This is a genomic window from Bradyrhizobium macuxiense (assembly GCF_001542415.1).
Taxonomy (GTDB): Bacteria; Pseudomonadota; Alphaproteobacteria; order Rhizobiales; family Xanthobacteraceae; genus Bradyrhizobium; species Bradyrhizobium macuxiense.
The window spans coordinates 180,139-220,662 of sequence record NZ_LNCU01000040.1 but is presented as its reverse complement, the minus strand read 5'-3'; the positions used below and the strand labels follow the sequence as shown (position 1 = coordinate 220,662).

The 40,524-nt window shown below is 64.4% G+C and carries 32 protein-coding genes and 1 pseudogene; 15 read left to right on the top strand and 18 right to left on the bottom strand.

All coding sequences use genetic code 11. The features are described from left to right. The first annotated feature begins 106 nt into the window (after positions 1-106). The 5 genes from AS156_RS13645 to AS156_RS13625 all read left to right on the top strand — a co-directional run bounded on the left by AS156_RS13645 (position 107) and on the right by AS156_RS13625 (position 6,476). Positions 107-304: a DUF3311 domain-containing protein gene (locus AS156_RS13645; protein WP_066504597.1), complete on the top strand. Its 198-nt coding sequence runs from the start codon at positions 107-109 to the stop codon at positions 302-304. Then, the gene (locus AS156_RS13640; RefSeq protein ID WP_066504589.1) at positions 301-1,767 is read left to right on the top strand and encodes a sodium:solute symporter family protein; all 1,467 of its coding nucleotides are present in this window, start codon (positions 301-303) and stop codon (positions 1,765-1,767) included. The genes AS156_RS13645 and AS156_RS13640 overlap by 4 nt, the downstream gene beginning before the upstream one ends. A 163-nt stretch (positions 1,768-1,930) precedes the next feature. Then, complete coding sequence (locus tag AS156_RS13635; protein ID WP_066504588.1) at positions 1,931-3,550, top strand: GMC family oxidoreductase; 1,620 nt, start codon at positions 1,931-1,933, stop codon at positions 3,548-3,550. A 7-nt stretch (positions 3,551-3,557) separates the two neighbouring features. After that, positions 3,558-4,496 carry an alpha/beta fold hydrolase gene (locus tag AS156_RS13630; protein ID WP_066504587.1) on the top strand — a complete coding sequence of 313 codons (939 nt, stop codon included), beginning with the start codon at positions 3,558-3,560 and terminating at the stop codon, positions 4,494-4,496. A 63-nt stretch (positions 4,497-4,559) separates the two neighbouring features. Beyond that, positions 4,560-6,476, top strand: coding sequence for a potassium transporter Kup (locus AS156_RS13625; protein ID WP_082747496.1), 1,917 nt, complete (start codon positions 4,560-4,562; stop codon positions 6,474-6,476). Positions 6,477-6,552: 76 nt separating this feature from the next. Here the strand turns inward: AS156_RS13625 and AS156_RS43300 are convergent, their stop codons facing one another. Continuing rightward, positions 6,553-6,711, bottom strand: coding sequence for a hypothetical protein (locus tag AS156_RS43300; protein ID WP_201456038.1), 159 nt, complete (start codon positions 6,709-6,711; stop codon positions 6,553-6,555). Between the two features lie 316 nt (positions 6,712-7,027). Here AS156_RS43300 and AS156_RS13615 point away from each other — a divergent pair, with 316 nt between their 5' ends. The 4 genes from AS156_RS13615 to AS156_RS13600 all read left to right on the top strand — a co-directional run bounded on the left by AS156_RS13615 (position 7,028) and on the right by AS156_RS13600 (position 9,736). Next, the gene (locus tag AS156_RS13615; RefSeq protein ID WP_066504584.1) at positions 7,028-7,972 is read left to right on the top strand and encodes a metallophosphoesterase family protein; all 945 of its coding nucleotides are present in this window, start codon (positions 7,028-7,030) and stop codon (positions 7,970-7,972) included. An 18-nt stretch (positions 7,973-7,990) separates the two neighbouring features. Beyond that, the gene (locus AS156_RS13610; protein ID WP_066504575.1) at positions 7,991-8,314 is read left to right on the top strand and encodes a cupredoxin domain-containing protein; all 324 of its coding nucleotides are present in this window, start codon (positions 7,991-7,993) and stop codon (positions 8,312-8,314) included. 94 nt (positions 8,315-8,408) lie between these two features. Beyond that, entirely contained in the window at positions 8,409-8,966 is a 558-nt protein-coding gene (locus tag AS156_RS13605) for a sigma-70 family RNA polymerase sigma factor (protein WP_066504572.1), read from the top strand. After that, a complete protein-coding gene (locus tag AS156_RS13600) occupies positions 8,963-9,736 on the top strand; it encodes an anti-sigma factor family protein (RefSeq protein WP_066504569.1) in 774 nt (257 codons plus the stop codon). Before AS156_RS13605 ends, AS156_RS13600 begins: the two co-directional genes overlap by 4 nt. A 106-nt stretch (positions 9,737-9,842) precedes the next feature. Here AS156_RS13600 and hpnO read toward each other — a convergent pair whose 3' ends face one another. Then, a complete protein-coding gene (gene hpnO / locus AS156_RS13595) occupies positions 9,843-11,234 on the bottom strand; it encodes an aminobacteriohopanetriol synthase HpnO (RefSeq protein ID WP_066504566.1) in 1,392 nt (463 codons plus the stop codon). Between the two features lie 102 nt (positions 11,235-11,336). On the opposite strand from hpnO, the gene AS156_RS13590 reads away from it, so the two are divergent. Continuing rightward, a complete protein-coding gene (locus AS156_RS13590; RefSeq protein WP_066504564.1) occupies positions 11,337-11,966 on the top strand; it encodes a DUF2147 domain-containing protein in 630 nt (209 codons plus the stop codon). Between the two features lie 142 nt (positions 11,967-12,108). Here the strand turns inward: AS156_RS13590 and hpnN are convergent, their stop codons facing one another. Next, the gene (gene hpnN, locus AS156_RS13585; RefSeq protein WP_066504563.1) at positions 12,109-14,724 is read right to left on the bottom strand and encodes a hopanoid transporter HpnN; all 2,616 of its coding nucleotides are present in this window, start codon (positions 14,722-14,724) and stop codon (positions 12,109-12,111) included. Positions 14,725-15,178: 454 nt separating this feature from the next. On the opposite strand from hpnN, the gene ispH reads away from it, so the two are divergent. Both ispH and hpnH read left to right on the top strand, forming a co-directional pair. Continuing rightward, positions 15,179-16,105: a 4-hydroxy-3-methylbut-2-enyl diphosphate reductase gene (gene ispH, locus AS156_RS13580; protein WP_066504560.1), complete on the top strand. Its 927-nt coding sequence runs from the start codon at positions 15,179-15,181 to the stop codon at positions 16,103-16,105. Positions 16,106-16,145: 40 nt separating this feature from the next. Then, positions 16,146-17,294: an adenosyl-hopene transferase HpnH gene (hpnH, locus tag AS156_RS13575; protein ID WP_066504558.1), complete on the top strand. Its 1,149-nt coding sequence runs from the start codon at positions 16,146-16,148 to the stop codon at positions 17,292-17,294. A gap of 126 nt (positions 17,295-17,420) precedes the next feature. Here the strand turns inward: hpnH and AS156_RS13570 are convergent, their stop codons facing one another. The 6 genes from AS156_RS13570 to AS156_RS13545 form a co-directional block, all read right to left on the bottom strand. Beyond that, positions 17,421-18,194: a phosphorylase gene (locus AS156_RS13570; RefSeq protein WP_066504556.1), complete on the bottom strand. Its 774-nt coding sequence runs from the start codon at positions 18,192-18,194 to the stop codon at positions 17,421-17,423. Next, positions 18,191-20,152 (bottom strand): squalene--hopene cyclase, encoded by a 1,962-nt coding sequence (gene shc, locus AS156_RS13565; protein WP_066504787.1) that lies wholly within the window; start codon positions 20,150-20,152, stop codon positions 18,191-18,193. The genes AS156_RS13570 and shc overlap by 4 nt, the downstream gene beginning before the upstream one ends. A gap of 68 nt (positions 20,153-20,220) precedes the next feature. Continuing rightward, positions 20,221-21,471, bottom strand: coding sequence for a hydroxysqualene dehydroxylase HpnE (gene hpnE, locus AS156_RS13560; protein ID WP_066504554.1), 1,251 nt, complete (start codon positions 21,469-21,471; stop codon positions 20,221-20,223). After that, positions 21,471-22,307, bottom strand: a complete 837-nt coding sequence (gene hpnD, locus AS156_RS13555; RefSeq protein WP_066504551.1) for a presqualene diphosphate synthase HpnD — start codon at positions 22,305-22,307, stop codon at positions 21,471-21,473. The genes hpnE and hpnD overlap by 1 nt, the downstream gene beginning before the upstream one ends. Continuing rightward, positions 22,304-23,182 (bottom strand): squalene synthase HpnC, encoded by an 879-nt coding sequence (hpnC, locus tag AS156_RS13550; protein WP_066504548.1) that lies wholly within the window; start codon positions 23,180-23,182, stop codon positions 22,304-22,306. The genes hpnD and hpnC overlap by 4 nt, the downstream gene beginning before the upstream one ends. A gap of 196 nt (positions 23,183-23,378) precedes the next feature. After that, positions 23,379-23,615 (bottom strand): hypothetical protein, encoded by a 237-nt coding sequence (locus AS156_RS13545; RefSeq protein ID WP_024579436.1) that lies wholly within the window; start codon positions 23,613-23,615, stop codon positions 23,379-23,381. Between the two features lie 412 nt (positions 23,616-24,027). On the opposite strand from AS156_RS13545, the gene AS156_RS13540 reads away from it, so the two are divergent. Beyond that, complete coding sequence (locus AS156_RS13540; protein WP_066504545.1) at positions 24,028-24,531, top strand: hypothetical protein; 504 nt, start codon at positions 24,028-24,030, stop codon at positions 24,529-24,531. A 67-nt stretch (positions 24,532-24,598) separates the two neighbouring features. Here the strand turns inward: AS156_RS13540 and AS156_RS13535 are convergent, their stop codons facing one another. From AS156_RS13535 to AS156_RS42840, 5 genes are all read right to left on the bottom strand, one after another. Then, entirely contained in the window at positions 24,599-26,983 is a 2,385-nt protein-coding gene (locus AS156_RS13535) for an efflux RND transporter permease subunit (protein ID WP_066504542.1), read from the bottom strand. A gap of 197 nt (positions 26,984-27,180) precedes the next feature. Beyond that, the gene (gene eutC / locus AS156_RS13530; RefSeq protein ID WP_066504535.1) at positions 27,181-27,972 is read right to left on the bottom strand and encodes an ethanolamine ammonia-lyase subunit EutC; all 792 of its coding nucleotides are present in this window, start codon (positions 27,970-27,972) and stop codon (positions 27,181-27,183) included. 4 nt (positions 27,973-27,976) lie between these two features. Beyond that, a complete protein-coding gene (locus AS156_RS13525; RefSeq protein WP_066504531.1) occupies positions 27,977-29,563 on the bottom strand; it encodes a B12-binding domain-containing radical SAM protein in 1,587 nt (528 codons plus the stop codon). A gap of 132 nt (positions 29,564-29,695) precedes the next feature. Beyond that, positions 29,696-31,078, bottom strand: coding sequence for an ethanolamine ammonia-lyase subunit EutB (locus AS156_RS13520; protein WP_066504528.1), 1,383 nt, complete (start codon positions 31,076-31,078; stop codon positions 29,696-29,698). A 160-nt stretch (positions 31,079-31,238) separates the two neighbouring features. Then, positions 31,239-31,388, bottom strand: a complete 150-nt coding sequence (locus AS156_RS42840; protein WP_160331094.1) for a hypothetical protein — start codon at positions 31,386-31,388, stop codon at positions 31,239-31,241. Positions 31,389-31,399: 11 nt separating this feature from the next. Here AS156_RS42840 and AS156_RS13515 point away from each other — a divergent pair, with 11 nt between their 5' ends. Beyond that, entirely contained in the window at positions 31,400-33,106 is a 1,707-nt protein-coding gene (locus tag AS156_RS13515; RefSeq protein WP_066504525.1) for a methyl-accepting chemotaxis protein, read from the top strand. 141 nt (positions 33,107-33,247) lie between these two features. Beyond that, a complete protein-coding gene (locus tag AS156_RS13510; protein ID WP_066504522.1) occupies positions 33,248-34,750 on the top strand; it encodes a sensor domain-containing diguanylate cyclase in 1,503 nt (500 codons plus the stop codon). A gap of 5 nt (positions 34,751-34,755) precedes the next feature. On the opposite strand, the gene AS156_RS13505 is transcribed toward AS156_RS13510, so the two are convergent. From AS156_RS13505 to AS156_RS13495, 4 genes and pseudogenes are all read right to left on the bottom strand, one after another. Then, positions 34,756-35,634, bottom strand: a complete 879-nt coding sequence (locus AS156_RS13505; protein ID WP_066504519.1) for a transglutaminase family protein — start codon at positions 35,632-35,634, stop codon at positions 34,756-34,758. Next, positions 35,631-36,764: pseudogene (locus AS156_RS44340) on the bottom strand (alpha-E domain-containing protein); the annotation flags it as partial. The pseudogene AS156_RS44340 and the gene AS156_RS13505, both read right to left, overlap by 4 nt. Before the next feature lies 1 nt (position 36,765). After that, positions 36,766-38,166: circularly permuted type 2 ATP-grasp protein (locus tag AS156_RS44335; protein ID WP_245312784.1), on the bottom strand; the 1,401-nt coding region annotated here is incomplete at its 3' end. A gap of 18 nt (positions 38,167-38,184) precedes the next feature. After that, positions 38,185-40,524 (bottom strand): transglutaminase family protein (locus AS156_RS13495; RefSeq protein WP_245312782.1); only part of this gene is annotated, 2,340 nt, incomplete at its 5' end.

Genomic DNA, 40,524 nt, shown 5'->3' with positions numbered 1-40,524 from the left:
TGCCGGCCCGGCCCAGCCACTGACCTGAAGCTTTCGTAACCATTGGGAGCCGCCTGGAACTTTCGCGCATGAAGCAGGTTTTCATGACAAGCAAGAGTCCACATCCATGCGCAGCATCCGCTGGCTTGCCATCGTTCCGTTTCTCGCTCTCCTCGTCGGGCCGTTCTTCGTCAACCGCGCGACCCCGCTGATCCTCGGCCTGCCGTTCCTGCTGGCGTGGATCGTGGCCTGGATCCTCATCACCTCGCTCATCATGGCCGTGATTTACGCGGCCGATCCGGCCAACCGCGAGGACGAGCCATGAACGGCGCGCTGCCCTTCATCGCCGCCGCCGCACTGCTGGCGCTGGTGCTCGGCTTCCTCGCCCGCCGCGGCAAGGACATGACCCTCGAGCAGTGGACGGTCGGCGGGCGCGGCTTCGGCGCGATCTTCGTGTTCCTGCTGCTCGCCGGCGAGATCTACACCACTTTCACCTTCCTCGGCGGCAGCGGCTACGCCTACGGCAAGGGCGCGCCGGCCTACTACATTCTCGCCTACGGCACGCTTGCCTACGTGCTCTCTTATTTCATGCTGCCGCCGATCTGGCGCTATGCCAAGGAGAACCGGCTCTATTCGCAGTCGGACTTCTTCGTGCACAAATACGACAGCCCGGCGCTCGGCGTTCTTGTCGCGATCGTCGACATCGTGGCGCTGATCCCCTACCTGGTGCTCCAGTTCAAGGGGCTCGGCATCATCGTCGACGTCGCGGGTTATGGCGCGATCTCCCCGACGCTGGCGATCTGGATCGGCGCGATCATCGTCGCGGCTTACGTGATGGTCTCGGGCGTGCACGGCTCGGCCTGGACGTCGGTCGCCAAGGACAGCCTGATCCTCGGCATCGTGATCTTCCTCGGCATCTATCTGCCCTATCACTACTATGGCGGGCTCGGCTCGATGTTCACGGCGATCGAGCAAGCCAAGCCGGGATTCACCACCCTGCCGCCGCACGGCGAGAGCCTGTGGTGGTTCTCCTCGACCGTGCTGCTCACCGCCCTCGGCTTCTACATGTGGCCGCACACCTTCGGCTCGATCTACACCGCCAGGAGCGCCACGGTGATCCGCAAGAATGCTATCGTGCTGCCGCTCTACCAGCTCATCCTGCTGTTTGTGTTTTTCGTCGGCTTCGCGGCGACCCTGCAGGTTCCCGGGCTCACGGGCTCGAACATCGACCTCGCGCTGTTCAAGCTGTCGGTGAAAACATTCGATCCCTGGTTCGTCGGGGTGATCGGCGCGACCGGCGTGCTTACCGCGCTGGTGCCGGGCTCGATGATCCTGATGACCGCCGCGACGTTGATCGCCAACAATCTCTACCGCGCCGTCAACCCGTCAGCCAATGACGAGCAGATATCGCGGCTTGCGAAGATCCTGGTGCCGCTGGTCGCACTGGTTGCGGTGTTCTTCACCTTGAAAGGCGGGGAGACCATCGTGGCGCTGCTGCTGATGGGCTACAGCTTCGTAACGCAGCTGTTTCCCGCGCTAGTGCTCAGCCTCGCGCGCCGCAACGTCGCAACGCGCGAGGGCGCGGCGGCGGGCATTATCGCCGGCGTCGCTACGGTCGCCGCCGTCAGCCTGACGGGTGTCAACTTCCGCACGCTGTCGTGGCTGCCGATCCAGATCCAGGACCTCAACATCGGTATCGTCGCACTGGCGGTGAATGTCGTCGTGTTGATCGTGGTGAGCCTGACGATGCGGCTCGTTGCGGCGCCGACGCACGCGCCCGCGGAGTAAGCCCGGGAAAGCGACGCAAAACCAAAAAATCCCTGATGGGCCGAGATGGGCCATGCCGACTTTGGTGATCCAAGCACGTCTGGTCCCGTCGGCCGGGCTTGTCTCCACCGGCTGCGTCTGACTAATAGAGATCAACAAGGACATTTTGCCGGGAAACGAGGACATGCCGCGAAGGCTCGAGGGTGATTTCGACTACATTATCGTCGGCGCGGGCACGGCCGGCTGCATCATGGCCAACCGCCTGTCGGCCGATCCGGGCAAGCGCGTGCTGCTGCTCGAAGCCGGCGGCAAGGACAACTGGATCTGGTTTCACATCCCGGTCGGCTATCTGTTCGCGATCGGCAATCCGCGCTCGGACTGGATGTTCAAGACCGAGGCCGAGCCCGGCCTGAACGGCCGCGCGCTGAGCTATCCGCGCGGCAAGGTGATCGGCGGCTCGTCAGCGATCAACGCCATGATCTCGATGCGCGGACAGGCCGCCGATTACGATCACTGGCGCCAGCTCGGGCTCACCGGCTGGAGCTACAGCGACGTGCTGCCGGTGTTCAAGCGGCTCGAGGATCACTTCCTCGGTGAAAGCGAGCACCACGGTGCCGGCGGCGGCTGGCGCATCGAGGCGCCGCGGCTGTCATGGGAGGTGCTCGACGCGGTCGGCGACGCCGCGGAGGAGATGGGCATCAAGCGCATCCCGGACTTCAACACCGGCGACAATGAAGGCACGAGCTATTTCCACGTCAACCAGAAGCGCGGCCGGCGCTGGTCGTCGGCGCGCGGCTTCCTCAAGCCGGTGCTGAACCGCCCCAATCTGCGGCTCGAGACCAACGTGCTGGTCGACCGCCTCGTCATCGAGAGCGGCCGCGCCGCCGGCGTCCAGTTCCGGCAGGGCGACGAGGTGATCGAGGCGCGTGCCAGGGGCGAAGTGATCCTTTGTGCCGGCTCGATCGGATCGACGCAGGTGCTGCACCGTTCCGGCATCGGCCCGTCCGAATGGCTGTCGCCGCTCGGCATCGACATCGTGCTCGATGTGCAGGGCATCGGCCGCAACCTGCAGGACCATCTGCAGCAGCGCGCGATCTACAAGGTGTCGGGGGTGCGCACGCTGAACGAGACCTACTACAACCTGTTCCGCCGCGGCCTGATGGGGCTCGACTACGCGTTCCGCCGCCGCGGTCCTCTGACCATGGCGCCGTCGCAACTCGGCATCTTCACCCGCTCCGATGCGATGCGTTCGCGCGCCAATATCCAGTTCCACGTGCAGCCGCTGTCGCTCGACAAGTTCGGCGATCCCTTGCATCGCTTCCCCGCGATCACGGTGAGCGCGTGCAACCTGCAGCCGACCTCACGCGGCACCGTCCGCATCCGCTCCGCCGCGCTGGACGAGAAGCCGTCGATCGCGCCGAATTATCTCGCGACCGACGACGATCGCCAGGTGGCGGCCGATGCGATCCGCACCACGCGGCGGCTGATGAGGCAGAAGGCACTGGAAAAATATCATCCCGAGGAATTCCTGCCCGGCCCCGCCGTCGGCGACGACGATGCCGCGCTGGCGAAGGCCGCGGGCGACATCGGCACCACGATCTTCCATCCCGTCGGTACCGCGAAGATGGGAACGGCCAACGATCCGCTGGCCGTCGTCGACGAGCGCCTGCGCTTCTACGGCCTGCACGGCCTGCGCATTGCCGACGCCTCCGTCATGCCGACCATCACCTCGGGCAATACCAACACGCCGACCGCGATGATCGCCGAGAAGGGCGCGGCGATGATCCTGCAGGACGCGCGATAGCAGGCTGATGACGCAGCCGCATCGCATCATGGTCGGCGATGCCGGCGCACCGATCGCGCTGGCGCGATGGGGCGAGCCGGCGTCGGGCAAGCCGCCGGCGCTGCTGCTGCACGGCACCGGCTTTGTTGCCGAAGTCTGGGCGGAAGTAGCGGCTGCGCTTGCGTCGAATTACACCGTCTATGCACTGGACCGCCGCGGTCATGGTCTCAGCCACAAGCCCGCCGCCGACCGCTATCACTTCCAGGATTTCGCCGAGGACGTTTGCACGGTGATCGAAAGTCTCGATCTCCACGACATTTTCGGCATCGGCCACAGCGCCGGCGCCACCGACTTGCTGCTGGCGGCGAAGCTGATGCCCGAGCGCTTTGCGCGTCTGTTCGTGATGGAGCCGACGGTGATGGACCCGCACGCGCCGCGCACCGGCGACCTGAGCGACATCGCAAAGGGATCGGTGCAGGGTGCGCTCCGCCGCCGGGCCGAGTTCGACAGCGCGGAAGTCCTGTTCCAGCGGCTGCGCAAGGCGCCGACCTTCGCGCCATGGACGGAGCCATCGCTCTGGGCCTATGTCCATGGCGGGTTCGCGCGGCTCGATGACGGCCGCATGCGGCTTCATTGCACGCCCGAGATCGAATCCGCCCTGCTCAAGCCGATCTTCCAGGCGATGGAGCAGACCTACACCGGCGACGCGCGCGGCAATCCGTTTCCGTGGCTCTCCAACATCACCTGCCCGGTCTGCATCGCCACCGCCGAGCAGTCCTGGCCTGTTTACGCGGAGATGGCCGATCGCGCGGCAAAACTGATCCCACATGCGAGCCGGTGGACATTCGACGGCGTCGGACACTGCGTCGCGCAGGAAGCGCCTGCCCTGCTGCTCGGCGCGCTCAAGGCATTCGCCGCGCAAGACGACAAGCCTCGGCGCAACGATCCGGCGACATCGTCGTTGTAACGAGGTGACACGTAGCCGGGCGGCCGCCCATTGCTCGGAACTTGGCGACAATGGTGGGAGCGGATGCCCTTTACGATTTCGGCCCTGAACGACAAGACCGGATTCACCGGCGAGCCGCACAGCCGGTTCGAGCGGGCACCGAGCGCGACCAGCATCCTGTTGGCGATCGGCATCGTCTATGGCGACCTCGGCACCAGCCCGCTCTACACGCTGCAGACCATCGTTCACCTGATGGGCGGCGGCTTCACGCCGGAAGCCGCGCTCGGCTCGCTGTCGCTGATCGTCTGGGCGCTGATCATCACGATCTCGATCAAATACTGCCTGTTCGTGATGCGCGCGGACAATCATGGTGAAGGCGGCATTCTGGCGCTGATGGCACTGACCGGCGCGCGGTGGTCCGGCCGCGGACGCTGGCTGATCGCGCTTGGGCTGTTCGGCGCCGCCCTGATCTACGGCGACGGCATCATCACGCCGGCGATCTCGGTGCTGAGCGCGGTCGAAGGCCTGAACGTCGCGACGGATGCGTTTCGGCCGTACACGATGCCGATCGCCGTCGCGATCCTGGTCGGACTGTTCGCGTTTCAGCGTCACGGCACCGCTACCGTCGGCAAGGCATTTGGTCCGGTGATGCTGCTCTGGTTCGTGACAATGGCGGTGCTCGGCATCAGCGCGGTCGCGCGGCATCCCGACGTGCTGCGCGCGCTCAATCCGGTGCACGGCTTTCTGCTTCTGACCACGCATGGCCTGCTCGGTTTCACGCTGCTCGGCGGCGTCTTCCTCGCGCTCACCGGCGGCGAAGCCCTCTACGCCGACATGGGGCACGTCGGGCGCCGGCCGATCCGGCTTGCGTGGTATGGCATCGTGCTGCCCGCGCTCGTGCTCAACTACGCCGGCCAAGTCGGCAATTTCATCGCATCGCCCGATCCATCAGCCAATCCGTTCTTCAAACTCGCACCGGTCTGGGCGATCTACCCGCTGGTGGCGCTTGCGACGCTGGCGACGATCATCGCGAGCCAGGCCATCATCACCGGCTCGTTCTCGATGACGCGCCAGGCGATGCAGCTCGGATGGTTTCCCGGCGTGCGGATCAACCAGACCTCGGCCGAGGAATACGGCCAGATCTACGTGCCGTTCGTGAACTGGACGATGATGTGCCTGACGGTCGCGCTCACCATCAGCTTCGGCAGCTCCGACCGCCTTGCAGGCGCCTACGGCGCTGCCGTCTCCACGACCATGGTCCTGACCACCGCGCTGCTCTACCAGGTGATGCGACGCACATGGCAGTGGAGCGCGGTGCAGGCAGCCGCGATCGCAAGCGTGCTGCTCACGGTCGATCTCGCGTTCTTCCTCGCCAATCTCTTCAAGATCGAGCAAGGCGGCTGGATTCCCCTGTTGTTCGGCGCACTGGTGTTCGGAATCATGACGACCTGGCATTTCGGCCTCGACGCGCTGCATCGGCGCAGCATGGCGCGCTCAGAGCATGTCGACGCGTTCTATGCCGATCTGCGCGACCAGCACATCGTGCGCGTTCCGGGGACCGCGATTTTCCTCACGCGGCTCGGCCACAGGATTCCGCCGATCATCGTCGACTATGTCAGGCAGGCGCATTCGCTGCACCAGACCACGATCGCGCTGACCGCGAGCTTTGAAGGCGTCCCGCGGATCCGGCCGACCGATCGCATCCGCTGCGAACAGCTATGCGAGGGTCTCTGGCACATCACCGTGCATTTCGGTTTCGTCGAGATCCCGGACCTGCCGACCGTGCTCGCGAATGCGAAGGAGGTCGGGGTGCCGGTCCACAACAACGCAACCTATTATGTCGAACGTCACGATCCCGTCAGCCGCCCGCGCCGCAATCCCTTTGCACGATTCCAGATTGCACTGTTCGCCTTCATGTCCCGCAATTCCGCACACGCGATCGACCGCTTCCGGATCCCGCGCGGCTCGCTAGTCGAGATCGGCAGTCGGATGGAGATCTAGATCTCACCCGGCCTGCAAAGAAAATGCCGCCCCCTTGCGGGGACGGCAGACGCTACTCACGCAGTACTGGAACGGATCAATGCTCGCCATGGTGCTCGGCGTGATGCCGGCTGGCCTCGGTGTGGTGATGCTGGGCATGGCTGCCATGGCTATAGGCGCTGTGGGCGTGGCGCGCTGCCTGTTCGTGATGCTCTGCTACCTTGTTGTGATGCTCAACGCCTGCGTGGTCGCTCATAAAGCTCTCCCGGTGTGGCGAAGGAGGTCTGCCATCCTTACGCAGAAGCGCTGACACTATGCTGACGGCTGCAAGACAGCTTTGTTGCGCCGTTCATAATCGGCCTGCCGGGCAGCGCGGGCGGTGACATTCACGCCATTGTCACCGGCCCGCCACGTCATCTCATGCCACCGGCGCTGGACGGCCCGGCCGAGGCCGGGACCCTCACGAAATCGTCATCTTCCCTCCCCGCCCGGCCTGGGGGGCCGGGAATAAACCCCGTCCCGCCCCGATCACCTCCCCGGAAACCCAATCCCTGGGCCCACGGGAGTTTGCCATGAGCGATCACGACCATCACGATGAGGAAAAAGGCGTCAGCCGGCGCAAGGTGCTGGAATGCATGACCTGGGCTGGAACCGGCGTGCTCTGGACGATCACCGGCGGCGTGCCGCATTCGCTCGGCCTCGTCGACTCGGCCGCGGCCGCGGAGCCGACCGGCATGACCTTCATGCAGATCAGCGATAGCCATGTCGGCTTCGACAAGCCGGCCAATCCGAATGCACTCGGCACGCTCGAGGAGGCCATCAACAAGGTCAAGGCGATGCAGGCCAAGCCCTCCTTCATGATCCACACCGGTGACATCTCGCATCTGTCGAAGGCCTCGGAGTTCGACGACGCCGAGCGGATCATCTCGCAGGCCAAGCTCGACGTGCACTATGTGCCGGGCGAGCACGATTTCATCGACGAAGAGGTCAAGCTCTACAAGGAGCGTTACGGCCGCGGCACCAAGGGCGCCGGCTGGTACTCCTTCGATGCCGGCGGCGTCCACTTCATCGGCCTCGTCAACGTCGTCGACCTCAAGGGCGGCGGCCTCGGCAATCTCGGCGGCGAGCAGCTCGAATGGCTGGAGAACGATCTCAAGGGCCGCTCCAAATCGACCCCGATCGTGCTGTTCGCCCACATCCCGCTGTGGACGGTCTATCCGCAATGGGGCTGGGGCACCGAGGACGGCGGCCGCGCGCTTGAATATGTGAAGGGCTTCGGCTCGGTCACGGTGCTCAACGGCCACATCCACCAGGTGATGCAGAAGGTCGAGGGCAACGTCACCTTCCACACCGCGCGCTCCACCGCCTTCCCGCAGCCGGCGCCGGGCGCTGCCCCCTCGCCCGGCCCGATGAAGGTCGAGGATGCCAAGCTGCGCAGCATGCTCGGCGTCGCCAGCATCAACTTCAAGCAGAACAACCAGCCGCTGGCCATCATCGACACGCCGCTGCAAGGCTAAGAGAAGGACGATACGACCATGACTTCGATCAATCGCCGCGACTTCGGCATCGCCGTGGTCGCGACCATGCTGCTGCCTGTCACCGCGGCCCGCGCCGAGGACATCGCGATTCACATCGACAACTTCGTGTTCCAGCCGGCCCAGCTCGACGTGAAGATCGGCACCACCGTGACCTGGACCAACCGCGACGACATCCCCCACACCGTGGTGTGTGCGGGCAAATTCCGCTCGAAGCCGATGGACACCGACGGCACCTTCTCGTTCACCTTCACGGAAGCCGGCGAATACAAATACTTCTGTTCGCTGCATCCGCACATGACAGGCAGCATCAAGGTTGGGTAACGTGTCCAGCCACACAATCACAACCATGCCCGGCCGGTGGCCTTCCGCCCCCGGCCGGACGCAAGCCGTTTCTCGACATGCCGGGCAGGACACGATGGTTGTCAACGCGTCGCAAGACGACCCCGAGAAAGCGCGGCGCTTCCGCGAAGCCGCGCTGCCGTATCTCGACGATGCCTACACACTCGCGCGCTATCTGCTGCGCGATACCGCCGACGCCGAAGACGCGGTGCAGGAATGCTATCTGCGGGCCTACAAGCATTTCGACAGCTATCGCGGTCCGGCGATGAAGCCGTGGCTGTTCGCGATCCTGCGCAACGTCTGCCGCGCCGAATATGCGCGGCGCAAGACCGCCCCCACCGCTGTCGAGGAAGTGCCCGAGAGCGCCGAACAGGCGTCGATGTGGAACGAAACTCCGGACACGCCCGAGCGGCAGATGATGCGCCGTTTCGACGGCGACACCGTGCGCAAGCTGATCGCGGCGCTCGCCGAGCCGTTCCGCGAGACCTTCGTGCTCAGGGAAATTCAGAATCTTTCATACCGCGAGATCGCCGATGTCGCCGCCGTGCCGGTCGGCACCGTGATGTCCCGCCTCGCGCGCGCCCGCGCCATGCTGCGATCGGCTTGGCTTGCGGAACAGGAGCAAGCGAAATGACCTGCGAGGAGGCTGAAGTGCTGCTTCACGCGCTGATCGACGGCGAACTTGACGCCGGCCATGCGCGCGAGGTGGAGGCTCATATCGAGGGCTGCCCGCATTGCGCGGCGCTGATGAAGGAGTATCAGGAGATCCGCCAGGCGATGGCCGAGACCGACTTGCGCTACAAGGCGCCGCTCGAGCTGCGCCGCCGCATCGAGAAGGCCTTGCCGCAGCCGCAGCCCCAGGCAGTGGTGCCGAGCCGCCGCTCCGTGCTGCGCGGCTTTGCGATGGGCTCGGCAGTATCGGCTATCGCCGCGACAGGTCTGTTCGCAATCGTACTGCGCAATGACGACGAGCAGCGCATCGAGGCCGAGATCGTCTCGGCGCATCTGCGCTCGCTGCAGGCCGGACACCTCACTGACGTGATCTCGACCGACCAGCACACAGTGAAGCCGTGGTTCAACGGCAAGCTCGACGTCTCGCCGCCCGTGATCGACCTCACCGCACAGGGCTTTACGCTGGTCGGCGGCCGGCTCGACTACGTCAACACGCGCGAGATCGGCGCCGTGGTCTACAAGCGGCGCCAGCACGTCATCAATCTGTTCGTGGCGCAGACTGCGAACACCGAACGCCGGCCGGCGACGATGACGACGCTGCAGGGCTTCAACATTCGCCGCTGGAGCGATCACGGCCTGAATTACTGGGCCGTCAGCGACATCGGCGCCGACGAGCTGACGGAGTTCGGCGACAAGTTCGAAGCCGCGATGCAGGCGAACAAGGAGGGGTGAGATTTGTAGGGCGGGTCAGCGCAGCGTAACCCGCCGCCAGATCTCTCGTCGGTTGCGATTGTCGGCGGATTACGCCCTTCGGAGGATCCGCCCTACACAGCAGTAATTACGCCGACTTGCGCACCGCGTTGTCGACCAGCGTCTTGCCGAGCGACCAGATCGCGCCGGGGACCTTGTGACTGCCGGCGATCACCTCGTCGAACGCCTTCTCGATCCAAGCGCAGTCTTCCTCGGTGATCACAAGCGGCGGCAGCAGCTTGATGGTGTGGCTGCCATGGCCGGCGACCTGGGTCAGGATCTTGTAATCCTTGAACAGCGGCACCGTGATGAGCTGGCAGAACAGGCCCTTGTTGGCGGTCTCCAGCAGATTCCACGACGCCTTCAGCCGCAGCGATTTCGGCGGACCGAATTCGACGCCGATCATCAGGCCCTTGCCGCGAACTTCCTTCAGCAGTTCGTAGCCCGGAACCATGCGCGTCAGCGCGAGACGAAGCTCCGCGCCGCGTTTCGCAGCCTGCTCGACCAACTTCTCGGCCTTCATGACGTCGAGCGTCGCGATGCCGGCGGCCATCGCCAGATCATTCTTGGCGAAGGTCGAGCCGTGCACGACCGCGCGGTCCATCTGGTTGAAGATCTTGTCGAAGATGTTCTTGCGCGTCAGCAGCGCGCCGATCGGAACATGTCCGCCGGACAGCGCCTTCGCCAGCAGCACCATGTCGGGCTCGATACCCCAATGCTCAATGGCAAGGAACTTTCCGGTGCGGCCGATTCCGGTCTGGATCTCGTCGGCGATGAACAGCGTGCCGTATTTGCGGCACAGCGCCAGCGCGCCGGGCAGGAACTCGTCGGTGGGCATGTTGACGCCCTTGCCCTGGATCGGCTCGACGATGAACGCGCCAACTTGTCGCGACGACAAAGCCTTCTCGAGTGCCTCAAGATCATTGAACGGGATCGCGGTGCAGCCCGGCAGCAGCGGCTCGAAGCCGGTGCGGAAATTCGTGTCATCCGTCAGCGATAGCGCGCCATAGGACAGACCATGGAACGAATGCGAGCAGTGGACGATGCCCGGGCGGCCGGTCGCGCCGCGCGCGAATTTGATCGCGGCCTCGACGGTTTCAGCGCCCGAGTTGGCGAAGAATACCTTGTCCAGATATGGCACATGTTCCAAAAGCCGTTCCGCGAGCACGCCGGCAAGCGTGGAGACGTCCAATTGCACCAGATTGGGCAAATCGGCGTCGAGCACGCTCTTCAGCGCCTGGCGCAGCGCGGGGTGGTTGCGGCCGATCGCAAAAACGCCAAATCCACTCAATAGATCAAGGTAGCGGGCCCCTTGACGATCGAAGAGGTATTGACCTTGCCCCTTTTGGAAGCCGACGTCGTAGCCGATGGTTTTGAGAACGCGAACGAGCTGCTCATTGAGGTGCCGCGTGTGCATGGGACCGCGCTGCCCCTCGCGCTCCACAAAAATCTCGGAAACGTCTAAATTGGAACTTAGCATTCGCTACATACGTCGGTTGATGGCCATCTCGTCAACTTAAAACGCTCGACAGCGGCGTTTTGACCCCCGCTAGGATCGTCTAGTTAAGCACAGGTTTGGACCATGTTGCACTGCCCAAGAACTTTCGCGCGCACAATAGCCTTTTCAGGTTTATTTTTGGCCACCGTAGTAACACCGGCATTGGCTGCGGACCCCACCGGCGACTGGAAGGATGCGGACGGCTTCGCCAACATCCGCGTCGCCCAGTGCAATGGCAATATGTGGGGTGCAGTGGTCTGGGAAAAGACCCCCGGCGGCAAGGATAAGAACAATCCTGATCCGGCCAAGCAGACCCGGCCGACGCTCGGCATGCCGATCCTGATCGACATGAAGAAGAAGGTCGGCGCCGATGCGTGGGAGGGCCAAGTCTACAACGCCAAGGACGGCCAGCTCTACAGCGCAACCATCAAGCCCGTCGGCATCGATCAGCTCGAGATCCAGGGCTGCGTGCTCGGCTTCCTCTGTGGCGGCCAGACCTGGACCCGCGTCGGCCCGCCGATTCCGGTGAGCGCTGCCGACAACCCCGCGGCGAAGCGTGCCGCCCCCAAGGCGGGAGCGTCGCAAAAAACCACAGGTTCGGTCGCGCCTGCCAGCAAGCCGGGTCAGAAGCCGGCCGCCAATGCGTCAGGTGATACCATTGGCGATATCTGTCTCCTTCCGGATATTGCGCACCCGACACGCGCACCGGAATAGCGACGTCGCCGCACGCGCGGCGACGGGCGAGCACAGGACGCGGGACTGTACCCGCGATGCCGCGATGGCTGAATAGCCGCACAACTCGACAATCATCGGCTCGGCGGCATCAGCCGCCAAGCCTTAGCGCGCAGCCAACGCGTCAGGTGACGTCGTTGCCGACTTCCGCATCCTTGCCGACCTCGCGCGGCTTGCCCATCAGCGCCGGCTGGAACAGCAGCACCGCTGCAAGCGTGGTGACCAGCGACAGCGCCAGCAGCTTGCCCATGCTCGCGGTGCCGGGATGGCTGGATAGCCACAGGCTGCCGAACGCGGTTGCCGTGGTCAGCGCGCTGAAGAAGATCGCGCGCGTCAGGCTCGACTGCAGCAGCTTCGTCCTGCCCTGCCGCCATGCAGTAACATAATAGATCTTGAAGGCGACACCGACGCCGAGCAGCAGCGGCAACGCGACGATGTTGGCGAAGTTGAGCGGCAGGCCGATCAGCACGCAGATCTCCAGCGTCACGACGCCGGCGAGCAGCAGCGGTACCAGCGTCAGTAGCACGTCCGTCACGCGCCGCAGCGTCAGCCACAGCAGCAGGCTGATCGTCACCAGCGCCAGGATGCCGGCGTGGATGAACGCGTTCACGACGACATCGCCTGATTTCAGGATCGAGACCGGACCGCCGATCGCGGTCGGTTCGGCGGCAAGCACGGCATCGGCAAAGCGGCGCAGGTTGTCGTTGTCGTTCGGATCGCCCTTCGGCTCCACCTCGACCCGCATCAGGCCGTCCTTCGCCTTCCAGCTGTTGACCAGCTCCGGCGGCAGGTTCTGCAGCGTGATGGTCTGGGCCTGCAGCGTGTTCCTGAGCTGATCGAACACGATCTTCATCGGCGCGACGAAGATCTGCTGCGCCTTGTCGCGGGTCGCCTGATTCGCGTCGGCGAGATTCTGCAGATCGTCGGCGAGCCGGCGCGCCGCAACGGCGCCCGGTCCTTTGCCGTCGCCCGCGGTCTTGCGCAGGCTGTCGACCGAGCTCTTCAGCGACTCGACGTTTTCCTGGTCGGAGGGCGCCGGATCGACCGAATCGGGATTGAGCGCCGGACCCAGCACCTTTGCCGCCTGCGCGATCAGCTGCAACTTGGCCGGCTGGTCATCGGGCACGAAGCTGTCGAGCGACATCACGCGCGCCACTTCCGGCAGCTTTTCGAGCTTGGCCGCGATCCGCTTGGCGTCGGCGTCCGAGTGCGTCATCACGTTGATGGCGTTGGCGCCGGTGTTCGGATCCTTCCTGAGATCGAGGAAGGTCGCAATCGATTCCGCCTGCTTGTTGCGCAGATTGATCGGGTTGAAGTCGAACTTCATGTAGTGGAGCAGCGGCATGCCGGCGATCGCGACCAACAGCGTGCCGACGATGATCGGGATGCGGTGCTTCTCCAGGAAGTCGTCGAGCGGAGCGAGGAAGGCGTAGCCGACCGGCTCCTTCTCGCCCGGAGGATTGAGCAGGTCGAGCAGTGCCGGCAGCACCGTGATGCTGGTAACGAACGCCACGAGCATGCCTACGCCGGCGATCTTGCCGAGTTCGGAAATGCCCTCGTAGTCGGTCGGCAGAAAGCAGAGGAAGCCGGCCGCGGTCGCCATCGCCGCGAGCGACAGCGGCACCGCCGAACGGCGCGCCGCGTTCTCCAGCGCCAGCGTCAGATTGTCGTTCTTGAAGCGCTCGGAACGGTAGCGGACGCTGAACTGGATGCCGAAGTCGACGCCGAGGCCGACGAACAACACCGCAAAGGCGATTGAAAGCAGGTTCAGCGAGCCCACCATCATCAGACCGACCGCCGTGGTGATGGCAAGGCCGATGAACAAGTTCACGAACACCGCGAAGATGATCTTGGCGGAATGCAGCGCCATCCAGAGGATGACCAGCACGATCAGAATCGTGCCGATGCCGTTGCGGATCGCACCGTCCTGCACGGTGGCATATTCCTCGTTGGCGATCGGCACCGGTCCGGTCAGGCGGACGCGTGCGTGATATTCGGTCGGGAATTTCAGGTCGGCCGCGGCCTGCCGGATCGCGTCGGTTGCAGCCTTACCCGGCTCCAGCGCCGAATAGTCGATGATCGGCTTGACCTCGATGAACGCGCGCTTGTCGGAATCGGTTAGCGGCTTGTCGCTGGTGAGCTCGCGCCAGGAGAAGGTGGCGTCACCCTTGGCGAGGATTGTCTCGACGGTCTCTGAAATCTGGTTGAACGGACGTACCGTATTGTCGAGCTTGACCTGCCCGCGCTTCACGCCGGCAAGGCCGGTTTCGAGCGCGCCGGTCAGGCCGCGGATCGAGGGGTCGCCCGCCATGATCTCGATCAGCGGTGCGGCCTGTTCGAGCTGGCCGGTTGTCTTGGCGACCTCCTCGGTGGGCAGGAACAACAGCCCGTTCTTCTCGAAGAATTCGCCGGAGCCGAGCGGCGTCACCGCCTCGAAATTCTTCTTGTCCGTGGCCAGCTTGTCGGCGAGCGCCTTCGCCGCCGCACTAGTCAGTTCGGGGGTTGCGCCCTCGACCACGGCGAGGATCAGCCGGTCGCGGTCAAACGCCTCCTCGAACTGGTTGTCGCGCTTGCGCCAATCCAGATCGGGCGAGATCAGCTTGTTGATGTCCGTGTTGATCGAGAAATTCCGGGCCGTGTAGAAGCCGGCTCCGATCGACAGGAGCAGAGAAAAAACGACAACAGGAAGGGCAAAACGCGTACACGTCCTAACAACGGAGACGACAATATTTGTCAGCACTTCGTATCTTTCTAATCTCTGGGAGGCATGGCCGAAAACGCTCGCTGTCTAGCGGAGTTCCCGGGGCCGATCTAATGTTGTTTTGGTCATCTTCCTCGACGGGACGGCGAGGCGTTGCCGAACAGCATCAACGGCTATGAGTGGCCGGTATAAACCGCTCGGATGGGCGATAAAGTGACGAACAAGTGAGGGAACGGACGGTCGCGCGGGCCATTACCTATACCATAATACCATAAAATGACCTCCCATGCCGCCAGCGCCTCTTTCCGAGGCGCTTACTTTTTGACACAAAGCCCTGTATTTCCATGTGCTTGGGACGTGGATCAAGTTCGGGAACTGACTTGGTGCGGATGTTGCAACTCACGTTGCGGATGTCCGGCCGGGTAAATTGCGGTGTCGAAAATGCCGCAAGGGCATTGAATGAGACGGGTGCAACTTGCGTAACGGACGTCCTATGGAAGTTTTTCTTGCTCAGCCGCGGGGTTTTTGCGCGGGCGTCGTGCGTGCCATCGAGATCGTGGAGCGTGCCCTCGAGAAGTATGGCCCGCCGGTCTATGTCCGCCACGAGATCGTCCATAACAAATACGTGGTCGAAAGCCTGAAAAAGAAAGGCGCAATCTTCGTCGAGGACCTGTCGGAAGTGCCGCCCAAGGCGGTCACGGTATTCAGTGCCCACGGCGTGGCCAGGAGCGTCGAGGAGGAGGCTGCGTCCCGGGGCCTGCCGGTGCTCAACGCCACCTGCCCCCTCGTCACCAAGGTCCACAACCAGGGCAAACGCTATATCTCGAAGGGCCGGGCCCTGATCCTGATCGGGCATGCTGACCACCCCGAGGTCGAGGGAACCATGGGCCAGGTTCCAGGGCCGGTTTTGCTGGTCCAGAGCGTCCAGGACGTGGCGGAACTCACTCTTCCGGTCGACACCCCGGTGGCCTATATCACCCAAACCACCCTGTCCGTTGACGACACAAAGGACATAATCGCGGCTCTTCAGGCAAAATTTACAGATATTCAAGGGCCAGACATCCGGGATATCTGCTATGCGACACAGAACCGCCAATCTGCGGTAAGGGAACTGAGCAAACTCGTTGACGTCATATTGGTGGTGGGGGCTGCCAATAGTTCCAACTCAAACAGGCTACGCGAAATCGGCACCGAGGTCGGCGTCGCGAGTTACCTTGTTGCCGATGGAAGCGAGCTCAACCCGGATTGGCTGAAGGATGCGAAGGCCGTCGGCATCACCGCGGGCGCCTCGGCGCCGGAGGTTCTGGTCGACGACGTAATCGAGGCTTTGAGGCGAATCGGGCCGGTTACGGTCTCGGTGCTCCCGGGCCGCGAAGAGAACATCGAATTCCGGCTGCCAGCCGAACTGACTGCGGGCTGATCGAAATACACCTTACCTAGTCCAGAAAGAAAACCGTCTAATGGCTATACCGTTCTTCAAGGAAATCCGTATCGGCGGCTACCTGATGAAACAGAAGCTGCTTGGCCGTAAGCGTTATCCGCTCGTGCTGATGCTGGAGCCGCTGTTCCGCTGCAATCTCGCCTGTGTCGGCTGCGGCAAGATCGATTATCCGGATGCGATCCTCAACCGTCGCATGACCGCGCAGGAATGCTGGGACGCGGCCGACGAATGCGGCGCGCCGATGGTTGCGATTCCCGGCGGCGAGCCGCTGATCCACAAGGAGATCGGCGAGATCGTGCGCGGGCTCGTTGCGCGCAAGAAGTTCGTCTCGCTCTGCACCAACGCGCTGCTGCTCGAGAAGAAGCTCGACCTGTTCGAGCCATCGCCCTACCTCTTCTTCTCGGTGCATCTCGACGGCCTGAAGGACCATCACGACAAGGCCGTGTCGCAGAAGGGCGTGTTCGATCGCGCAGTGTCCGCGATCAAGGCGGCGAAGGCCCGCGGCTTCACCGTGAACGTCAACGCCACGATCTTCGACGGCCACCCGGCCGAGGAGATCGCCAAGTTCCTCGACTTCACCACTGAACTCGGCGTGGGTGTCTCGATGTCGCCGGGCTACGCCTATGAGCGTGCGCCCGACCAGGAGCACTTCCTGAACCGCACCAAGACCAAGAAGCTGTTCCGCGACGTGTTTGCGCTCGGCAAGGGCAAGAAGTGGAACTTCATGCATTCCGGCCTGTTCCTCGACTTCCTCGCCGGCAACCAGGAATACGAGTGCACGCCGTGGGGCATGCCGGCGCGCAATATCTTCGGCTGGCAGAAGCCCTGCTACCTGCTCGGCGAAGGCTATGCGAAGACCTTCAAGGAGCTGATGGAGACCACCGACTGGGAGACCTACGGCACCGGCAAGTACGAGAAGTGCGCCGACTGTATGGCGCATTGCGGCTACGAGCCGACCGCGGCGACTGCTGCGCTGAACAACCCGCTGAAGGCGATGTGGGTGGCGCTACGCGGCGTCAAGACGACAGGCCCGATGGCGCCCGAGATCGATCTCACCAAGCAGCGTCCGGCGCAGTACATCTTCTCGGAGCAGGTCCAGAAGAAGCTCTCGGAGATCCGCCGCGACGAGGCGGCTGCGGCCCAGCAAAAGGCTTCCACGGCCGCGTAAACCGCGCACCGAGGCGAGAATCAAAAGGGCCCGATCGCGATGCGATCGGGCCCTTTTCTTTTGATGCTATTCTTTCGGTGCTTTTGCGTTCGATCCGGCGCCGAACTGCGCCGGCGCGGATAACGATCAGGCTGCCTTCAATCGGGCCGCCTTCGCCGTCACCAGAACGTCCTCGACCGGAGCCAGGACTTCGTTTCCGAGCAGGAAGCCGCGGCAGCCGCGCAGCGAGCGCAGCGCGCGGTTGAAATCGATCCCGGTCGATACCAGTGCGCGCAGCGTCCGCGGATTGCGCACGATGCCGCGCAGCACCTTGCGCAGGTCGATATCGCCGTTCGGCTTCACTGCGGACTTGGCAAGCTCGGGCAGCGCCCGGTGCGCGGGATCGCTGATCACGCGCAGCGCGGCGAACGGAATGCCCGCTTTCTCGGCATAGGCTGCTGCGATATGGCTCTCCATGTCGACGGCAGCCGCCCCTGTGATCGAGCGCAGTGCGGCCTTGCAGGCCCGTGCCACGACCACCTGCTCGACGCCGGCGAGCCCGCCGCGGACGATCCTGCGGCCCTTCAGCGCGGCGCTGGCGATCATCTCCTCGTTCAGCGCGGACGCTGCCAGGAAACGGGTATCGCCGGACATCACCTCGGTCGCGACCACGACGTCGCCCGATTTGAGCGACGGGTCGAGCCCGCCGGCCACGCCAAACGAAATCACGCCACGAAACGTCCGTGGATCAAGAGTCGCCAGCAATGCACGCAGCTGCTGCGGATCGCTGGAACTGCAAATCACGATCATGCCGGGCCCTGCCGCGATGCGGGCCTCCTGCACCAATCCAGTCACGATCAACACCGGCCGAGGATCAATTCTACTGCCCACGGTCTCGGCGGCCCCCGCCCCCAAAATCACATCCCGACCCCTACCACTCTGCTATTGGTGCTTCTCAGATTCCGATACCGCGCCAGCGCCCAGAGCGGAAAGAACTTCGAGTAGCCATGATATCGCAAGTAAAACACCCGCGGAAACCCTGTAGCGGTGTATCGCTGCTCGTCCCAGAGTCCTTTTTCCGTCTGTGTTGCCTTTAGGTACTCCACCCCGCGCGCAACGGCCGGATTTTCGACCTCTCCGGCCGCCATCAACCCAAGCAAGGCCCATGCCGTCTGCGAGGAGGTCGACGGGGCGACCTCATAGCCCTTGTAATCCAGCCGGTAGCTGACAGCGTCCTCACCCCAGCCGCCGTCCTGATTCTGGACGGACACCAGCCAGTCGACCGCCTTCCGAATCATCGGGTCGTCGCGGTCGACCCCTGCGACATTTAGCGCACACAGCACCGACCAGGTGCCGTAGATATAGTTCAGGCCCCAGCGGCCGTACCAGGAGCCCTCGGGAAGCTGGGTGCGGCGCAGATAGGCAAGGCCGTCGGCCATCGACTTGTTGGTCTCGGCGGTCTCGCCGAGCTGGCCCAGCATCGAGATGCAGCGCGCGGTGACGTCCTCGGTCGGCGGGTCGAGCAAGGCGCCGTGATCGGAGAACGGAATGTTGTTGAGGTAATATTCCAGGTTGTTGACGTCGAAGGCGGCCCAGCCGCCGTCGCGGCTCTGCAGCCCCTCTATCCATTCGCGACCGCGGGCGATCGCGCCATCGTATTCCTTACTTCCGGTCTGGCGCCGGGCGCGATCCATCGCCATGACGACCACGGCGGTGTCGTCGAGATCGGGATAGTGATCGTTGTTGTACTGGAAGGCCCAGCCGCCCGGACGGACGTTCGGCGCCTTGACCGCCCAGTCACCCTTCAGCTCGAGCACCTGGCGCGGCTTCAGCCAGTCGAGCCCCTGCTTCATCTTGGCAAAGGTGTCGTCGCCGCCCGCCTCCTGCAGCGCGTGGCAGGCCAGCGCGGTGTCCCAGACCGGCGAGACGCAGGGCTGGCAGTAGGCCTCCTCGTCGCCGATCACGAGCAGCTTGTCGAGCCCGCGCCGCGTGATGGCGCGCGGCGGAAAATTCTCGTCCTTGCCGAGCGCATCATACATCATGACGATGTTGGCCATCGGCGGATAGATCGCGCCCATGCCGTCTTCGCCGTTCAAGCGCTCCTCGGTGAAGGCGAGCGCGGCGTCGATCGCGCGCCGGCGCAGGCTCTTCGGAAACATCGGCTCAATCACACGCAGCACGGCGTCGAGCGAACGAAACAGATAGAACCAGCTCGCACTCTGATGCGGTGCCTTCGGCGCCATGCGGACCGATTTCGGATCTTCGAGGAACAACTCGTCGATGCCGACGCCCTTCGGATTCCTCGCACGCGGCTTCAGCGCGGCCAGCACCATCAGCGGCACCATCGTGGTGCGCGCCCAGTAGGAGATCTTGTTGATGTGGAATGGCGACCACATCGGCAGCAGCATGATCTCGATCGGCAGCACCGGCGTTGCGCGCCAGGTCACCACGCCATAGAGAGCGAGCAGGAAGCGCGTGAAGACGTTGCTGCCTGCAGCGCCGCCGCGTGAACGGATCGCCTCGCGCGCCCGCACCATGTGCGGCGCATCGACGGAATCGCCGATCATCTTCAGCGCAAAGTACGACTTCACGCTGGCGCTCATGTCGAACGGACCGTCGTGCACCAGCGGCCAGCCGCCATGCGCGCCCTGCACGCGGCGCAGATAATTGGCGATCTTGGCCTCGAGTGCGGTGTCGACCGGCTCGGCGAGGTAGTGGCGGAGCAGGACATATTCGGCCGGAATGGTGCTGTCGGCCTCCAGCTCGAACACCCAGTGTCCGTCGGACTGACGATGGCCGAGCAGCGCCTCGGTCGCCCTGGAGATGCTGTTCTGCAGCGCGCCCGAGTCGACAGTTACGCCGTGGTCTCTCGAAAGCATTTCGCTCGATATCCTCTTCATCGCGGGGCGGCCCATCGGGAGCCGCAAACCGCTACAACAGGTCAAATCTAGCGCCTGGCAAGAACCAGATCGGCGGCGCGGTCACCCGACCGCACCGATCCCTCGATGGTTGCCGGCAACCCGGTAGCAGTCCAGTCGCCGGCAAGGAACAGGTTTTTTTGCGCAGTCGCAGGTCCTGGACGCAGGGCATTCTGCTCCGGCGTCGCCTCAAATGTGGCACGGCGCTCGCGCACGATCTGCCAGGGCGGCAATTCACCGGAAACGCCGGACGCCTTGCAGATATCCCCCCAGATCGCCTGCGCCAGCTCCTCGCGCGGCATATCGACAAGGCGGTCGCCATTGCTGATGGTCACCGACAGCCGTTGCGGGAACGCGAACAGCCATTCGACGAGGCCGCCGACGACGCCCAAAATGGGCACAGCGTCGCGCGGCGGATCGACGCGGAAATGCGCATTCACGATGGCGCGGAATTTCGCCGGCGTCTTGAGGCCCGGCAGCAGCGTGGCGGCAGCGCGCGGCGGCACCGCGAGCACGACGGCATCGTCGGCGGCCAGCGCGATCTTGTCACCGTTGCCGAAATCGAGCTCGCCGGCGCGATCGCCGGACATGCCGAATGCGCGCAGCTCATGGCTGAACTGGACGCTGTTGCCCCGATCCTGCAGCAGTTTCACGGCCGGCTCGATCAGCACCGAGCTCAGGCCGTCGCGCGCGATCAGCGGGCGGCACGCCTGTCCGCCTGCCAGCAGCGTCTCGCGCACGATGGCGCCGGCAAGTCCGGCCGAGCCCTCCGGCGGATCGACGTTGAGCGCGGCAAGCAGCAGCGGCTGCACCAGCCGATTGTACAGCGGGCCCTCGCAGGGGATGGTCTTGCCGACGAGCGCCTCGGTGCCAGCCCAGACCAGCGGCGCCAGTGCGAGATAGTCACGCAGGCTCGTATCGGGGACGCGGCGCGCCTCGTCGAACACCCAGAGCGGCAGCCGGGAGTCGCCGAGATCGAGCTGCCAGCGCTGGCCGGTAGAGAGATCGACGAACGGAAACTGTGCGCGCTTCGGCCCGACCAGGCCGGCCTCGGTGCCGATAGAGCGCGCGTAGCTCAACGCATGGCTGTTGCCCGACAGCAGCAGATGATTGCCGTTGTCGATGGTGAGGTTGGTGGCGGCGTCGAAATAAGAGCGGCAGCGGCCACCGGCCTGCTGCGTCGCCTCGTGGACGGACACCTTGTAGCCGGCATTGGCGAGCCGCACGGCGGCCGACAGGCCGGAGATACCGGCGCCGATGATATGAACGGTCTTTTGCATCAGATGATCGCGTAACGAAGAAGAATGCGGATCTTGGCGGCCTTGGACACACGCACCGGCGCGCGCGGGGCGGCAAATCCACGCGTGATCAGCAGGTCGAGGATCGCGCGGTAGTATTTCGACATGATCCGCGGCGCGCGCACCGCGCGGCGCGAATTGCGCTTCATGATCTCGTCGGACTTCTGGAAATGCATCTTGGCACGCTCGGCGAGCGGCACACAGACCTTCGGCAGCGCCCGGTCGGCGGTGACGCGGGCCGGATCGTTGTTGGTGATGCCGGCGTGCCAGAGCCATTCGCGCGGCAGGTACAGGCGGCCGAGGCCGGCGTCCTCGTCGATGTCGCGCAGGATGTTGGTGAGTTGCAGCGCGCGGCCGAGGTGATGCGCGAGCTCGATGCCGTCATCCTCGGGCAGGCCGAATACGCGCACCGACAGCCGGCCCACCGCGCTCGCGACGCGATCGCAGTAGAGATCGAGCGTCGCAAGGTCGGGCCCGCGGATATCCTGCGGCACGTCCATTTCCATGCCGTCGACGATCGCGACAAAATCCTCGCGCTTCAGCCCGAAGGTCTTCACCGAGCCGACGTAATCCTGAAGGCGCGGCGGCGGATTGCCCGCATAGAGCGCGTCGATGTCGTCACGCCATTGCTGGAGCGCAGCCAGACGTTCCGGCCGCGGGCCGTCGGAATCGGCGATGTCGTCGACTTGCCGGCAGAAGCTGTAGATCTGGAACATCGCCTCGCGCTGCGCACGCGGCAGGATGCGCATCGCGGCGTAGAATGAGCTGCCCGATGCGGAGCTTCCGTAGTTTGCGTTGGCCGCCGCCTCGACACTCATGCGCCCGCCGCCGACTTGGAGCCCGAGCGCCGCCCAGTCGCGCGGCGAGCGGTCTCGCTCGCCATGCCGCCGAGGCTGTGCAGCAATAGCTCGATCGGACTGAGGTGAACGCGCTCACTGAGGGGATCGCGCACCTTCAGCATATTGACGATTCTGTCGGCGAAAGCCTGGATCACCCCGATCTCGAGCCCGAGCCTGAAATCCTTCACCTCGGCCGCGAGTGACTTGCTCTCATCGAGCACCGCCGCAGTGCGCACCGCGAGTCCTCGCAGGCACTTCAGCAATGGCGGCGGCGACTTGGCTTCGCCGAGCATCTCGACGGTCGCGCCCGACGCGTCCAGCGCATCGCGCGGCAGGTAGACGCGGTTCAGATTCTTGTAGTCCTTGGCGCAGTCCTGCAGATGGTTGTTGATCTGCAAGCCGGCACAGAGCGCATCCGATGCCGTCCAGGTCGACGTGCTCTCGCCATGCACGTCGAGCATGAACCGCCCGACCGGCATCGCCGAGTACCGGCAATAGTCGATCACGTCGTCCCAGTTCTCGTAGCGCAGCTTGGTGACATCCATGCGGAACGCCACCAGCACGTCGAGCGCATGCCGCGGCGCCATCCCGCGCTCGGCGAATGCGCGGCGCAGGTTGACGGCTTCCTTCTGGGTGTCGCCATTGCCGAGCAGCTCGGCTTCCATGAGGTCGAGATAGCGCAGCTTCTCTTCGGCGGGCAGCGTGGCGTGATCCGCAATATCGTCCGCGGTGCGGACGAAATTATAGAAAGCCAGGATCAGGGCACGATGCCGCGGATGAATGATCCACGACGCGACCGGGAAGTTCTCGTCGCGGTGGGTCTTTCCGGATCGCAGGTCGCTCGCGGTGGTCATTGGAAATTGGCTACACTGGTGGTGGCGAGGCGCGGCGCGTGCGCAATCGTCAGGCGCGTGTGTTGAATTGCGAGCCCCATATAGGGGAATACGCCGCCAAAACCAATGCCATCTGTGACCGCCAGCAAATGCGGCCCGGGGCCGGATGCATCCCGGCCACAGGCTCCCCGGCGATCACTAAGGCCGACTGCGGGCCTTACTGGCCGTGGGTCTTCAGCACCTGATCGCAGGCGGCGCTGATCTTGCTGCGATTCTGCTGCAGGCAGGCGAGAATGGTGAAATCGCCCTGATCGATCACGGCGCGGCAGTGACGCTGCACGTCGCGCGTGCAGGCCTTTTGCTCGTCGGGTGTACCGCGCCCCTGCTGCTGGGCGAAGGCGCTGGACGAGAGCGGGATCGACAACAGGGCAACAGCCAGGAGAAATTTACGCATCGTATTCCTTCATTTCCGACAGCAGAAAAATCTGTCCCCGAAAGCGCTTCGGCATGGCCGGGACGGATTTGTAGGGATTGCAAACGCCGCGTAACGCAGCAACGGAACGACGACAAGCACCGCTAAATGCGGCTAAATTTGCGGCGCTGTAAACCCCCATGTAAAATATTGATTTTGAACGGCTATTTTACACATCATCGAGAGTTGCTCGGGGCGATTGCGGAGCAGGCCTGCGCAAACTAGATGCCATCACGCTGCCGGCGGTTTTGATTCTGTTCGGCGACCTAGCGGCGTCACGTCCGCCGCTGCAGTCGTTTGAACCCTAACATACCGCGGTGACACTAAATCTTCGGTGCGGAACGACGTTTTCTTGTTCTTGCGAGAAGCGTTGATTTTGATGGGAATACTCAAAATGAAACTGTTTGGTTCCAGCCTCTTTGGTCAGGCCTTGAAGGCTGCCGGCGTCGGCACCGCACTTATGCTTTCGGTCGCGGCGGGCCACGCGCAATCCTCCGGGCCCTTCGCCGGCTTTGCCGGCTCATGGACCGGTGCGGGCACGGTTGCGCTCTCCAACGGCTCCACCGAACGAATTCGCTGCAAGGCCAGCTACCAGGTCGCCCCATCGGGCATGAGCCTGAAGCAGAGCCTGCACTGCGCGAGCGACAGCTACAAGTTCGACCTCTCGAGCGACGTGACCAGCCAGGGCGACCACATCTCCGGCAACTGGAGCGAGGCGAGCCGCAACATCTTCGGCAATTTGCGGGGCACCGCGGGCGGCGGGCAGATCGACGTGTTCGTCGAGGCATCCGGCTTCGCCGCAAACCTGAACCTGCGGACCAACGGCTCCAAGCAGGTCGTGCAGATCGACTCGAAGGGCGAGATTCGCGGCGTCACGATCACGATGACGAAGAGCTGAGGCTCGGCTTCATCCCGCCTTCACAAGAAAGGCCCGGATCCCGAATGATCGGATCCGGGCCTTTTTGTCACGCCTTTTCGATCGGTGCCGGCTGTCCGGATTTGCCGCGAAGCTTTTGCGACAGATTGATCAGGAACATCGAGGTCGGCCGCAGGATGAAGAGATCCGCGACAAGGGCCGCGACCATCGAGAATGCGCTGAGCCAGCCGAACAGACGCAGCGACGGCAGGTCGGAGAACACGGTGACGACGAGGCCGCAGGCCAGCACCACCGTGGTCAGGATCAGCGCAGGACCAACCAGCACGGTGGCCCGCTCCACGGCGAGCTCCGGCGTGACGCCGGGCTTGGTCTCGAGCCGCAGGCGGTTGAGGAAGTGGATGGTCGCACTCAGGCCGAGGCCGAACGACACCGTCAGCGCAACCACACTGGCGAATTGCAGCCCCTCCCCGAGCAGCCACAACACGGTACCCGACAGCACTACGGGGAAGATGCCCGGCAGGATACAGGAGAACATCACAACGACCGAGCGGAACGCCAGCCCGATGAAGATCGCCACCAGCGCAAACTCCACGGTGAGCCCCCGGTTGAGCTTCTCGATCATGCTGGCGCTGTTGCGCGCGGCGATCGCCGAGAGACCGGTGACCGCGATCTCGTAGCCTGGATGCTCGGCGCGCACCTTGTCGAGCTCGTGGTCGAGCTTGTCGACGACAGGCAGTATCTGACTGGAATCGAGGTCGGGCACGCGACCCGACACCACGACCGCATCCTGTTCCTTGTCGATGAAGCGACGCACCAGGTGTTCGGGAATCAGGTCGACATATTCCTTCAACGTATTGACGTCGGTTGTGCCGGCCTTCTCCGCAAGCCAGCGGCGCAGGGTTTCCAGCGACCACACGTTGCCGACGCCGGCGCTCTTCTCGACCATCGCGTGGACGTCGGCGATCGTCTTCAGCGTCTGCGGCGAATAAAGCGAGGCGCCCTTGGGGAATTGGATCAGCACGTCGATCGGATTGGCGCCGGTCAACTTGGCGTCGAGGCGATTCGACGCCGCCACCGCCTGCTGCTTGTCCGGCACCTGATCGGCGAGCCGGTAACGCGGCTGCAGATTGGCATAGACGACGCCGAGGCTACCGACGACGAGCAGCGCGATCAGGCTGAACAGGCCGGGACGGCCGACCATGCGCACGGCGATCCAGTAGCAGAAGTTGCGCAGCGCCTGGACGCCGGCATCCGCGCTCTGGAACTTGACCGCGAAGATCCGCTCGTTGCGCACGAGCAGCACACCGAACACGGGCACCAGGCTGAGCACCGCAATCAGCGCGATGATCGTGGCAGCAAGGCCGGCCTCACCGAACTTGCGGATCAGATCGGAATCCGAGAACTGCAGCGCGATGAACGAGATGCCCGCGGTGCCGTGCGTCAGCACGCAGGCGGGGCCCACCACCAGCACCGCGTTCTTGAACGCAGTGAACTTGTCCTGGCCCGCGATCAGCCGGTCGCGCGCCGCAAAGGTCAGCTGCATCGAGTCGGAGAAGCTGATCACCATGATGAGCGGCGTCATCACGTTGAGGAACATGTTCAGGTTGAAATTGGCCCAGCCGAGGCCGCCGAGCGCCAGCAGGATCGCGATCATCGGTGGGAACGCTGCCGCCACCATGAAGGATATCTTGCGGAAGAAGATGATCGCGATGATGCAGCCGGCGAGGATGCCGAGGACATTGTAGGTCAATCCGTCGCGTTCGACCGCGTTGCGGATCTCGAGCTGCATGACCGGCACGCCGGAGAGCTGTGCGTTGAGCCCGCTGCCGGAAAGATCATCGGCCATGATCTTCCTGATGTCGCCAACCGTCTTGCTGAGATCGTTGCTGCTGACGACCTTGGGCTCGAGCGACAGCACGATCAGCGCGAGCGTGCCGTCTTCCGACAGCAGCTTGCCGCGGATGATCTCGTTGCTTTTAACGGTCTCGATGAACTTGTCGTAGGCCTCGCCTTGCGGCAGCTCATTCGGGAACAGCGCCGCCGGCAGCTTGCCCGGTGCCGGCGCCTGCCGCGCCGAGAACAGCGAGACCAGGCCGCGGACCCCGTCAACGAGCTGCAGGTCGGTGACCATGTCGCGCAGCTTCTCGAGGTTGTCGCGCGCGAGCAACGTCTTGCCTTCGACCACGACGAGGACGTCAAATTCAGTCGAGGGGAAGCGCTTGGTGACCGCCTCGTATTGCTTGAAATCCTTGGAGTTGGACCGGAACAGCTGCGACAGCGAGTCGTCAATCTTGATCCGGTGGACGCCGAACACGGCGCCGATCAAGAGCAGGACGAGGACGATGCAGGACAGAATCGGCGCCCGCATCGGGATCAGGCCGAGGCGCTCGATCCCGAACGCGATGCTGAGCCCGGTTCGCGGTTCTTCAACCTTCTCGACGTGGACCTGACTTTCGGAGTTCTTTTCGAGCATGCCCTGTCCAGTTCTGAAAACGGCTCAATCTGTCTAGCTTGGGTCCCGGGGCGCGAATGAGGCTCGCGAGCGCATCTGATCGGCGCTAGTCCTTGAAAACACGCGAATATTGACCGGCGCCGGTTTTACAGGCCCGCCCCCCTGCTCGCAAGCGCGAGCGCCATGTCAAATCGGCGCGGAACTGCCGAAAACGGTGGTTAAGTAGCTGATTTGTCACACCCGGGTAGCGTATTCGGGAACGATCCACCGCCGCTTTCATCTTTCAGTGCGACCCCCGTGATCTGGCGTGCCAGGCCCTCGCGCACAAGCCAGGAAACCCTGAATGCGGCCTCGGCGTAGCTCAGTCCCGCGCCGTGAATGTTGGAGACGCAGTTGCGCTCGGCATCGGTCAGCCCGATCCGCGGCGCGAAGGTGAGATAGGCGCCAAGGCTGTCGGGCGCCGAAAGGCCCGGCCGCTCGCCGATCAGCATGACGAGCATACGTGCGCCGATGACGGCGCCGATCTCGTCACCGAGCGCGACGCGCGCGCCGGATGCAATGATTGGCGCGCCGACGTCGATGCCGTCCGCCGCGAGGCGCGGCAGGAGACGCCGGAGCAGTTCGACGGCATGGACGTTAACCGCGGTCGGCGAAAGGCCGTCACCAATCACGATGGCACAGGAGCAGGGGCCGATGCCCTTGGCCTCCAGGCTTCGCATCGATGCAGGGTCGAGCATGCGGCCGAGATCGGGACGGCGCAGATAGTCGCGCCGGCTGCGGGCCTGGCTCGACACCTCGATCGGTGCGAAGCCGAGACCGGCGAGACCCACAACGATACCGGCGACGTCGAAGGCCGCGTGAACCGCGTCACGGGCGCGCGCATGGTCGAGCGTGAAGGAGAGCAGCGCCTCGGTCGGCAGGCTCGCGCCGGACCGGCCGAGGCCGACGCGCGCCGGCGTCAGCTCTCGCAGATTGGCAAGAGGATGGGACGCTGGCGCCGGCGAAGTCATGCGTCTATTCGGCGGGGACGGACGCCTCGCGCAACCGGATCGAGTAGTTCGACGCGTTCTGCCGGCCACTGGAGGCCGCACGCGCGAACGTGATCAGATGATGCGCGACGAGCGTCGCCGAGATCAGGCCCTCAATGTCGCCGCGCTTCAGCCGTCCCAGCGCAAACTTCCAGAAAGCGCGCCGGTAGCTGCTCATCACACCGACCTTCCAGAAGATGTTGCGCAGCATGATCAGGCCGCGGCGGATGTTGGCCCAGCTCTTCATCTCCGGGCTGACCGGAACCTTGATGCGGTTGGCGTAGGTATAGTTGCATTGGTACTCGTAACGCTCGAACAGCTTTTCGGGCTGGTAAGCGACCTCCATGCATTTGCGCCAGGAGCTGACCACGTCGTCGTAGGGCAGCAGGAACTGCACGTTGGAATCGCGGCTGTCGTCCTCGACCAGCCGTCCGGCCTTTGCGAGACGATCCCACAACGGCGTCTTCGGCAGCGCCTGCAGCAGATTGATGGTCAGGAGCGGAATGCGCGACTCGTCGACGAAAGAGAGCAGCGCATCACCGGTCTCTGGCTTGTCGGTATCAAGCCCCATGATGATACCGGACACCACTTCCATCCCGTAGGAATTAATCGTCCGCACGCCCTCCAGGATCGGGACCATCATGTTCTGGTCCTTGTGCATCGCCTTCAGCGCGTCGGGATCGGGCGTCTCGATGCCGACGAAGATCGTGACGAAGTACGCCTCGCGCATCTTCTCCAGGATCTCCGGCCGCTTGGCGATGTTGAGCGTTGCCTCGCAGGCAAGCCGGGTAACGTAGCCGGTCCGCTTCTGCCATGCGATCAGATGCGGAAGCAGCTCGACGGCCGCCTTGCGGTTGCCGATGAAATTGTCATCGACGAAGTAGATCGTATCGGTCATGCCGCATGCGCGCAGCTTGTCGAGCTCGGCGATGATCTGTTGCGGCGACTTCAGTCGCGGGTTGCGGCCATAGAGGCCGGGGATGTCGCAGAACTCGCACTGATAGGGGCAGCCGGAGGAGAACTGGATGCTGCCGAGGAAGTACTTCTTCGTTTCGGCCAGTTCATAGGCCGGCAGCGGGAAATCCGTCATCGGCATCCGGTCGACGGTCGTCAGCACCACCTGCTCGTTCGGACGTCTCGTGTCTTCTGCCAGGCGCTTGATCAACTCGTTGGTGGCATCGCCGAGCTCGCCGACATGGAGGTAATCGAACGCGGGGTAGTAGTCCGGGCAGGCGCTAACCGACGGACCGCCGATCGCCACCGGCAGGTCATACTCATGGGCGCGGTGGCAGATATCGTTCATCTGCTGGCGCTGGATGTGCATACCGCTGACGAACACGGCTTCCGCCCATTCGAAATCGTCGTGCGTCGCCGGACGCAGGTTCTCGTCGACGAAGCGGACCAGCCAGTTTTCGGGCAGATAGGCCGCGATCAGCAACAGCCCCTGCGGCGGCATGAATGCCTTGACGCCGTCGGTGAGCGGATAGGAGTATTCAAAGGTCCCAAAGGCTGACGTATAGCGCGGAAAGACGCAGAGGATACGCCGCACTCCCTCAATGCCCTCAGCTCTCATCAAACATCCTCAAGCGAAGCACCAACAAATCTAACCACGCCATTGAACGGTGGGCTAGAAATTCTTCAATATTGTGGCACCTGCTAACGTCACAACGTCGGGATGGTTGCTCCGAAAATTTCCGTTCGAGGGTCAGGCCAGCAGTTTGGACGCGAATTCGGGCAGTTGCCCTGGATCGGCGACGAGGCGGAAGTCCTGCCCCGCGAGGCCAGCGTGCATCAGCCAGTCGTCGAATTCGGGCGCCCGCTTCAGGCCGAAGAGGTCGCGGACATAAAGGGCGTCATGAAACGAGGTCGACTGATAGTTCAACATCACGTCATCGGCGCCCGGAACGCCCATGATGAAGGTGACGCCGGCCGCGGCCAGCAACGTCAGGAGATTGTCCATGTCGTTCTGGTCGGCCTCGGCATGATTGGTGTAGCAGACGTCGACGCCGAGCGGCAGACCTAGCAATTTGCCGCAGAAATGATCCTCGAGCCCGGCGCGGATGATCTCCTTGCCGTCATAGAGGTATTCGGGACCGATGAAGCCGACCACGCTGTTGACCAGCAGCGGATCGAACGCGCGCGCCACCGCATAGGCTCGTGCCTCACAGGTCTGCTGGTCGACCTGGTGATGGGCGTTGGCCGACAGCGCCGACCCCTGCCCAGTCTCGAAATACATGACATTGTTGCCGACCGTGCCGCGGTGCAGCGACAGTGCCGCCTCGCGAGCTTCCCTCAGGATCGAGAGGTCGACGCCGAAACTGCGGTTGGCGGCTTCGGTGCCGGCGATCGACTGGAAGACGAGATCGACCGGCAGCCCCTGCCCGATCAGGCCGAGCGTGGTCGTGACGTGGGTGAGCACACAGCTTTGCGTCGGAATCTGCAGCCGCGTGATGATGTCATCGAGCAACCGGAGCAAGCTCGCGATCACGTTGGGATCATCGCTTGCCGGATTGATGCCGATGCAGGCATCGCCCGATCCGAGCAGAAGCCCGTCGAGGATCGAGGCGGTGATGCCCTTGCTATCGTCGAAGGGATGGTTGGGTTGCAGCCTCACACTCATCCGCCCGCGCAGGCCGATGGTATTGTGGAAGCGCGTCGTTACCTCGCATTTCCGGGCGACCAGGATCAGATCCTGGTTGCGCATCAGCTTCGACACCGCCGCCACCATCTCCGGCGTGACGCCGCGCGAGATCTTCCTCAGCGCGTCAGTGGTCGCAGCGTCCGACAGCAGCCAATCGCGGAAGCCGCCGACGGTAAGCGACGACATCGGCACAAATCCTGCAACGTCATGGCTGTCGAGGATCAGGCGGGTGACTTCGTCGTCCTCATAGGGAATCACCGGCTCATTGAGGAATTGCCTGAGCGGAACGTCGGCAAGCGCCAATCGCGCGGCGATCATTTCCTCAGCGCTGTCGGCCGCGATGCCGGCGAGCCGATCGCCGGAACGCGGCGGCGTTGCCTTCGCAAGCAGCTCGCGCAGGTCATCAAAGACGTATGAGGTCGCGAAGACGGTGTGGCGGTAGACCATGGCATTTCGGGTCTGGGAACAGGCGGAACGACGTAGCGTAGCACCTCTTTGCTAATAGCTCCCTTGAACGATCGACGACATCAGCGCTGCGTTCGACCGCCGCCGTGACGCGCTCCACACCGGGTGAAACCCGCAGCATCCAACTAAACAGTTGGTAATGCTAAGAAATTCCAAAGATTACGCCTACATGAACTTTGCGCATTAAGGAATCGTCCATGAAGACTTTGCATAATTTTTGATCGGCTGATGGGGCCCGCCGGCCTGCTGGAGCGCCCTCGATGCCGATCTCGATCGCTTCCTGATTGTTCATTTCGGCGTCCCATGGCATCCCGATTCTCGCTCACAGCCAAGCTGTACTCGATCTTTGCCCTGATCGCGGCCCTGACCGCGGCCATCACCTTCCTGTCCGACTACAACACGCGACGGAATGCGGAGCTCACCGAGGCCGTTGACCTCGCAAGCCGTGCGGCGCTCAACGTCGAGCGGGTCAATTCGCTGGTCTATGCGGTGGTGATGGAATCCCGCGGCATCTACATGTCGAGCGAACCCGCGACAGTGAAGAAATATGGCGACGGCCTGTTGAAGCTCAACGAGCAGATCCTCGCCGTGGTCAAAAACTGGGAAGCGCTGGTGCAGGCCGACGATGCCGAGCAGTTTGCGACCTTCAAGAAGCGCATCGAGCAGTTCGTCGCGTTCCGGAAGGAACTGGTCCGCCGCGGCGTCGAGATCGGCGCCGCCGCAGGACGCGAATGGGGCGACAACGACGCCAATCGCGAGGTGCGCACCGCCCTGAACAAGGATCTCGAAGCGCTCTCCAGCGTCTATGCCGAACGCAGCAAACGACTGGCGCGACAAGCCGCCGTCAACCGCGAAATGGCTCTTGTCCTGACCTGTCTCGGCGCAGCCGCCCTGATCGTGGTCGTGCTTGGCGTGCTGATCATCGCCCGCTCGGTGGCCCGCCCGCTGTCGCAGATCACCGCGACCATCAAGCGCGTGGCCGAGGGTGCGGACCACGTCGAGGTTCCGCATGTCGATCGCGGCGACGAGATCGGCGCATTGGCGCGCGCAATCAAGATTTTCCAGGAGGCGATGCAGCACAACCGCACCCTCAATGCGCAGGTCGTGCAAGAGTCCGAGGCGCGCGATACCCGCAGCCGGCACCTCGAGACATCAGTCGAAGAGTTCCGCGCCACGATCGGCTCGGTGCTCCGTGCGGTTCACGACAATGCAAGCGCGATGCGCAACACCGCGCAGACCATTGCAAGCGTCGCGGCGAATGCGAGCGGCCGTGCGATTACGGCGGCGAGCGCAACCGAACAGGCCTCCAGCAACGTCTCCGCGGTGGCAGGCGCGGCCGAAGAACTCTCCGCCTCGGTCCAGGAGATCGGCCGGCAGGTGAAGCAGTCCTCCGGCGCGGTCGAGCAGGCGGGCACGCGGACCGACAGATCGATCAGCGAGATCGAAGGCCTTGCCGCCACCACCCAGCGCATCGACGGCGTACTCAGCCTGATCCAGGCGATCGCCGAGCAGACCAACCTGCTCGCCCTCAACGCCACGATCGAGGCGGCGCGCGCCGGCGACGCCGGCCGCGGCTTTGCCGTCGTCGCGCATGAAGTGAAGACGCTGGCCGGGCAGACCGCGAAGGCAACCGCCGAGATCAGCGAGAATGTCGGCCTGATCCAGGCCTCGACCCGCAACTCGGTCAACGCCGTCCGCGAGATCGGCCACGCGGTGCGCGAGATTTCCGACGTCGCGTCGACCATCGCAGCGGCCGTCGGCCAGCAGGATGCGGCCACGCGCGAGATCTCGGTCAATGCGCAGATGGCAGCGCAAGGCAACGAAACGCTGGTCGCGAACATCGGCTCGCTTCGCGACGACATGAGTCAAACCAGCAAGGCGGCGGAATCGGTGCTTGCTGCGTCGAACGACCTCACCTCGACCGCCGAGACATTGTCGCGCGAGGTCGAGCAGTTCTTCCGCAACCTGCGCAACGATACGGTGGACGCAATGCGACCGACCGGGACGTGAGCGTCGTTGCCTGCGCCACCACGGTTAACAACACCTTAATCCGCGCGCGTAAATTGCCCGCTCGGCGCGCCGCCTTTCTCAATTTGATGCCCCTATAAGAAGAGCCAAAGCGCGGGGGCGCGGAATTGGGAAGCGGCGGTCATGGACGGGCTTTTGCCACGGCCGAGGGCAATACCAGCTAAACGGCTGCTTGCGCTCGGCATCGGTCTCGTTCTGTGCTTTTCGGCGCTCTGTGCGTCCATCCTCTGGGAGATGGCGCAGAAGGACTACCAGCACGCGAAGGAAGGCGCGACGAACCTCGTCGCCTCCATCGCCAGCGAGATCGACCGCAACATCGAACTCTATGACCTCTCACTGCTGGCCGTCGCTGACGGCGAGAAGCTGCCGGAGATCAACAGCATCAGTCCGGAGCTTCGCCAGGTCGTGCTGTTCGATCGAGCGGCGACCGCCAAGGACCTCGGTTCGATCCTCGTCCTCAACACCGCCGGCGACGTCACGCTCGATTCCAGAACGCTGGCGCCGCGGAAAGCGAATTTCGCCGACCATGATTTCTTCCGGATTCATCAAGCGCGCAAGGATGCCGGACTGTTCATCAGCCCTCCCTGGGTTACGTCGGAAGGCGAGTACCTGATCAGTCTGAGCCGGCGCATCAGCAACAATGACGGATCGTTCGCCGGCGTGGTCGCCGGCAGCATGCGGCTCAGCTACTTCCACAATCTGTTCCGGAAGCTGAACTTCGGCGAGAGCGACAGTATGGCGCTGTTCAACACCGACGGCGTGATGCTGATGCGGGCACCGTTCGACATCAGCAGGATCGGGCAGAGCATCAGGGAAGCCCAGGTCTTCAAGCAGTTTCCGGCGCGAAGATCCGGCTCCTACATGACGAAGTCGATCGTCGATCAGATCCGCCGGCTCTACGTCTTTCAGCAGGTCGGGCACCATCCCTTGCTGATCGCCGAGGGTCTCGCACTCGACGGCATCTATGCCGACTGGTGGCAACAGCTTTGGCTGATCGGCGCCGTCGTCGCCGCGCTTGGCGGCTGCTCGATCGTGCTGATGTTCTACCTGCTGGCAGCGGTGAGGCGGCGGGCTGCCGCGGAGACCCAGTTGGCGCGTCTCGCCGGCACCGACGGGCTGACCGGCCTCGCCAACCGCCGGCGGCTCGACGAGATCATGGCCATCGAATGGCGCCGCGGCCTGCGCGCACAATCGCCTCTGGCGCTGTTGATGATCGATGTCGATCACTTCAAGGCCTTCAACGACACCTACGGGCACCAGGCTGGCGACGCCGTGCTCGCCACGGTCGGTCAGTGCATCGCGGCGAGCACCAAGCGTGCGTCCGACCTAGGGGCGCGCTACGGCGGCGAAGAGTTTTCCGTGCTGCTGCCCGACCTCAACAGGTCCGGCGCGATGGAGGTCGCCGAGCGGATCCGCGAGCGGCTGACGGCGTTCCGTCAATCCCAGCACGAGCTGCCGACCGTGAGCATCGGATTGGCCTGCTTCACGCCGACCGCGGAGCGCACATCGCATGACCTCGTCTCGGCCGCCGATCTCGCGCTCTATGAGGCCAAGCACGCCGGCCGCGACCGCGTGGTGATCAGCCCGGTCGGGCGCGACGGCCCCCGCGAACGCCGCGCGGCGTAACCAGCCTACTCCACCAGCAGCACGTCGACCGCGACGTTGAGATTCTGCTTGCGCGCGCCGACGATGACGCCGTCGACCGGCGAAACATCGGCGAAGTCGCGGCCGATGGCGAGGATGACGTGGTCGTTGGCGACCATCAGATCGTTGGTCGGATCGAACCCGATCCAGCCGAGCTCGTTGCCGCACCAGACCGACACCCAGGCGTGCGTCGCATCCGCGCCCTGCAGCCGCGGCTGGCCGGGCGGCGGAACGGTGCGCAGGTATCCGCTGACATAAGCTGCCGGCAGGCCGAGCCCGCGCAGCCCAGCGATCATCACATGGGCGAAATCCTGGCACACGCCGTGACGCTTCTCGAACACCTCCGTCAGCGGCGTCGAGATCACCGTCGCCTTCGGATCGTATTTGAAATCGTTGCGGATGCGGCGCATCAGGTCGGCCGCGCCGGCGAGGATGCCTCCCTGCTGCGGAAAACTCCCGGCAGCGTATTCCGCCGCCGGCCGCAGCAGCGGCACCAGTGCGCTGGCAAAGACGTAGCCGACCGGCGATGCCGGACCGAGGCTTGTCACCTCGAACGCGATATCGCGCACGCTCTCCCATGATGGGCTCGCGGCGTCGCGGGCCGGCGCCTGCCGCGCCACCGAGACGCGCGAGCGGGAGTCGATGCGGAGACTGCGGTGCGCGGTCTCGATCAGGACGCTTTCGGTCAACGTGCCGAAGAAATCGCGCCGCGCCGTGCGCTCCGCGGGCTTTGGTCGTATCTCGACGGAATGGGAGATCAGCTCCTGGCCATCGCCGCTCAGCGGCACCAGCCGCAGCGAGCAGCGCGCGAAGCTGACCTGGGTCTCGTAGCTGTAGGTCGTGACGTGACGGATGTCGTAGATCACGCCAGCCCCGTGAGCTTCTCCGGCCGGCTGGCGTTCGGTCCGTGCGGGAAGTAGTGCAACCCGATTGCGTCGGCGAGGTTGAGCAGATCCTGCTCCAGCGCGAACAGCGTCTTGACGTCGAGGGTGGCGGCTTCCGCGGTGGTCAGCATCGCCTCCACCGCAACTGCAAGTCTTTGCGGCCGCTCGATCAGGCCGTGCTCCTTCAGGCTCGGCAGCGCGGCGATGTGCTCGTTCAGCGCCGCGACCTGAAATGCGACAGAGCGCGGATTGTAGGGATCGAGCACCGCGAGATCGCGCACCGGCGCGAGCAGCGGCTGCACCAGATAACGCGAGCGATAGGTGATCTGGCAGTCGACCAGCGTCAAAAGGACGTCGAGGTCCTCGTCGCCGGCTTCGTCGAAGGCGAACTGGCGGGCAAAGCGCGCGGTATTGATGGCGCGCTCCGCGCGGCGGCCCATCTCGAGGAAGCGCCAGCCGGCGGCGCGGTTCATGTTCTCCTGCGCGAGGCCTGCGAAGCTCGCCAGCTCCTGCAGCGTCAGCTCGGCGGCGCTGACGACGCCGTCGTCGTCATGAACCTCGATCGCGAGCCGCTCGGCCATCTCGGTGATGACCTGCCAGGCGTCGGGCGACAGCCGTTCGCGCAAGCCCGTCGCGGTGCGCTGCGCCGATCGCACCAACGAGAGCGCCGAGCCAAACTTGTCCTCGTTCTGCAGCGCCTCAAGGGCGACCTTGGCGGGATTGGCGCGCGCGGTCTGCGAGGCCGCACCCCAAGCGACCAGCAGGCGCTGGATGCGCTCGGCCGAATGCAGCGTCGGCGTCGCGCCGGCCGAATTGTTGCGCGCAGGATCGCGCAACGGTGTGCACAGCGCGCGGATCAACCGGATGGTCGCCTCGGCACGCTCCAGATAGCGGCCGAGCCAGAACAGATTGTCGGCGGCGCGGCTCGGCAGCACGCCGGCGATGCGACGGATGCGCACGGTGTCGACTGCCGGCAGCAATGTCGAGGTCGCAACCGCCTTGTCGGAGACCACCCAGACATCGGCCGACACGGCGCCATCGCCCATCGACACCGCGCGCGCATCCGCACGCTCGGCGATCCGGCAGAAACCGCCGGGCAGCACGGACCAGCCNGCCGTTCGGCGTCGCGGCTGCGAACACCCGCAGCACGAAGGGCCGCGGCGCGATGCGGCCGTTCTCCCACACCGGTGTGGTCGAGAGCCGCACCAGCTCCTGCGCGACATAGTCGATGCCGCGATGGCTGATCGCGTCCTTCAGACGATCGCGCTCGCCCGCCGACAATTCGCCAGGCAGCACCGGGCCGTTGCCGGGGAAGCCGGGAACGCCGCGGCCATAGGCCCCCTCGATCGCGAACTCGTCGAGCCGCGACAGCACCTCCTCGCGCGCCGACGTCTGGCCGCACCACCAGGTTGCGATATGCGGCATCATCAGGTCTTCACTGAGCAGGCGCCGGCAGAGATTGGGCAGGAAGCCGAGCAGCGCCCGCGCCTCCATCACGCCCGAGCCCGGCATGTTGGCAACCACGACGCCGCTCTTGCGCAACACCTCGACCAGGCCCGGCACGCCGAGATAGGACGATGCGTCGAGTTCCAGCGGATCGAGCATGTTGGAATCGACCCGGCGCAGCAGCACGTCGAGCCGCTTCAGCCCGGCGACGGTGCGGATGTGAATGCGGTCGCCGGAGACGGCGAGATCATCGCCTTCGACCAGCAGGAAGCCGAGATAGCGCGCGAGCGTCGCGTGCTCGAAATAGGTCTCGCTGAATGCGCCTGGTGTGAGCAGGCCGATCCGCGGCTCGTCGCGATCGGCGCTGGCGCGCAGTGAATCGCGGAACGCTTCGAAGAACGGCGCCACGCGCTCGACATTCATCGACTTGTAGAGATTGGAGAAGGCGCGCGACAGCACCAGGCGATTTTCCAGCGCGTAGCCGGCACCCGAAGGCGCCTGCGTGCGATCGCCGAGCACCCACCATCGGCCGTCAGGTCCGCGACCGATGTCGGTAGCATAGAGGTGTAGATAGCGACCGCCCGGCGGCTTGATGCCGCTGACTGCGCGCAGATATTCGTTGCTGCCGGCGATCGCCGCGGCCGGTATGGCGCCGCTCGCGACCAGGCGGCCCTCGCCATAGAGATCGGCCAGTACCATCTCGAGCAATTGCGCCCGTTGCGCGACCGCCGCGCTCAATTGCCGCCAATCGGCGGCATCGATGATCAGCGGCAGATGGCTGAGCGGCCAGAAGCGGTCGGCAGTGTCGCCGGGCGCGCGATAGGTGACGCCGGCCTCGTGCAGATGGCGGTCGGCGGAGGCGAAACGCCGCTCGATATCGGCCGGCGACAGCGCGGCAAAGGCGTCGAAGAAGCGGGTCCAGACCGGACGCGGCGTGCCGCTCTCGCCGATATATTCGTCGGGAGTACCGGGAAGCCGGACATAATCGCGCATCCATTGCACCATCCGCCGTTGGCCCGGACGGGCCCTGCTTTCGTGATTGCTGCCTTGGCCAACCGGTTCGGACATGCCATTTCCCCACACCAATTAGTGCAGGAGCGGCGTCCGCAAGTCGAGGGTCAACGGAAACTCAACTGTGCGTTCCTCCGGCGGCGTCTCGATCTTGCCGGGGGTGTGACCGTGGTCTTGGAAGCGGGTTAGCCGCCGCGCCTCGGCCTCGTAGGAATTGACCGGCTTGGTCTCGTAATTGCGGCCGCCGGGATGCGCGACATGGTACACGCAGCCGCCCAGCGAACGGCCGTTCCAGGTATCGATCAGATCGAATGTCAGCGGCGCATGCACCGGAATGGTCGGGTGCAGGCCCGAGGCCGGCTGCCATGCCTTGAAGCGGACACCCGCGACCGCCTCGCCGGCGCGGCCGGTCTCGGTCATCGGCATCCGCCGGCCGTTGCAGGTGATGACGTGGCGGCCCTCGACGAAGCCGGTCGCCTTCACCTGCAGCCGCTCGATCGAGGAATCGACATAGCGCACGGTGCCGCCGGAGGTGCCCTCCTCGCCCAGCACGTGCCATGGCTCCAGCGCCTGCCGCAGCTCGAGGCCGACCCCGCCATGATGGACGCGGCCGAAGGCGGGGAAGCGGAATTCGAGCTGGGCCTGATACCATTCCGGTTCGACGTCGTAGCCTGATAGCTTCAGCTCCGCGAGCACGCCGAGAAAATCATCCCAGAGGAAATGCGGCAGCATGAAGCGGTCATGCAGCGTGGTGCCCCAGCGCACGAACTTGCCCTGCTGCGGCTCGCGCCACAGTTTTGCGATCAGCGCGCGGATCAGGAGCTGCTGCGCGAGCGACATCCGCGGATCGGGCGGCATTTCGAGCGCGCGGAATTCGACCAGGCCGAGTCGACCGGTCGGGCTATCGGGCGAATAGAGCTTGTCGATGCAGATCTCGGCGCGATGGGTGTTGCCGGTGATATCGACCAGGACGTGCCGGAACAGACGATCGACGAGCCACAACGGCGCGTCCATGCCTGGTGGCGGCACATGCGACAACGCGATCTCCAGCTCATAGAGCCCGTCATGCCGCGCCTCGTCGATACGCGGCGCCTGGCTGGTCGGGCCGATGAACATGCCGGAGAACAGGTAGGATAGCGACGGATGCCGCTGCCAGTACAACACGAGGCTCTTCAGGAGATCGGGCCGACGCAGGAACGGCGAATCCTCCGGCTTGCTGCCGCCGACCACGATGTGATTGCCGCCGCCGGTCCCGGTGTGCCGACCGTCGGTCAGGAAACGGTTGGCGCCGAGCCGGGTCTTCGCCGAGTCCTCATAGAGGCCAAGCGTGATGTCGACGGCTTCGCGCCAGCTTTGCGCCGGCTGCACGTTGATCTCGATCACGCCGGGATCCGGCGTCACCTTGATCACCTCGATGCGTGGATCGTACGGCGGCGCGTAGCCCTCGATATGGACTTGCAGCTTGAGCTCTTCCGCCGTCGCCTCGATCGCGGCGACCAGATCGAGATAGTCGTCGGCCGTCTCGACCGGCGGCATGAATGCGCACAGCACGCCGTCGCGAATCTCGATCGACATCGCGGTGCGCACCGGCAACGGCTCGGGGATCTCCTTGAGCGCCTGCCGCAGCTCCGCGTCACCCTCCGCCAGCGCATCGCGCGGCACCATCGGATCGAGTTCGACGATATAGGGATAATCTTTGGGCGGAACGTATTCGAGCGAGGCGATCGGAAGCCGCAGACCCAGCGGAGAATCGCCAGGCGACGCGAACAGATGGCTGCGCCGGACCTTCCAGCGCTCGCTGCGCCAGCGCGCCGGCACGCGATCGCCGAGCGGCGTCCAGCGCTGGATCGGCAGCACGTAGCCTTTCGGCGTCGTCAGTCCCTCGTCGAACACGCGCGCCAGCCGCGCGCGCTCTTCCGGATCGGTCAATCCGGAATTGGCGGGGCTGACATTGGCCGGCAGTCCTGCTTCGCGCTGCAGCCAGAAGGCAGGGTCGTCGTAGACAGGTACGACATGGTCGGCGTTCAGCCCGAGCTTGGTCGCGGTCCCTTCGGCGAAACGCCTGGCGTCCTCGATGGTCGCGTGCGGCGATTTCGCGGTCGCCGCGATCAGATGCGCATTCTTCCAGATCGGCTTGCCGTCCTTGCGCCAGTAAAGACCGAACGCCCAGCGCGGCAGGCTTTCGCCCGGATACCATTTGCCCTGGCCGTAATGCAGCAGGCCGCCAGGCGCAAAACGCCCACGCAGCTTGCGGATCAGCTCGTCGGCGAGCGCCCGCTTGGTCGGGCCGATCGCGGCGACGTTCCACTCCGGCGATTCCAGATCGTCGACCGAGACGAAGGTCGGCTCGCCGCCCATGGTCAGCCGGACGTCGTCTCTCTTCAGATCCTGGTCGACCTGCTCGCCGAGCCTGTC

Coding starts and splice junctions, on each gene's coding strand:
- AS156_RS13510 (WP_066504522.1), top strand. CDS start 33,248: ATGGACGGGCTTTTGCCACGGCCGAGGGCAATACCAGCTAAACGGCTG.
- hpnD (WP_066504551.1), bottom strand. CDS start 22,307: ATGAGTGTCGAGGCGGCGGCCAACGCAAACTACGGAAGCTCCGCATCG.
- AS156_RS13525 (WP_066504531.1), bottom strand. CDS start 29,563: ATGAGAGCTGAGGGCATTGAGGGAGTGCGGCGTATCCTCTGCGTCTTT.
- AS156_RS13590 (WP_066504564.1), top strand. CDS start 11,337: ATGTTGCACTGCCCAAGAACTTTCGCGCGCACAATAGCCTTTTCAGGT.
- AS156_RS13520 (WP_066504528.1), bottom strand. CDS start 31,078: ATGGTCTACCGCCACACCGTCTTCGCGACCTCATACGTCTTTGATGAC.
- AS156_RS13635 (WP_066504588.1), top strand. CDS start 1,931: ATGCCGCGAAGGCTCGAGGGTGATTTCGACTACATTATCGTCGGCGCG.
- AS156_RS13645 (WP_066504597.1), top strand. CDS start 107: ATGCGCAGCATCCGCTGGCTTGCCATCGTTCCGTTTCTCGCTCTCCTC.
- AS156_RS13640 (WP_066504589.1), top strand. CDS start 301: ATGAACGGCGCGCTGCCCTTCATCGCCGCCGCCGCACTGCTGGCGCTG.
- AS156_RS13630 (WP_066504587.1), top strand. CDS start 3,558: ATGACGCAGCCGCATCGCATCATGGTCGGCGATGCCGGCGCACCGATC.
- ispH (WP_066504560.1), top strand. CDS start 15,179: ATGGAAGTTTTTCTTGCTCAGCCGCGGGGTTTTTGCGCGGGCGTCGTG.
- hpnH (WP_066504558.1), top strand. CDS start 16,146: ATGGCTATACCGTTCTTCAAGGAAATCCGTATCGGCGGCTACCTGATG.
- AS156_RS13540 (WP_066504545.1), top strand. CDS start 24,028: ATGAAACTGTTTGGTTCCAGCCTCTTTGGTCAGGCCTTGAAGGCTGCC.
- AS156_RS13625 (WP_082747496.1), top strand. CDS start 4,560: ATGCCCTTTACGATTTCGGCCCTGAACGACAAGACCGGATTCACCGGC.
- hpnE (WP_066504554.1), bottom strand. CDS start 21,471: ATGCAAAAGACCGTTCATATCATCGGCGCCGGTATCTCCGGCCTGTCG.
- AS156_RS13610 (WP_066504575.1), top strand. CDS start 7,991: ATGACTTCGATCAATCGCCGCGACTTCGGCATCGCCGTGGTCGCGACC.
- eutC (WP_066504535.1), bottom strand. CDS start 27,972: ATGACTTCGCCGGCGCCAGCGTCCCATCCTCTTGCCAATCTGCGAGAG.
- AS156_RS13545 (WP_024579436.1), bottom strand. CDS start 23,615: ATGCGTAAATTTCTCCTGGCTGTTGCCCTGTTGTCGATCCCGCTCTCG.
- hpnC (WP_066504548.1), bottom strand. CDS start 23,182: ATGACCACCGCGAGCGACCTGCGATCCGGAAAGACCCACCGCGACGAG.
- AS156_RS13615 (WP_066504584.1), top strand. CDS start 7,028: ATGAGCGATCACGACCATCACGATGAGGAAAAAGGCGTCAGCCGGCGC.
- AS156_RS13600 (WP_066504569.1), top strand. CDS start 8,963: ATGACCTGCGAGGAGGCTGAAGTGCTGCTTCACGCGCTGATCGACGGC.
- AS156_RS13515 (WP_066504525.1), top strand. CDS start 31,400: ATGGCATCCCGATTCTCGCTCACAGCCAAGCTGTACTCGATCTTTGCC.
- AS156_RS13535 (WP_066504542.1), bottom strand. CDS start 26,983: ATGCTCGAAAAGAACTCCGAAAGTCAGGTCCACGTCGAGAAGGTTGAA.
- AS156_RS13605 (WP_066504572.1), top strand. CDS start 8,409: ATGGTTGTCAACGCGTCGCAAGACGACCCCGAGAAAGCGCGGCGCTTC.
- AS156_RS42840 (WP_160331094.1), bottom strand. CDS start 31,388: ATGAACAATCAGGAAGCGATCGAGATCGGCATCGAGGGCGCTCCAGCA.
- AS156_RS43300 (WP_201456038.1), bottom strand. CDS start 6,711: ATGAGCGACCACGCAGGCGTTGAGCATCACAACAAGGTAGCAGAGCAT.
- hpnO (WP_066504566.1), bottom strand. CDS start 11,234: ATGCTAAGTTCCAATTTAGACGTTTCCGAGATTTTTGTGGAGCGCGAG.
- shc (WP_066504787.1), bottom strand. CDS start 20,152: ATGCTTTCGAGAGACCACGGCGTAACTGTCGACTCGGGCGCGCTGCAG.